The 57,671-nt window shown below is 75.6% G+C and carries 37 protein-coding genes; 16 read left to right on the top strand and 21 right to left on the bottom strand.

The genetic code is table 11. From position 1 onward, the window contains the following. Positions 1-77 precede the first annotated feature (77 nt). The 3 genes from ACFP3U_RS04405 to ACFP3U_RS04415 all read right to left on the bottom strand — a co-directional run bounded on the left by ACFP3U_RS04405 (position 78) and on the right by ACFP3U_RS04415 (position 5,526). A complete protein-coding gene (locus tag ACFP3U_RS04405) occupies positions 78-2,360 on the bottom strand; it encodes a hypothetical protein (RefSeq protein WP_380223823.1) in 2,283 nt (760 codons plus the stop codon). A 271-nt stretch (positions 2,361-2,631) separates the two neighbouring features. Further along, entirely contained in the window at positions 2,632-4,161 is a 1,530-nt protein-coding gene (locus tag ACFP3U_RS04410; protein ID WP_380223960.1) for a lipase maturation factor family protein, read from the bottom strand. Positions 4,162-4,449: 288 nt separating this feature from the next. Further along, positions 4,450-5,526, bottom strand: coding sequence for a GAF domain-containing protein (locus ACFP3U_RS04415; protein WP_380223824.1), 1,077 nt, complete (start codon positions 5,524-5,526; stop codon positions 4,450-4,452). Between the two features lie 521 nt (positions 5,527-6,047). Here ACFP3U_RS04415 and ACFP3U_RS04420 point away from each other — a divergent pair. The 5 genes from ACFP3U_RS04420 to ACFP3U_RS04440 all read left to right on the top strand — a co-directional run bounded on the left by ACFP3U_RS04420 (position 6,048) and on the right by ACFP3U_RS04440 (position 11,658). After that, the gene (locus tag ACFP3U_RS04420) at positions 6,048-7,319 is read left to right on the top strand and encodes an acyl-CoA dehydrogenase family protein (RefSeq protein ID WP_380223961.1); all 1,272 of its coding nucleotides are present in this window, start codon (positions 6,048-6,050) and stop codon (positions 7,317-7,319) included. Between the two features lie 482 nt (positions 7,320-7,801). Next, a complete protein-coding gene (locus ACFP3U_RS04425; protein WP_380223825.1) occupies positions 7,802-10,126 on the top strand; it encodes a sensor histidine kinase in 2,325 nt (774 codons plus the stop codon). Then, complete coding sequence (locus ACFP3U_RS04430) at positions 10,126-10,557, top strand: roadblock/LC7 domain-containing protein (RefSeq protein WP_380223826.1); 432 nt, start codon at positions 10,126-10,128, stop codon at positions 10,555-10,557. Before ACFP3U_RS04425 ends, ACFP3U_RS04430 begins: the two co-directional genes overlap by 1 nt. Beyond that, on the top strand, positions 10,554-10,934 hold the full coding sequence (locus ACFP3U_RS04435) for a DUF742 domain-containing protein (RefSeq protein WP_380223827.1): 381 nt from the start codon (positions 10,554-10,556) through the stop codon (positions 10,932-10,934). The genes ACFP3U_RS04430 and ACFP3U_RS04435 overlap by 4 nt, the downstream gene beginning before the upstream one ends. Positions 10,935-11,085: 151 nt before the next feature. Continuing rightward, on the top strand, positions 11,086-11,658 hold the full coding sequence (locus ACFP3U_RS04440; RefSeq protein WP_380223828.1) for a GTP-binding protein: 573 nt from the start codon (positions 11,086-11,088) through the stop codon (positions 11,656-11,658). 37 nt (positions 11,659-11,695) lie between these two features. Here the strand turns inward: ACFP3U_RS04440 and ACFP3U_RS04445 are convergent, their stop codons facing one another. The 9 genes from ACFP3U_RS04445 to ACFP3U_RS04485 all read right to left on the bottom strand — a co-directional run bounded on the left by ACFP3U_RS04445 (position 11,696) and on the right by ACFP3U_RS04485 (position 28,840). Beyond that, positions 11,696-12,163 carry a MarR family winged helix-turn-helix transcriptional regulator gene (locus ACFP3U_RS04445; protein ID WP_380223829.1) on the bottom strand — a complete coding sequence of 156 codons (468 nt, stop codon included), beginning with the start codon at positions 12,161-12,163 and terminating at the stop codon, positions 11,696-11,698. A 159-nt stretch (positions 12,164-12,322) separates the two neighbouring features. Then, positions 12,323-14,335, bottom strand: coding sequence for a hypothetical protein (locus tag ACFP3U_RS04450; RefSeq protein ID WP_380223830.1), 2,013 nt, complete (start codon positions 14,333-14,335; stop codon positions 12,323-12,325). Then, positions 14,332-18,045 carry a vWA domain-containing protein gene (locus tag ACFP3U_RS04455; protein WP_380223831.1) on the bottom strand — a complete coding sequence of 1,238 codons (3,714 nt, stop codon included), beginning with the start codon at positions 18,043-18,045 and terminating at the stop codon, positions 14,332-14,334. The genes ACFP3U_RS04450 and ACFP3U_RS04455 overlap by 4 nt, the downstream gene beginning before the upstream one ends. Before the next feature lie 106 nt (positions 18,046-18,151). Then, on the bottom strand, positions 18,152-19,360 hold the full coding sequence (locus tag ACFP3U_RS04460; protein WP_380223832.1) for an ATP-binding protein: 1,209 nt from the start codon (positions 19,358-19,360) through the stop codon (positions 18,152-18,154). Next, positions 19,357-24,534 carry a hypothetical protein gene (locus tag ACFP3U_RS04465; protein WP_380223833.1) on the bottom strand — a complete coding sequence of 1,726 codons (5,178 nt, stop codon included), beginning with the start codon at positions 24,532-24,534 and terminating at the stop codon, positions 19,357-19,359. The genes ACFP3U_RS04460 and ACFP3U_RS04465 overlap by 4 nt, the downstream gene beginning before the upstream one ends. Then, on the bottom strand, positions 24,531-25,385 hold the full coding sequence (locus ACFP3U_RS04470; RefSeq protein WP_380223834.1) for a DUF4132 domain-containing protein: 855 nt from the start codon (positions 25,383-25,385) through the stop codon (positions 24,531-24,533). The genes ACFP3U_RS04465 and ACFP3U_RS04470 overlap by 4 nt, the downstream gene beginning before the upstream one ends. Before the next feature lie 214 nt (positions 25,386-25,599). After that, the gene (locus tag ACFP3U_RS04475) at positions 25,600-26,817 is read right to left on the bottom strand and encodes a PQQ-dependent sugar dehydrogenase (protein WP_380223835.1); all 1,218 of its coding nucleotides are present in this window, start codon (positions 26,815-26,817) and stop codon (positions 25,600-25,602) included. Between the two features lie 149 nt (positions 26,818-26,966). Next, a complete protein-coding gene (locus tag ACFP3U_RS04480; RefSeq protein WP_380223836.1) occupies positions 26,967-27,776 on the bottom strand; it encodes an ABC transporter ATP-binding protein in 810 nt (269 codons plus the stop codon). Between the two features lie 50 nt (positions 27,777-27,826). After that, entirely contained in the window at positions 27,827-28,840 is a 1,014-nt protein-coding gene (locus ACFP3U_RS04485; protein WP_380223837.1) for an ABC transporter substrate-binding protein, read from the bottom strand. A gap of 165 nt (positions 28,841-29,005) precedes the next feature. Here ACFP3U_RS04485 and fhuB point away from each other — a divergent pair, with 165 nt between their 5' ends. The 3 genes from fhuB to ACFP3U_RS04500 all read left to right on the top strand — a co-directional run bounded on the left by fhuB (position 29,006) and on the right by ACFP3U_RS04500 (position 33,001). After that, positions 29,006-31,204: a Fe(3+)-hydroxamate ABC transporter permease FhuB gene (gene fhuB, locus ACFP3U_RS04490; protein ID WP_380223839.1), complete on the top strand. Its 2,199-nt coding sequence runs from the start codon at positions 29,006-29,008 to the stop codon at positions 31,202-31,204. A 19-nt stretch (positions 31,205-31,223) separates the two neighbouring features. Continuing rightward, positions 31,224-32,414, top strand: coding sequence for an enterochelin esterase (fes, locus tag ACFP3U_RS04495; RefSeq protein ID WP_380223840.1), 1,191 nt, complete (start codon positions 31,224-31,226; stop codon positions 32,412-32,414). Between the two features lie 245 nt (positions 32,415-32,659). After that, on the top strand, positions 32,660-33,001 hold the full coding sequence (locus ACFP3U_RS04500) for a hypothetical protein (protein WP_380223841.1): 342 nt from the start codon (positions 32,660-32,662) through the stop codon (positions 32,999-33,001). 90 nt (positions 33,002-33,091) lie between these two features. Here the strand turns inward: ACFP3U_RS04500 and ACFP3U_RS04505 are convergent, their stop codons facing one another. The 3 genes from ACFP3U_RS04505 to ACFP3U_RS04515 form a co-directional block, all read right to left on the bottom strand. After that, positions 33,092-34,507, bottom strand: coding sequence for a DHA2 family efflux MFS transporter permease subunit (locus ACFP3U_RS04505; RefSeq protein WP_380223842.1), 1,416 nt, complete (start codon positions 34,505-34,507; stop codon positions 33,092-33,094). Next, on the bottom strand, positions 34,504-34,701 hold the full coding sequence (locus ACFP3U_RS04510) for an MbtH family protein (RefSeq protein ID WP_380223843.1): 198 nt from the start codon (positions 34,699-34,701) through the stop codon (positions 34,504-34,506). Before ACFP3U_RS04510 ends, ACFP3U_RS04505 begins: the two co-directional genes overlap by 4 nt. Positions 34,702-34,817: 116 nt before the next feature. Next, a complete protein-coding gene (locus ACFP3U_RS04515; protein ID WP_380223844.1) occupies positions 34,818-42,161 on the bottom strand; it encodes an amino acid adenylation domain-containing protein in 7,344 nt (2,447 codons plus the stop codon). Positions 42,162-42,356: 195 nt separating this feature from the next. On the opposite strand from ACFP3U_RS04515, the gene ACFP3U_RS04520 reads away from it, so the two are divergent. Beyond that, entirely contained in the window at positions 42,357-43,466 is a 1,110-nt protein-coding gene (locus ACFP3U_RS04520) for a M20 family metallopeptidase (RefSeq protein ID WP_380223962.1), read from the top strand. A 119-nt stretch (positions 43,467-43,585) separates the two neighbouring features. Here ACFP3U_RS04520 and ACFP3U_RS04525 read toward each other — a convergent pair whose 3' ends face one another. From ACFP3U_RS04525 to ACFP3U_RS04545, 5 genes are all read right to left on the bottom strand, one after another. Further along, a complete protein-coding gene (locus ACFP3U_RS04525) occupies positions 43,586-44,371 on the bottom strand; it encodes an AMP-binding protein (protein WP_380223845.1) in 786 nt (261 codons plus the stop codon). After that, complete coding sequence (locus ACFP3U_RS04530) at positions 44,371-45,243, bottom strand: isochorismatase family protein (RefSeq protein WP_380223846.1); 873 nt, start codon at positions 45,241-45,243, stop codon at positions 44,371-44,373. Before ACFP3U_RS04530 ends, ACFP3U_RS04525 begins: the two co-directional genes overlap by 1 nt. Before the next feature lie 29 nt (positions 45,244-45,272). After that, positions 45,273-47,027 (bottom strand): (2,3-dihydroxybenzoyl)adenylate synthase, encoded by a 1,755-nt coding sequence (locus ACFP3U_RS04535; RefSeq protein ID WP_380223848.1) that lies wholly within the window; start codon positions 47,025-47,027, stop codon positions 45,273-45,275. 29 nt (positions 47,028-47,056) lie between these two features. Then, the gene (gene dhbC / locus ACFP3U_RS04540; protein ID WP_380223963.1) at positions 47,057-48,259 is read right to left on the bottom strand and encodes an isochorismate synthase DhbC; all 1,203 of its coding nucleotides are present in this window, start codon (positions 48,257-48,259) and stop codon (positions 47,057-47,059) included. Between the two features lie 207 nt (positions 48,260-48,466). Further along, entirely contained in the window at positions 48,467-49,324 is an 858-nt protein-coding gene (locus ACFP3U_RS04545) for a 2,3-dihydro-2,3-dihydroxybenzoate dehydrogenase (protein ID WP_380223964.1), read from the bottom strand. Between the two features lie 343 nt (positions 49,325-49,667). On the opposite strand from ACFP3U_RS04545, the gene ACFP3U_RS04550 reads away from it, so the two are divergent. From ACFP3U_RS04550 to ACFP3U_RS04560, 3 genes are all read left to right on the top strand, one after another. Next, positions 49,668-50,936, top strand: coding sequence for an MFS transporter (locus ACFP3U_RS04550; protein ID WP_380223849.1), 1,269 nt, complete (start codon positions 49,668-49,670; stop codon positions 50,934-50,936). Between the two features lie 4 nt (positions 50,937-50,940). Then, positions 50,941-51,669, top strand: coding sequence for a TetR/AcrR family transcriptional regulator (locus tag ACFP3U_RS04555; RefSeq protein WP_380223850.1), 729 nt, complete (start codon positions 50,941-50,943; stop codon positions 51,667-51,669). Positions 51,670-51,767: 98 nt separating this feature from the next. Next, a complete protein-coding gene (locus tag ACFP3U_RS04560; protein WP_380223851.1) occupies positions 51,768-52,469 on the top strand; it encodes a siderophore-interacting protein in 702 nt (233 codons plus the stop codon). 35 nt (positions 52,470-52,504) lie between these two features. Here the strand turns inward: ACFP3U_RS04560 and ACFP3U_RS04565 are convergent, their stop codons facing one another. Further along, positions 52,505-53,749 (bottom strand): CapA family protein, encoded by a 1,245-nt coding sequence (locus ACFP3U_RS04565; RefSeq protein WP_380223852.1) that lies wholly within the window; start codon positions 53,747-53,749, stop codon positions 52,505-52,507. 375 nt (positions 53,750-54,124) lie between these two features. Here ACFP3U_RS04565 and ACFP3U_RS04570 point away from each other — a divergent pair, with 375 nt between their 5' ends. The 4 genes from ACFP3U_RS04570 to ACFP3U_RS04585 all read left to right on the top strand — a co-directional run bounded on the left by ACFP3U_RS04570 (position 54,125) and on the right by ACFP3U_RS04585 (position 57,663). Then, positions 54,125-54,403 (top strand): dsRBD fold-containing protein, encoded by a 279-nt coding sequence (locus tag ACFP3U_RS04570; RefSeq protein ID WP_380223853.1) that lies wholly within the window; start codon positions 54,125-54,127, stop codon positions 54,401-54,403. Between the two features lie 161 nt (positions 54,404-54,564). After that, positions 54,565-55,803, top strand: coding sequence for a M48 family metalloprotease (locus ACFP3U_RS04575; protein ID WP_380223854.1), 1,239 nt, complete (start codon positions 54,565-54,567; stop codon positions 55,801-55,803). Positions 55,804-55,841: 38 nt separating this feature from the next. Beyond that, on the top strand, positions 55,842-56,264 hold the full coding sequence (locus ACFP3U_RS04580; RefSeq protein ID WP_380223855.1) for a MarR family winged helix-turn-helix transcriptional regulator: 423 nt from the start codon (positions 55,842-55,844) through the stop codon (positions 56,262-56,264). Positions 56,265-56,361: 97 nt separating this feature from the next. Then, complete coding sequence (locus tag ACFP3U_RS04585) at positions 56,362-57,663, top strand: PP2C family protein-serine/threonine phosphatase (RefSeq protein WP_380223856.1); 1,302 nt, start codon at positions 56,362-56,364, stop codon at positions 57,661-57,663. The last annotated feature ends 8 nt before the right edge of the window (positions 57,664-57,671 follow it).

A 57,671-nucleotide genomic window follows, 5' to 3' on the forward strand; every position in this document is an offset into this window, starting at 1 on the left:
GACGCGGGACGGCCCCGGGGCCACGGTTCGCGAACCGTGGCCCCGGGGCCGTCGTGGTGCCGGTGTGGTTCTGTTCGTCAGGCGCGGGCGGCGGTGACGGCGGCGCCCAGCGCCTCCTTGATCCGCGGACCGAGCCGGCCGAAGCCCAGCTCCTTCATCGCCGCGCGGAGCAGTTCCTCGTCGCTCCGCTCGACCCCGTCACCGTCGATCCAGCGCACGATGGCGAGCAGTTCCTCCGCCGAGTACGCCGTCACCGGCCGCCCCGGCGTGAACTCCGGCTTCGCCGGCTGCCCACCCGCTTCGGCCTCGGTCGCGGTCTCGATCTCGATCTCGGCGGCAGGGGCGGGCTCGACGGCCTCGACCTCGACCGGCGCCTCGGCGGGAGCGGTCTCGACCTCGGCCACCGGCTCCGGCTCGACCTCCTCGGCGATCTCGGCGACCTCGGCGACGACCTCCACCTCGGGCTCGGACACGACGACCGGCTCGGCCTGCTCGGTGGTCTCCTCGACCGGGGCCTCGACCGTGGGCTCAACCTCGGTCTCGGCAACGACCTCCGCCACCGGCTCGGCCGTCTCCTCGGCCACAGCCTCGACGGACGGCGCGGCCTCGGTCTCCTCGACGGCCTCAGCGTCGGCCTGCACCTCGGCGACCGGCTCGGCCTCGACCTCGGCCTCGACGGCAACCTCGGCCGGGGTCTCCACAACCGACTCGGCCTCGACAGTGGCCTCCACGACCTCCTCGACCTGAACCTCCGCGACGGGCTCGGCCTCGGCGATCGGCTCGACCTCGGGCACGGTGACGGCCTCAGGCTCGGCCTCGGCCTCGGGCTCGGTCTCCGCCACGACGACCGCTTCGGGCTCAGTCTCGGGCTCGACCTCGACGACCGGCTCGGCGACCTCCTCGACCGGAGCCTCCGCGACGGGCTCAGCCTCGACCTCAGGCTCGGGCACGATGACGGCCTCGGGCTCAACCTCGGGCTCAACCTTGACCTCGGCCTCGGCCTCGGCGGGCGCGATGGTCTCCGCCTCGGGGGCGGAGGGCTGGGCCGGCGGGGCGGGGGTGGTGCCGAGCAGGTCGTCGGCGGCGGGCGAGGGGGCCGGGAGGGTGACGACGAGCGGCTGCTCCTCGGCCGGGGCCTCGGCCTTCGGCTCGTCCACCGTCGGTTCCTCGACGTCCGCCACCGTCTCCGGTTCGGCGGCGACGGCCTCGGGGGTGTCGGTCTCGGAAGTGACAGCCTCGGCTTCCGTCTCGGCCTCGACCTCAACCTCGGCGGCCGGGGCCTCGGCGTCCTCGGCCTCCACCACGTCCACCGCGTCGACCGCCTCAGCGGCCTCCGGCTCGACCTCCGCCTCGGGCTCCGCCGCGACGGCCGGCTCCTCCTCCACCGCCGGCGTCAGGCCGTCGCGCTGGCCGCCCGCCAGGGCCTGGCGGGCGGCGTACGCGGCCTCGGCGGCGCGGCGGTCGGCGCGGGCGGCGGCGAGCTCGGTGAGGAGGTCGGCGAGGCCGCCGTCCTCCAGGGTGGCGCGCAGGCCGCGGATGGTGGGGAGCCGGTAGAGGGTGCCCTCGTCGGCGGCGAGGCGGTCGACCAGGTCGACGAGGTCCGGGAAGGACAGCGTGTCGAGGTCCTGCCCGGGCAGCAGCCGGGCGAGTTCGCGGACGCCGGTGTTGATCGCCTCGAAGGTCTGGGCGGTGCGGTGCGCCAGCGCGGCGTCGGACGGCGCGGTGGGCAGGGTGCCGGCGGGGGCCAGGGCGGCCCAGGCCCGGCGCTCGACCTCGGCCGAGGCGAGTGCCTCGTGCAGGTCCTGGGCGCGGGGGCGCCCGTTGGTGACGGCGAGGGCGTTGGCCTGCTTGCGCAGCGAGCGGCCGCGCAGCCAGGAGAGCTTGACGCCGCGCTCCCGCCGCCAGGCCCGGTCGGCGGTGGCGGCGATCAGGGAGTCGAGGTCGGCGTCGTAGGCGGCGGGGCCGAGCACGGTCGCGGTGCGGCGCAGGAGCTGGAGCATCTCGACGAGCACGGCGGTCTTGCCGACGGTGGCGGGCGCGTCGACCTTGACGTCGGCGGCGAGCGCGGTGACGTCGTCCCAGACCTGCTGGAGGTCGTGTCCGCGCAGTTCGGCGAGGACGGTGGACGCGGCGCGGGCGTCCTCGGGGGTGGCGACCGTGTCGACGGCCGCGTACCAGGGGTGGGTGTCGGCGGTGAGGGTGAAGGCACCGAGTTCGGCGTAGCGGCCGAGGTCCTCGCGGAGGTCGGTGTCGGTGGTGGTCGCGGCGGCCGTGGTGTCCGTGGCGGCCGTGGTGTCCTTGACGTCTGCGGAGTCGGCTGCGTCGGCCGCGTCGGCGTTGCGGGAGTGAAGCACTGTCATGTGAGGTCCGGTTCTGGGCGGCTGCGGCGGGGGCGTGGGCTGGCGGCGAGGGGTGGCGGTCCGGGTGCGCGGTGCTGCCCCGGCGGGAGGGGCGGAGGGGGCGCGCGGTAGGGCTGCCGGTCGGAGGCCAAGAATACGGGTGCCCGTTCGAGCCATGCACGCACCCACCGCTCCTCGGACCGGTGTGGCGTGCTCCACCGCCCGGGCGGGCGCCACTCGGGAGGGCCGGTCGGGTGGTCGGCGCGGCCGGCTGCCACCCGGTCGGCGCAGGTCAGGATCGGCCGTCCGGGTGGGTGGTTCGCGCACCGCCGGGCGTCCCCGGACGGTCACCGGCGTCCTTCCCCGTACCCGCGGCGGGCGGCGGGCGGTGTCCGGCGCGGGCGAGGGCGGCGAGGTCGACCGGCGCGAGGTACTCGGACCACGCGGTCCGGTGCCACCACGCGCCGGTGTCCCGCAGTTCGCGCCAATCGGTGAACCGGTAGAGGTGGAGGGTCGCCCGGACGTGGGTCGGCGGGGTGTCCGGGAAGGGGTTGTGGCGCAGCAGGCGCAGGGTGTCCCGGTCGTTGACGAGCAGCCGGGCGACGAACGGGAGGAACCACGGCCGGGCGTAGCCGGTCGAGATGCCGGCGAACCACATCACCCAGTCGAGCCGCAGGTGGTAGGGGGCGTACTGGCGCGGCAGGCGGCGGACGTCGCCGGGTTTGCCCTTGAACCCGTACTCCTTCCACACGGTGTGCCGGGTGATCACCTGTTCGTCCGTTCCCTCGACCACGACCTCCTGGCGGGTCCGGTTGACGCTGCCGAACGCGCCGTAGGTGTTGACCAGGTGGATGCGGTTGAAGGAGCGGTTCATGACCTGGCGCGGGGAGACCATGTTCCGGACCGGCCAGTAGCTGAGGACGAGCACGGCCGCGGTGAGCGCCAGCGCCAGCGCCTCGAACCAGGCCGCGGTGGCGGGGTAGGCGCGCGGGTCGACGGACAGGCCCAGCCGGGCCGGGTCGACGGCGGCGAGGGCGAGGGCGATGGTGAGCCAGTTGAGCCAGGCGAAGTTGCCGGAGGCGACCAGCCAGAGCTGGGTGGCGACGACGACGCAGGCGGCGTAGCTGGCCACCGGCTGCGGCAGGAGCAGGCCGACCGGGACGAGGAGTTGGGTGACGTGGTTGGCCGCCGCCTCGACCCGGTGCAGCGGGTCGGGCAGGTGGTGGAAGAACCAGCTGAGCGGCCCGGGCATGGGCTGGGTCTCGTGGTGGTAGCGCAGGCAGGTCAGGTCGCGCCAGCAGCTGTCGCCGCGCAGCTTGATCAGTCCGGCGCCGAACTCGACGCGGAAGACCAGCCAGCGCAGCAGCCAGAGCACGGGGGCGGGCGGGGCGGTGTCGGCGTTGCCGAGGAAGGTGGCCAGGAAGCCGGCTTCGAGCAGGAGCGACTCCCATCCGAAGGAGTACCAGGTCTGCCCGACGTTGACGATCGACAGGTAGAGCACCCACAGCACCGCCCAGCAGAGCATCGACGTCCAGAGCGGGACGGCGTCGCCGAGTCCGCCGAGGAGGGCGGCGGAGAGCGCGGCGCCGGTCAGGGCGACGGCCGCGAAGAAGCGGTCGCTGTAGTGGAGGTGGAAGAGGCCGGGCGACTGCCGGAACGGCACCCGGGCGGTGAACCGGGGGACGGGCAGCATGCCGCGGCTGCCGATCAGGGCGCGGAACTGGCGGGCCGCGGCGAGGAAGCCGATCAGGTAGAGCGCGGCCAGCAGCCGTTGCACCAGCAGTCGGCTGGGCCAGTACTCGGGGGCGGCGAACCACTGCATGCGGCCCATGCCTACCACCGGCGGTCGGCGCGGGGGTGTGCGCGGCGGGACGGCGGCGGGCGGTTCCACCCGGACAGCAGGGTGGCGGGGAGCCTCTCCTCGGGGGTGAGAGGCGCCCCGCCACGGTGGGACGGTGGGCACGCTTGCGGGTGCGGGTGCGTTGCGTGGTGCGGGTGTGTTGCGTAGTGCGGGTGCGGGTTGCGCGGGTGCGTGGTGCGGGACTCCGGTGGTGCGTGCGCAGTCCGGGGGGTGACGCGCACACGGCCGGAAGGTCCGGGCCGACCGTGCTCAGCCCGGCAGGACGAGGCCGGTCTCGCCCGCGCCGAGGCCGGGACGGCCGACCGGGGCGGTGCCGTTCTGCTGGAGGCGGTCGACCAGCAGGGCGGCGAGCGTGCCGAGTTCCTCCTCGGTGCGGGACTGCGCGGTGACGTCCATGCCGACCGTCAGCACGCCGGTGACCTGGCCGGTGCGGGCGGTGCGCAGCGGGGTGCAGGTGAAGCTGAAGATCTGCTGGACGCGCTGGGCCTCGGGGCGCAGGGACTGGACGCGCACCTCGTTGAGGACGGTGGCGCGGCCGGTGTGGTAGGCCTCGGAGACCGCCTGCTGGAGGCCGGCGGCGCCCAGCTGGGGGTAGGCCTGGCCGATGGCGCCGTACGCCACCGGGGCGCCGAAGATGTCGGCGTGCTGGGCGTTGGCGTAGCGGATCTCCTGGCCGGGGCCGTCGGTGAGCATGATCGGGAAGGGCGAGCCGTCGAAGGCCGCGAACATCTCCTGCTGCTGGGCGAGCAGGTTGTCGCGCAGCCGGATCTCGGAGAGCAGGGCCTCGGCGAGGTGCTGGATGTCGCGCAGCCGCTCGCGGCCCCACTGGCGGGGTTCGCGGTCGAGCACGCAGACGGTGCCGATGACGGTGTTGGTGTCGTCGACGAGCGGGGCCCCGAGGTAGGCGCGCACGCCCAGTTCGTCGACGACCGGGTTCCCGGCGAACCGGGGGTAGGCGAGGATGTCGTCGAGGGCGAGGGGGGAGCGCTGGGCGACGACGTGGGGGCAGAAGCCGTGGCTCAGCGGCATCTCGCGGGTCGGGAGGTCGAAGGCGATGCCGCGATCGGCCCAGGAGGAGCCTTCTTCGGCCACCGTCTCGGCGGAGTTTGGCGGAATGTAGAGCCCCCGGAACATCTGGCGCTCGTCGTTGATGAAGTTGACCATCGCGATGGGGGCGCGGGTGATGCTGGCGGCCAGGTGGGCGAAGCGGTCGAAGGCCTCGTCCGCGGTGGGTTCGTTGAGCCCCAGGCTGCGCAGCCTGCGGGTCCGCTCCGACTCCCCGGCGGCACCCGGGAACTGGCCTTGAGTGCTCATCACATCAGTCATGGCGCACATGTAATCAGACATCCAGCGCCTTCCGCGCTCCCGGCCCCTCCTCTCCCGCGCTGCCGATGCTCAGTCAAAGCCGCATGTGGGCGACGAGGCGGCGGGCGGGGCGCAGGTGGGGCGCGGGTGACCGGTGGGTGGGCCTCCGGGTGGGAACGGGCCGGGAACGGGAGGGCGACCGGAACGGGAACCGCGGGGGGAACGGTTCCGAAAAGTGGGTGAGATCATTTCCCCACCTGCCACCCGTTCAATCCCCCGCCCTCCGCGGGCGGTCTGATCGCGCCAATCCAAGATCCACTGTAGAGCGGTTCCGAGACACATATGACAATGAGCCCTGCCGAAAAACGGCGGTCCCCAAGGGCAGCGTGGGCCACCGCCGGCACTTCCGCACGCACCGGCTGCACCTCAGGGGCATCCGGCCGCCACCGTCACCCCCCACCCCTCGGCGGCCGAAGCGGATCGGCTGCACGGACGGAGGCACGACCAGCGAACGACCTGAACCGAGAGGACCCGGCATGGCGATGGACTACTTCACCGACGAGCGACACGAGAGCCTCCGAGCGGAGGTACGCGAGTTCGCGGAGAAGGAAGTACGCCCGCAGGTGGCCAGAATGGAGGCCGACCGCCAGGTCGAATTCGAACTCGCGCACGAAATAGCCCGGCGGGGCTGGATCGGGGTCACCATCCCGCGCGAGTTCGGCGGACTGGGGCTCGGACATCTCGCCAAAACCGTCATCGTCGAGGAACTGTCGCGCGTCAGCGGCGCGATGGGGGCGATGGCGCAGGCCTCGCAACTCGGTGTCGCCAAGGTCATCCACTTCGGCAACGACACCCAGCGCCGCCACTGGCTGCCCCGCTTCGCCTCGGGAGCGGCGCTGCCCACCATCGCCGTCACCGAGCCGGAGTCCGGCGGCCACGTGCTCGGCATGAGCGGCACCGCCCGGCGCGAGGGCGACGAGTACGTGCTCAACGGCCGCAAGTGGTTCGTGGGCAACTCGCACATCGGCCACGTGCACGGCGTGGTGTTCCGCACCGGCGAGGGCAGCAAGGGGCTCACCGCGTTCCTGGTGGAGAGCGACCGCCCCGGCTTCCGCACCGGCACCCTCGGCTCGCAGAGCGGTCTGCACGGCTTCAGCTTCGGGGAGCTGATCTTCGAGGACTGCCGGATCCCGGCCGCCAACCGGCTCGCCGCGGAGGGCCAGGGCCTGGACGTCGCCTACTCCTCCTCGACCCTGTACGGGCGGCTGAACCTGGCGGCGGTCGCGCTCGGCATCCACCGGGCGATCGTCGAGGACACCGCGCGGTTCGCCGAGGAGCGCGTCATGTACGGCAAGCCGCTCTCCCAGCTGCCCAACATCGCGCTGAAGCTGGGCGAGATGCAGTCCCGGCTGATGACCGCCAAGCTCGCCGCGTACCACGCCTCGCACCTGCTGGACCACGGCCGGGCGTGCGACGCCGAGTTGATGAACGCCAAGCTGATCAACACCGAGTACGCGCTGGACTCGGCGCGCAACGCGATGGAGATCCACGCCGCCCGCGGTCTGCAGAGCGACTTCCACATCGAGCGCTACCTGCGCGACGCCACCCACGTCTACCCGCCGGCCGGCACCTCGGACGTCCAGCGGCTGAGGCTCGGCCAGGTGGCGGCGGGCACCTACGGGAAGCAGTGGTCGGCCGAGCTCGCCCCCCTGGCGAGCTGGGCGTGGACCGAACTGGCCGAGCGCGAGGCCCGGGCGGAGGCGCAGGTGCAGAGCGGATCTGCGGCGGTGCTGCACATGCCGCTGGCGGGCTGACCCCGGGCCGGCTCCCCGTCGCTTGTGCGGCGCTTGCCCCTTCTGCGCTCGCCCTGTGATCGTTCGATGTTCATTCGACGTTCGCCCGGCGGCCCCCCGGGGGGCCGTGGGTGACAGGGCCTCACAGAATGCCCCTTTTTGACCTGTCCCTGACGGCCTTCCGGCGACCGGACCTCGGTTGCCGGAAGGCCGTCGGACGTTCCGACACCCGCTCCGACCAGGCAAAATGCCCGCCGGAGCCGCCGCCCCCGACGCCGGGGGCCGCGTCATCACCCGTTTACGTATCGTCAGTTGATGTTGCCTTGAGGGCACCTGGGGCTGGTAGCGTTCCTGCAGTCGGCGGCCGTGCTGCACCCGTCCGGACGGTGATGAAATGTCACCTCCTCCGGCATCCCTCCGGGCACCGCCGGCCGCGGCGCCCCGCTGGCCGCGGTCGGACCGCACACGGACAACCGCCGTTCGGCCCTGCAACAAGGAATCAGATGCCAGGCATATCGGCCCCCCGGACGGGCCACCGCGCCGGCCGGTCCGGCTCCCTCCGCAGCTCGCTCCTCGCGCTCGCGCTGGTCCCCTCGCTCGGCCTCGCGGCCGCCTGGGGCTACGCCGCCTACCTGCTGCGCGACGCCGGGGAGCGCACCGCCCTGTACGCGGGCACCGCGGCCGTCGCCGCCGTCCTGGTCTGGAGCCTGGTCCGCGGCGTGCGCGCCGCGCGCGTCCTCCCGGCCCGGCTCGCCGGACTGCACGCCGACACCCTGGCCATCGCCCAGCACGAGATCCCGCAGGTCGTCGGCCGCCTCCAGGCCGGTGAGTCGGTCCCGACCCCGCCCGCCTGGGCCCCGTCCCGGCGGGTCGGCGACGAGGTGCAGCAGACCGCCGACGGCCTCGCCGCCGTCCGGCAGGCCGCCGTCGCCGCCATCGTCCACCAGGCCCAGGGCCGCGAGGGGACGAAGAAGGTCTTCCTCAACATCGCCCGGCGCACCCAGATCCTGATCCACCGCCAGATCAGCATGCTGGACTCGCTGGAACGCGAGCACGAGGAACCCGAGCTGCTGCGCGAACTCTTCGCGGTCGACCACCTCGCGACCCGGATGCGGCGCAACGCCGAGAACCTGGTCATCCTCGGCGGCGCGCTGCCCGCCCGGCGCTGGCGCAACGCCGTGCCCATGGTCAACGTGCTGCGCAGCGCCGTCTCCGAGACCGAGAACTACTCGCGCGTCGTTGTCCAGGGCGTGCCCCGCACCGCGCTCAGCGGCCAGTCCGTGGCCGACGTGATCCACCTGATCGCCGAACTGATCGAGAACGGCACCACCTTCTCCCCGCCCTACACCCAGGTGCAGGTCTCCGCGCAGGAGGTCCCCAAGGGCCTGGCGGTCGAGGTCGAGGACCGCGGCCTCGGCATGGCCGAGGAGGAGTACGAGCGGCTCAACGACTATCTGGCCAACCCGCCCGAGCTGGACGTCTCCGCGCTCGGCGACGACCTGCGGCTCGGCCTCTTCGTGGTCGCCCGGCTGGCCGCCCGGCACGACATCCAGGTCACCCTGCGCCCCTCGCCGTACGGCGGGACCAGAGCCGTGGTGCTGGTGCCGGCGGTGCTGCTGGAGCAGGCCGGACAGCCGGCCGCCCTCCCCGGTCTGCCGTCCGGCGCCCGGGTCACCCGGAACCCGGTGCCGGACCTGCCGCCGGGCACCGGACCCGACGACGACCTCGGCGAGGTCGACCAGGAACTGTCCGGCGCGCTCGCCGGGGTGCTGGGCGGGCTGCTGGGCGCCAACCCGCCGGCGGGACAGGGCTCGGGGCACGGTTCGGGGCACGGTTCGGTGAGCGACGCGGGCGGCGGGCAGCCGCACGAGGTCGCCGCGGCGGAGGAGTTCCCGGCGCTTGCCGCGGCTCCGGCGCCGGAGCCGGTGCAGATCCCGGTGCCGGTGCAGGAGGCTCCGTACGGGGCCGTCCCGGTCGTCCCGACCGAGGGGCTCGGCGCACCGGACCCCGTCGACGGCAGCGTGGTGATCGACGAACTGCTCGCGCGCTACCCGATGGGCGGCGCGCGCGACGAGAACGGCGCGGCGACCGCCAACGGCGGCCTGCCGGTGGGCGCCGCGATCCCCGGCCTGCCGGGCGCGGTGGTCGTGGCCCGTCCCACCCTGCCCCGGCCGTACGACGCGACGACGGGCGAGTCCGCCCCGGACGGGACGCCGCCGACCGTGGCGGCGGACGGGACGGCGACCGGTAGCGAGACCGAGGCTGCGGCTGTGGCTGCGGCTGCGGTCGCGGCAGGGACCGGGGAGTCGCCGACCGGCGACGCCGACGGCTCACCGGCCGCGCCCGCCGGACTCGCGTCGCCCACGCACCAGCGCGCCGAGGAGGACCGCGTGAACCAGGGACCCGACGGCGAGCTGCGCACCCCGCGCGTCCTGCCGCAGCGGGTCCGCAACGCCAGCCTCGCCGAGCAGTTGCGGGAGGCCAACGGGCCCGGGACGCCGTTCGGCCAGCCCGGGGCGTTCGGCGCTCCCGCCGCAGCGCCCGCGCCCGCGTTCCACGACCACACCGGCCCCGCGGGTCCGGGCGGAAGCGGGAGCGGGGGCGGCAGTATCGGCGGAGCCGGCGGGGTCGGCGGCGGCGCCGGACCGTACGGGCAGCCCGGCTCCTACGGACCGCCCGCGGACGACGCCACGCCGCAGCGCTCGCGGGCCACCATGGCCGCCATCCAGCGCGGCACCCGCTCCGCCCGTGCGACGACACCCGACGCGGACGCGCCGGAGGCGCCCCCTGCCCCGGCCGCACCTTCCGCAGCTAAGGAACAGCAGTGATGACGCAGTACACCGACACCCAGCGCGACCTCAACTGGCTGCTGGACCAGCTGGTGGCGCGGGTCCCGGAGACCCGGCACGCCATCGTCCTCTCCGAGGACGGACTGCTGGTCGGACTCTCCCAGGGTCTGGACCGGGCCGACGCCGAGCACCTGTCGGCCGTGGCATCCGGGCTGCAGAGCCTCGCCCGGGGCGCCGGCCACCGGTTCAACGGCGGTCGGGTCCGGCAGACCGTGATCGAGATGGACCAGCTGTTCCTGTTCGTCACGACCGCCGGCCAGGGCGCCAGGCTCGCCGTGCTCACCAGTGAGGCGGTCGACGCCGGTCTCATGGCCTACGAGATCAACATGCTGGTCAAGCAGGTCGGCCAGTACCTCACCGCGGCGCCGCGCAGCGACGCCGGCCAACCGGACGTGGGTGGCGGTGCGTGACCGTCGACGCCGAGGAGGCCTGGTTCTTCGACAAGGACGCGGGCCATCTGGTCCGTCCTTACGCCATCACCAACGGGCGCACCGGCCCGGTCCGTGACGGTTTCGCGCTGATCACCCTGGTGGTCACCGCCGACCCGCGCACGGACACCAGCCGGCTGACGCCCGAACCGGCCGCGATCCTGGACCTCTGCCGCGAACGCCCGCTGGCGGTGGCCGAGATCGCGGCCAGCCTGGACCTTCCGGTGAGCGTCGTCAAGGTGTTATTGGACGATCTCGCCGAGGCCCGGATGATCCTCACCCGGGCGCCCGTCCAGCTCGCCGAGGCACCGGACATCGCGCTGATCCGGGCCGTGATCGAGGGCGTCCGCCGACTCTGACCCGAGCGGGTCCGGACAGGCGGGCTCGGACACACGGGCCCGAACAGACTGGTCCGGACAGACGGGTTCCGATCCGGCGGTCCTCTCGTTGTGCTGTTTGCTGTTGTTCCGTTTCCTGTTTTTCGCCCAGTTCCCTTCCAGGAGACCAGACGTGACGACCCAGAGCCTGGTGCCGGGCGCGGTAAAGATCCTCGTGGCCGGCGGCTTCGGCGTCGGCAAGACCACCATGGTCGGCTCGGTCAGTGAGATCGAACCGCTGCAGACCGAAGAGCGGATGACCCGCGCCAGCATCGGGGTCGACAACCTCGAAGGCGTCCAGGGCAAGTCCACGACCACCGTCGCGATGGACTTCGGCCGGATCACCATCCACCAGGACCTCGTGCTCTACCTGTTCGGCACGCCCGGCCAGTTCCGGTTCTGGTTCATGTGGGACGACCTCGCGCTCGGCGCGCTCGGCGCGATCGTGCTGGCCGACACCCGCCGACTGGAGTCCAGCTTCGCCGCCGTCGACTTCTTCGAGCAGCGCGGCATCCCCTTCGCCATAGGCGTCAACTGCTTCCACGGGCGCCGCGACTCCACCCCCGAGGACGTCCGGCGCGCGCTCGACCTCGACCCGGGCGTGCCGGTCGTGCTCTGCGACGTCCGGGAGCGGGCGTCGAGCAAGGAGTTGCTGCTCGCCCTCCTCGACCGGGTCCACGAGAACGCGCTGGCCGCCCGACGGTGAGACCGGGCGGCGGGGGCCGGGGCCCTGGGTCTCGGGCTCAGGGCCTCGCCGGGGAGGCCGGGGCCAGCTCCAGGTCGTACAGCGCCCGGACCAGCGGCGCGAGTTCGGGGAGGTCGGCGGCCTCGGTGAGCGTCGCCTCCAGGGTCGCGTCGTGCAACGGCCGCGCGGCCCGGAGCAGTTCGCGGCCCTGCGTGGTCAGCTCGGTGTAGATGCCGCGCCGGTCGTCCGCGCAGAGGTAGCGGCTGAGCAGCCCGCGGTCCTCCAGGCGGCTCACCAGCCGGGTGGTCGCGCTGCTGCTCAGGGCCGCCGCGCGGGCCAGCTGCTGCATCCGCATGTGCCAGCCGTCCTGCCGCGACAGCGCCTCCAGCACCGTGTACTCGACCACCGAGAGGCGGTGCTCGGCCTGCAGCGCCTTCTCCAGGGCCGAGTCGATCAGCCCGTGCAGCGCGGCGAGCGTGCGCCAGCCGCCGGCGCGGATCTCGGCGGCATCGTCCTGGATACCCATGGCTCGCCTCTCTCTGCTCGGTCGCCGAGGTCGTGCGCGGTTCTGGAGTCCTGCCGGGGCCGACCCGCGGTCGGTGGCAGGGCCGCACCTGTTCGAACGTCCTGGTCCGCTCAAGTATGCCATTTGGCGCGGCATATCTGCTTGTGCAAATAGTTCTCCTTATGGGCCGGCCGGAGCCTCCCCCCGGAGCACGGTCGCCGGTGCCTCGGACCACGCGGTCGCGCAGAGCGCCGAGGCCAGCTCCTCCTCGTACCAGGCAGCCGCCAACCAGGCCGCCGCGAAGGCGCCGTGGTCGTCCGCGACCACCCGGCCGAAGACGTCGCGCGGCTGGTCCACCGCCGCCCCGAGCAGTCCGTCCAGCAGCGCGGCACCGGTGGTCAGGCCCGCCGACCGCAGCCGGGCCCGGTCCCCGGCCGCCGTGCCGGTCCCGAGCGACAGCGCCGCCCGGCCGCCGGTCACCGCCTGCTCGACCCGGCGGGCGAGCAGGTGCACGGGGGTCGTCGGCGGGGCCGACACCGCCGGGGACGGCGACGGGGCGGCGCCGTCGGCACCGTCGGCCGACGCGGCGGTGTCCCGGGGCGGGAGGGTGAGGTCCGCCGTCTGGAGCCGCTCCAGGCCGAGATTGACCCGGCCCGCGCGATCAGCGGGCAGCGCGAGAGACGGGGCCGTGGGGAGAGCCGGCTGCGTGGTCGGCGGTTGCGTGGTCGGCGGTTGCGTGGTCGGCGGTTGGCCGACGGCCAGGAGGCGCAGCTCGGGACGGGCCGAACGCTCCAGTCGGCCGATCACCCGCAACCGCAGCCCCGGAGCGGTGGCGAGCAGCGCCAGGTTGCCCCGGTGGGCCAGTCCCGGGTGGTCCTGCGCGGCGCGGAGCACCACCACCAGGCCGTCGCACTCCGCCAGCAACCGCGGTTCCCCGCCCGGCCCGTACGGAACGGCCCCGAGCAGCGTCACGTCCAGGAACAGCAGCTCGCTCCCGGCCGGCCGCACCTCCGGGGGCAGCGTGAACGCGCCGAGCGCCCGTGCCACCTGGGCGGCCGGCGGCTCGGCCCAGAGCCCGGCCAGCGGCTCCGCCGTCCAGTCCGCCCCCGCCGCGCGGACCGCCCGGACCGAGGCGCCCGCCCCGAGCCGGCCGGCCGCCGACCTGGTCGCGCCCTGCACGGCGAGCCCGGCCCGGGTGAACTCGCGGTGGCTGAGCATCGCGTCGCCCAGCCTGACCACCCGGTTCCCGGCGCCGACGGCCTGCGGCGCCGCCGCCGCGGCGTCGGTGTGCGGCATGATCTCGGCCATCGTGTGCAGTCCGCCGCCCGCGTCGACCGCCCAGGTGAGCACACCCGCGTGAGTGGCCGTCAGCACGGGCTCGGAGAACAGTCCGTAGAGCCGCAGCCCGCCCGCCGGCGCGTACGCCTGGCGGGCCGTCCCGCGCAGCTCGGCGACGCCGGGCCCGGCGGACGCGGCCGGGTCGGTGTCCGCCGTCGCGGCGGCCAGGGCCGTGGTGAGGCCGAGCAGTTCTCGCAGGCCGGCCACCAGGTCGGCGAGCCGGTGGTCCGGCTCGCCCGACCGGGCCGCGCGGACCCGGGTGACCACCGCCACCGCCGCGGCCGCCGGACGATGCAGCCCGGCCAGCCGGGCCCGGTGGGCCGCCCGCAACAGCTCCGCCTGGAGCACCGCGCCCGCACCGCCCACGCCCGCCGCGAGGACGGCGGTGCCCACGCGGTGCAGGTGCTGGACGGCGGCCCGTTCCGCGGCGGTGGGCGCCTCGGCTGCCGGGGCGTCGGCCTGCCGGTCCGGGACCGGCTGTTCCGCGCCAGGCTGTTCTGCACCGGCCTGTTCTGCGACGGGCGGCTCGCCGTCGGCGAGCGGGCAGACGGTGACCGCCGCGGCCCGGTGCACGCACGCGGGCGCCAGCAGGCAGCCGCAGCGCACGTCGGCCTGGTCGGCGACCACCCCGCCCGGCGCGTGCAGGACGAGCACCACCTCCTCGTCCACGGCGATCCGCCAGTCCTCGCCCGTCCGCTCCACCGGGCGTTCGGCCAGTTTGGCGGCGGCCCCGTCCAGGCGCTTCTGCAAGCGCGCCGACAACCCGGCCACCACCTCGGCGACCACCTCCGGCCGCACCGCCGGCCACTGCGCCCGCGTCCCCGTCCCCGTCATGCCCCGCACCGCCTCCGTCATCGGACCTTCTCCCCCACCCAGCGGGCCAGTTCGAGCGGGCTGAGCGCCGCCACCGGCATCCCGGCCGCGACCAGCCGGCTCGCGACCGCCTTCGAATACCGGGCCGTGCCGGTGTCGTCCAGTGCCGCGCAACCCAGCAGGTGGCAGCCGGAGTCGACCAGGGCCCGGGTCTGCGCGAGCAGCCCGCCGACCGGGCCGCCCTCCTCGAAGTCGCTGACCACCGCGACCAGCGTGCGGGACGGCACGGTCACCAGCCCCCGCGCGTACTTCAGCCCGGCGGCGATGTGCGTCCCACCGCCGATCCTGACCTCCAGGAGCAGGCCGAGGGGATCCGTCACCCGGTCGGTCAGGTCGACCACCTCGGTCGAGAAGGCGACGAAGTGCGTGCTCAGCGAGGGCACTCCGGCCAGGATCGAGGCGGTCAGCGCCGCCCAGACGGTGGACGCCTCCATCGAGCCGGAGACGTCCACGACCAGGATCAGCCGCCAGTCGGACGCCTGCCGGGCCCGGGTCCGGAACACCGGGCGCTCCGGCACGATCACCATGGCGCCCGGTTCGGCGCCGGAGGCCGGACCGGAGCCGCCCGGCGGGGCGGCCGGGCGGGCGGTCGCGAGGTTGGCGCGGATGGTGCGGTGGAGGTCCAGGCCGCCGCCGGGGCGCCGGCTCGGCCTCGGCACGCTGATCCCGGTGAGGGCGGGGCGCAGCCTGGTGGCCAACTCGCGGCTCAGCTCGTCGACCAGGCGCCGGACCAGCGGGCGCAGCCCGGCCAGCCGGGCCTCCGGCAGGCCGCCCGCGTGCTCCAGCACGGTGCGCAGCAGGTCGACGGACGGGCGGACGGCGCCCGGGTCGATCGCCTCCAGGGCGTCTCCGCGCCCCTGGGCCACGGCGGCGGCCAGCACCTCCTCGCGGATGCCAGGACCGAACAGGGCGGCCAACTCCTCGGACCACTCGCGCACGCCCGGGTAGGGCGCCTCGCGCCCGCCCCGGTTGCCGCCCGCGCCGCCCCGGCCGTCCAGACCAGGGCCTGAACCCTCCCCGTGGCCCGTGCCGTACAGCTCGTCGAGCGCCGTCGCGAGGCGCCCGGCGCGGCCACCGCGGACGCCCCCGCCCCCGGGGCGGCCGAGGAGCAGCCGCCAGCGCTCGGCCGGGCCGAGGGCGTGTCCTCGGGCCTGGGAGGCGGACGGCGTCGGGACGGGGGTCGGCGCCTCCTCGGTGGGTGCCGACGCCTCGTCGGTGGGGGTCGGGAGGCGGGCCGGGAGCAGGCCCCGGCGGGCGAGGGCGGCCCGGGCGGCGAGGTCGGCGCGGGACCAGCCGGCGAGCAGCGCGGGCGCGACCTCCTCGGGAAGCGCGTCGAGGCGGGTGCCCAGGCGCTCCTCGACGAGCGTCAGCAGCCGGTCCCGGGCGGCCGGGCTGAGCGTGTCGAATCCGCCGCGCAGGGCGGGCAGCCGGTCCAGGAAGGCGTGGTCTGCGAGGGTGACGACCCGCTCCAGGACCGGTTCGAGCACCTCGGGGGCGGTCGCGAACAGCCCCTCGGCGGCCGTCAGCAGGCCGACCAGCGACCGGCCGAGGGCCTGCCGGGCGTCCGGGCCGGTGGCGCCGTCGATCCACGAGGCGGCCCGGTCGCCGAACACCGCCGGCTCCTCCTGCCGGAGCAGCACCCGCACCGCACCGGCCGCACCGCGGACCATCGGGCTGCCGTGGTCGGCGAGTTCGGCGAGGGCGTGCCGCAACCGCAGACCCCCGGAGAGGTTCGCGCGCCGCGCCAGCTCCACCAGCGCCCGGGCGTCGTCCGCCTCGTCCGACCCGCCCAGCCCCTCCAACTGCCGGACCGCCGCCACCGTCACCACCTCTCCGGCGGCCGCCAGGGCGGCGAGGAACGGATCGTCCTCCCCCGGGTCCGCGCCCGCCTCCGCCATGGCCGGGGCGGTGCGGGTGGCGGTGAGGCGGTCCAGGAGGGCGAGGGCGTCAAGGAGTTCGGGCAGGGTGCCGCCGCCCGGGAGGACGGCGGTGAGCTGGGTGAGGCGGGTGTCGGTGAGGGCCGGGAGGCCGCAGGCGGCGGCGTCGGCGAGGCCCCGAAGGACCTCGCGGGCGGTCGGACCGTCGGCCTGCTGCTCGCGGCGGAGCCGTTCGCGCAGGGCGCCCTCGGCGGCCTGCGCCGGGGTGACGCCCCGGGTGCCGGCGACGGTGAGCATCGCGGCGACGGCCGGGGTCCAGCGGACGCGCCAGCGGGTGGTGAGGGTTTCGGTGCCGCCCGCGCCCGTGCTGTCGACCGGGTCTGCGTAGGGGACGCCGCAGACGGTCAGCCGGTGGAGGAGGAGTTCGCGGCGGCGGTCGAGGGACGAACGGAGCGGGTCGAGGCGGAGTTCGCGCGCGGCGGGTTCGGCACCGTCGCCGGGACCGGGCAGGCCGAGGTCGGCGAGGAGGCGCTCGACGGCGGGGGCAAGGCCGCTGCGCGGGGCGGCCGGGGTGGGCTCGCCGGTGCGGGTGCCGACCAGGACCTTCTCCAGCGCGCGGGCCACCGCCCGCCCCCGGCCGAGCGGCTCGCCCTGGGCGAGGACGGTCTGCACCGCCTCGACCAACTCGCCGCGCCCGGGGGCCGCGAGCCCGCGCAGCCGGGCGAGGTCGCCGGCGAGGCGGACGATCTCGCGGGCGTCGGCCGGGCCGGAGGGGTGGTCCTGGGTGCGCAGCGCCTCGCAGATCCGCACGGCGGTGGTGGTGAGCGCGTCGGCGAGGCGGTCCGGGTCGCCGGCGGCGTCGAGCACGGTGTGCTGCCACTCGGGGTCGCGGATCCCGGCCGGGTAGCCGGAGCGGGCGTCGAGCAGCGGGTAGGTGTAGGGGATCAGGGAGACGACGTGGTCGGCGGGCGGGACCGGGGTGGGATCCGGCTCGTGGTCCGGGGCGGGCCCGGCCGGGGTGAGCGCGGGGGCGTGGAAGGCGCCGATGACGGCGGCGACCCGGCGGCCGCCGGCACCGGCCTCCCGGAGGCGCTCCCGCATCCAGGCCTCGCGCCGCAGGTCGTACGGGTCGACGCCGGGGCCGTCCTCGGCGTCGCGGCGCAGCGCCCAGCCGACCAGCAGGGCGGCGCGCCGGACGGCCTCGGGGGTGGAGCCGGGGGCGGCGGTCTCGACGAGGCGGTCCCAGAGGTCCTCGTCGTCGCGGCCGGTGAGGCGTTGGCGCAGGGCGTCGGCGACGCCGGGGCGGGCCGCGTCGGGGCCGCCCCGGTCGCGGTCGGCGTACCGGGCGCGCGCGGCGAGGGGCAAGTCGCAGGCGACCGTCTCGACGCCGTGGTGGCGGGCCCAGCGCAGAGCGGCGAGTTCGGGCGAGAAGTCGGCGAACGGGTAGAAGGCCAGCCCGGTGCCGTGGCCGGCCTCGGTGCCGACGGCGTCGCCGGTGTCAGCGCCGTCGTCCGGACGGTCGGCGGCGGGCGCGGCGGCGAGGGCGACCGGGGCCCTGGTGGCCTCGTCCGCGAGCAGGTCGAGCCAGGGCTGGAACTCGGCGGGCAGCTCGACCAGCAGCACCTCGGGCCGGGCGGCGTCGAGCAGGGCGGGCACGACGGCGCTGAGCGAGGGCGCGTGGTGGCGCACCCCGATCAGGTAGGGGCCGGGCGTGTCGAGGCCGGACGCGGCCAGTCGGGCCGCCTCCGTCTCGACCGTCGCTCGCGGGTCGTCGAGGCCGGGGCCCGCCCCTCGGGGCGGCACCGCGCTGCTCATCTGTTCACCTCTCGGTGGGAGTTCGGGGGTTCGGGATACGGAGTGCGGGTGTCAGGGGGCTCGGGGCCGGGCCGGCGCCCGTGGGGGGCGCCGGGCCGGCGGGGCCTCAGTGCTCCAGGGCGGAGCGCAGGTCCCACAGGGTGCGCCAGGTGGCGGCGCCCTGTTCGGCGCGGCGGCGGACCGGGCCGTCCCAGTAGCCGAGCAGTCGGGCGGCGTCGGCGGGGTCGTCCTTGCGGACGACGCCGATGAGCTGGCCGGGGAGCCGGCCGAGCAGGTCGCCCCCGTCGGGCAGGTAGGCGGCGCCGACGCCGAGCGCGGTGGCCACCGAGACGGCCTCGGCGGTGCTCATCACGGTGGACGGGCGTTCGACGTCCCAGCCCTCGGTGGACCGGCCGGTCCGCAGGTCGCGGAAGGCCGTGACCAGGGCCTCCAGCACCGCGTCGTCGACGGCGTAGGCCGCCCCGGCGCGGGCGACGGCGGCGGTGGACTGGCGGCGGACCAGCTCCACCTCGGCGGCGAGGCTGCCGATCGGGCCGACCGTCTCGAAGTTGAACCGTCGCTTGAGGGCGGCGGACATCTCGCTGACGCCCTTGTCGCGCAGGTTGGCGGTGGCGATCAGGGTGAAGCCGGGGACGGCGTGCAGCTGGCCGTCCGGGGTGCCGGCGAGTTCGGGGACGGCGACCCGCCGCTCGGAGAGCAGCGAGACCAGGGCGTCCTGGACCTCCGGGAGGCAGCGGGTGACCTCCTCGACCCGGGCGACCGCGCCGGTGGTCATCGCGCTGAGCACCGGGGAGGGGACCAGCGCCTCGCGGCTGGGGCCCTTGGCGAGCAGCAGGGCGTAGTTCCAGCCGTACTTGAGCTGGTCCTCGGTGGTGCCGGCGGTGCCCTGGACGGTGAGCGCGCTGGTGCCGCAGACCGCGGCGGCGAGGAGTTCGGAGAGCATCGACTTGGCGGTGCCGGGCTCGCCGACGAGCAGCAGACCGCGCTCCCCGGCGAGGGTGACGACGCAGCGTTCGACGAGGGCCCGCTCGCCGACGAACTTCTGCTCGATCGGCAGGCTCTTGCGGCCGGCCTTGAGCTTCTCGCCGCCGCTGCCCATCACGAAGGTGACGACGGCGCGCGGGGTGAGCCGCCAGCCGGGCGGGCGCGGGCCGGTGTCGTACGCGGCGAGGAACGCGAGTTCGGCGGCGTACCTCTCCTCCGGCGGGACGACCTGCCGGGCGGCGGGCCCGGCCGGGTCGGTGGCCACGGTGGGGGCCTCGGCGGTGCCCTCGGTGGTGGCGCTGGTCGTGGTGGTGGTCGTGGTGGTGGTCATCGGCGGGCCTTCCTGCGGTTGCCGGTCCGGAGTTCCTCGAAGCCGGGGGCGTCCCCGTCGGTGACGCGCCGCCAGGCCCGGTCGAACAGCTCCGGGACGGCCTGCTGGGGCAGCGCGGCGTAGTGGGTGGGCAGATCGTAGAGGCCGGCCTTCCAGGTCTCGGCGGGCAGGCCGGGGGCCTTGGTCTCCTGCCAGCCGCCGGGGAGGAAGACGCCGCGCCCGGCGCGGGCCCGCTTGGCCTCCATGACCAGCCCGGCGGCGAGGAGTTCGGCGCGCGCCTTCTTGAGCCGGGCCGGCTTCCAGCCCGTCCAGCGGGCGACGTTGCGGTCGGTCGGGTCGGGCAGGGCGAGCAGCTGGAGGTAGACCACGGCGGCGTCCTCGCCGAGTTCGTGGGCCTTGGCGACCTCGGTGACCAGCTCCGGCACGGTGAGCAGCGGGTGGTGCGGCCAGAACTCGGCCTCGGCGGCCCCGTCGGCGTCGGCCCCGGGGAGGTCCGGCAGGGCGACCAGCCGGTCGAGGTCCCCGTCGAGGACCGCCGCGAGGGCGGTCCGCTGGCGGGCGAACCAGTAGCCGTCCGACAGGCCGGCGAGCAGGTCCAGCACCTGGTCCCGCGATCCGCCGAGGGCGGCCGGGCGCCACCAGATGTGCTCCCCGCCGTCCGGTCCGGGCGAGAGCACCACGGCCTCGCCGCAGCGGACCAGTCCGTCCGCGTCGGCGCCGCCCTCGGCGGGCAGGCCGTAGCGGGTGCGCAGGACGGCGGCCAGCGGCTCGCCCTTGGCGTTGAACCGGTGCTCGTAGGGCAGCAGCAGCTCCGGGTCGGCCAGGCGGGTGCGCAGTGCCTGGACGGCCGGGGCGAGCCGCGTGCGCAGCGGGCTGTTCCAGGGCAGCCGGTAGGCGAGCCAGGCGAGAGCGTCGACGGCGTCCGAGAGGCTGTCGTTCTCGGGCAGGGCCGCCGGGTCGTCGGGCAGCAGCCGGAGCTCGCCGCCGTCCTTGTCGGCCCGCAGCCGGTGGCGGGTGGTGCGGCTGAGCCAGGGGGTGGTGTCGGCGTTCAGGATCTCCTCGATGTCCTGGATGCTGGTGCCGCTGACGGCGGCCTTGTCCTCGTCGGGCAGGGTGACGAGCCGGCCGAGGCGCTGCGTCCAGCGCGCGGCGCCGGCGGCGCTGTCCGGCCCGGTGCTCCAGAGCTCCTCCGGGTCGGCGGGCAGCAGGGCGGCCCAGACCTCGCCGAGGGCGGCCCGCTCGCGCCCGCGCAGCCAGTCGCGGGCGGCCTTGGCCTCGCCGGACTTGAGGCCGTACTCCTTGAGCGCCTCGGCGGGCAGGGGTGTGCCGTACCACTGGATCAGGGCGGTGGTGGGGCTGAACAGCAGGGTGGAGCGGACGGCGCCGATGCCGGTGCGCTCGCCGAAGTCGGCGGCGCGCTCGGCGCGGTGGGTCATGGCGCCGCGCTCGGCGAGCAGGGCGGTGAAGCGGGCGATCCACCCGGCGTCGACGGTGTCCTCGGTGGTGCGCTCCACGGTGGTGCTGAAGTGGGCGACCGGGCCGAAGGCGCCGCTCGGGTCGTGGTCGACGGCGAGCCAGTACGCCTTGTCGTCGCGGTGGTGGCGGCAGCCGAGGACGACGACGGTGCGCTCGCCGTGCCGCCAGACCTGGCCGGCCCGCGGCTCGTGCTTGCCCTCGGCGGCGTTCGGGTCGGTGAGCGGCTCGGTGAGGACGATCTCGCGCAGGGTGGCGCCGCGGTCGGCGAGCGGCCCGGCGGTGAGCTCGGTGAGCAGCAGCGCGAGGGAGGCGCGGTGTTCGGCGGAGGTGAGCGGGGCGGCGGCCGCGTAGACGAGGGTGCCGAGGTGGCCGAGCGCGTGCAGCCAGCCCTGGTGGGTCTCGTCGCCGTGCAGCCGGATCCGCTGCGGGGTGCTCCAGCCGTCGCCGTCGGCCGCGGGGGGCGCGGCGAGGACGGCGGTGACCGCCCGGAGGTCGTTGAGGACGCGGTAGTTGGTGCTGCGGTCCCAGGAGCGGCCGAAGCCGCCGACGCCGGGCAGCAGCAGGGAGACGGCCTCGCCGAGGTCGTGGTCGGTGCCGTGCTCGGGCCGGTAGGCGCACACGGGCGCGCCGGACTCGCCGGTGACACGGCCGTCGTCCTCGGGCTGCGGGAGGTAGCGGGCGATCAGGTCGAGCAGCTCAGCGGCGGTGCGGGCGAGCCCGGTGACGCCGGCCAGCAGCAGCCGGTGGGTGACACCGGGCAGGACGCCGGCGACGGCGTCGAGCGGGAGCCTCTCCTCGGCCTTGCCGCTGCTGACGACCGGGCGGCGCACGCCCTGGACGGTGATCCAGCGCTGCCGGGCGGCGGGGACGGGCTCGGCGTCGGTCGGCCAGGCGGCGTCGACGAGCCGGGCGGCCTGCTCGTCGGTGACGGCGCGCAGCACGGTGGAGCCGTGCTCGTCGCGCGGGCGCAGGGCGTGCCAGTGGGCGAGCGGCAGGACGAGGGCGGTGCCGGCGGCGGCGAGGCCGCCGGGGTGGCCGGGTTCGAGGTCGGCGGTGCAGCCGGTCGGGTCCGCGGTGACGGTGCCGCCCGCCGTGCCGTCCGTGGCGGGCAGCCCGAGGGCCAGGTGGTCCCGGTAGTCGTCCTGGACCACCGGTCGGCCGCCGCCGGGCAGGGTGAGCCGGCCGAGCGGGTACGTCCGGTTCCGGGTCCGGGAGTTGTCGACGACGAGGGTGGTGCCGTCGGCGGTGCCGGTGGTGACCCGGGAGCCGTCGACCCGGACCCAGCTGCCGAGCACGCTGCCGTCGGTGCCGAGCGGGGTGGCCTCCAGGCCGGGCTGGAGCGGCAGCAGCGAGGTGCGGCCGAGGTCGAGGCGGCCCGCCGCGGCGCCGGCGGCGATCCGCGGCGGCTCGCAGGCGCGGCCCAGGGTGCCGGTGGCGGCGTCGAGTTCCTCCAGAACGGGGCCGCCGCGGGCCCAGCGGGCCGTCCAGTGGCCGGTGCCGTCGCCGAGGACGCGGTTGCCGGCGGGCAGCGCGGTGTCGCCGACGTGCAGCGGGCGGTGGCCGCCGGTGCGGCCGCCGCCGGGCAGCGGCAGGGTCGGCACGTCGATCTCGTGGCCGCCGTAGTAGTGGGCGATCTGCTCGCCGCCGAGCACGAAGGTCTCGGCGGGCCGGCCGGACCAGTAGGCGTACTGCTTGCCGTCGTGGGGCCAGGCGACCAGCAGTTCGCCGTCGACGAAGCGGAAGCGGGGGCGCTGCCACTGCTCCAGCTTGTCGGGGATGCGCAGGGTGTGTTCGAGCACGATGCCCTGCGGACCGGCCACCACGACCTGGTTGCCGCGGGCGAGCACCAGGTGCGGCCAGGCCTCCTCCAGCAGCAGCCCGTCGGGAAGCTTGCCGCCGCTGCCGAGGCCGGGGGTGTCGCCGGACTCGACGCCGAGCCGGGTGAGCGCCTCCTCCAGGGCGAGCCAGCCGAGTTCGTCGAGGATGCCGCCGCGCAGGGCGCGGGCGAGCAGGCCGGCCACGTCGAGGTCGGCGATCCGCCGGGCGGCGGCCGGGTTCTCGTCGCGGATGCCGGTGCGGTGGGTGCTCAGCTCGCGCAGGAGCGCGGCGGCGCTCTCCAGGCCGCGGGCGGCGGTCAGCTCGTCGGCGCGGGCGTCGGACCATTCGACGAAGAGTTCGCGCAGCACCGGCCGGGCGGCGAGGCCGCGGCTGTCCACGGTGCCCCAGACGGCCGGGACGGCGGCGCGCAGGGCGGGCCGGAAGCGGGGGTCGGCGGCGAGCGCGGCCAGGGTGCGGCCGTCCGCGTCGGAGGCGGCGACCCAGTCCTGGAGGACGAAGGAGTGGCCGGCGGCCGGGTCGGCGACCGGGACGCCCTCGGCGAGCAGCAGGTCGAGGAGTTCCAGCTGGGTGGGGCTGCGGCGCACACCGGTGAAGAGGTCGACCGGCACGGCCTCGGCGCGCAGCCGGTCGAGCATCCGGCCGACCAGCTCGACGGTCGCGGCGCTCAGACCGCGGGTACCCCAGCCGCGGCCGAGGTGGCTGGTCCAGCGCTGCAGCCAGGTGGCGGCCGGCTCGGCGGTGCCCCCTGCCTCGTCCCCGGCCCCGGCGCCGGCTCCGGCTCCGGCTCCGGCGGGCGGGTCGGTGAGCAGCCGCTCGGCGCCGCTCTCGGCGAGGACGGCGAGCCAGGCGGCGTCCTGGGCGTCGCGGTCGTCGCCGCCGGCCGGGTTGGGCATCAGCTCCAGCAGCCGGGCCCGGACGGCGGCGTCCCCCCGGCCGAGCTCGACGACGGCGCCGTGCCAGCTCTTCCAGAACGTGCCGGGCGCCCGGTTGACGGCGGGTGAGGCGAGCAGCTCGGCGAGCAGCGCCCGCTCGTGCTCGTCGCGGTCCAGGCCGGCGGCCTTGAGCAGGGCGCGGGCGTCCTCGGCGACCCCGGCGTAGGGGGCCATGCCGGCGGCCGAGCGCTCGGTGCACAGCTGGCGGAACCGCTGCCAGGCGGTCTGCGGGTCGAGGCGGCCGCTCAGCTCCTTGACGTACTGGCGCAGCGCCTTGACGGTGAGCGCGCCGGCCAGGGCGAACTCCAGGAAGACGGCCCGCAGTCGCTCCTCGTCGACGGTGAGGTTGTGGGTGCGCTCGGCCTCGCGGGCCTTGCCGAAGAAGGTGCTGGCGTAGGTCTGGTTGCCCTGTTCGAGGAAGATCCGGCCGACCTGCTCGCAGTAGGTGGGCAGGAAGTGCGGGACGGCGCGGCCGAGCCGGCGGGCGAGCTCGTCGAAGCCGTCCTTGGCGTGGCCGGGCTTGGACTTGGCCTGGCGGGCGAGCCGCTCCATCTCCTTGACCAGGGCGAGCGCGTGGTGGCCGTTGGCCGGGTCGTGGACGAGCGCCCAGGCGGGGAAGCCGAGCGCCTCCTGGCGGACCTGGCCGACCTCGGCGGGCTCCTCGGCCGGGACGAGCCCGAGGAAGTCCACGGCGAGGTCCTCGGCGGGGCCGAGCGCGCCGGGCACCAGGCGGACGACGCGGCGCCCGTCGAGGGCGGGGTGGGCGTAGCTGCGGGCGGTGAGGACGTCGGCGCCGCTGTCGGGCGCGCCGGCGCCGGGGATGGTGCCCGGCCCGAGGATCGCCCCGGCGTCCAGCAGCCGCTCGTGGCGGGCGAGTTCGGCATCCGCGCCGGTGGTGGCGCGGCCTGCTCCGGTGGTGGTGCTCATGCGGCTTCCTCCCCTTCGATCGTGCGGCCGGCGTACAGCGCGGCGGCCATCCGCGTCCCCTCGGACCAGGCGACCGGTCCGACCTCGGCCAGCGGCAGGACCTTGCCGTCCGGGCCGGTCCAGCTGAGCGCGCCGGTCTCGCACGCGTCGTACTCGTAGTAGTCGCCGACCCAGACCCTGGCCTCCAGGGCTCGCCCGTCCTCGACGACGGGCAGGACGGCGTGTCCGCCGCGGACCCGGTAGCCGAGCCGGGCGCAGCGGCCCAACAGGTCGCGCAGGGCGGCGTAGTGGCCGCCCGCGTAGGTGTCGACCTCGGTGCCGGTGACGCCCTCGGGCCGGTGCCAGACCTCCCGGTACAGCTGCTGGACCTGCTGGGAGACGCCGAGTTCGACGGCGAACTCGCGCAGCTCGTCGAGGTCCGCGAGCAGGACCGGGTGGGGTATCCGCAGCTCGCCGTCGGTGAGCCGGACGGTGTCCCCGTCGAGGTCGACCAGGCCGAGGCCGCGCTCGGCGTCGGCGCCGCGCAGGAAGCCGGCGACGGCGCCGTCCGGTCCGGTGACCACGAGGTCGCGCAGGACCTCCCGCCACGCCTCGTCCGCCCAGACGGCGGTGACGACGGCGGCGGGCACCGGCAGCGAGCGGACCATCCACCGCTCGACGGTCTCCAGGCAGCCGCGCCGGTGGGCGTCCAGCCACTCGGTGAGCTGCCTGAGTCCGACGACCACCGGGTCGTCGTTGAGCTTCGGCGGGACGGCCTTCAGCAGGCGGCCCGCCGCGTTGCGGCAGACCACCTTGCCCTCCTCGTCGAAGGCGACTGCATAGCCGCCCGAACCCGTTTCCACCCACGCCACGGCCGCGCTCCTCCCAGCTGGTCAGTGATGGGAGGAACGTAACGGGACACACTGACAACCCGGCCTACGGGGAGGGGTACTGAGCGGTAGGAAGGTCCGGTGCGCGTTCCGAGCCCCGGTCAAACCGCTCGAACGGGTGATCCAATGGCGCCTGGGTTCACCCCCGCCAGCCCGTCGACGGTCAGGCGCCGACCCGTCAGCAGCCGCCGACCAGTCAGCCGCCGTCGACGGCCAGCCGCAGGATCCGGTCGTCGCCCGGGCGCGGTTCGCCGCGGCCGTCGGTGTTGTCGGTGACGAGCAGCAGCGTGCCGTCCCGGTCGGCCACCACGGTGCGCAGCCGGCCGTAGGTGCCGGAGAGGAACTCCTGCGGGGCGCCGGCGGCCCGGTCGCCGTCCAGCGGGATCCGCCAGAGCCGGGCGCCGCGCAGCGCGGCCGTCCAGACCGCGCCGGCCGCGTAGGCGATGCCGCTCGGGGAGGCGTCGGCGGTGTGCCACTGGGCGACCGGGTCGGCGAACTCCGGGCGGCCGGCGGTGCCTTCGACGGTCGGCCAGCCGTAGTCGGCGCCGGGGGTGATCAGGTTCAGCTCGTCCCAGGTGTCCTGGCCGAACTCCGAGGCCCAGAGCCGCCCTTGGGGATCCCAGGCCAGCCCCTGGACGTTGCGGTGGCCGAGCGACCAGACCGGCGAGCCGGGGAACGGGTTGTCGGGCGCGGCGCCGCCGTCCCGGGTGAGGCGGAGGATCTTGCCGCCGAGGGAGTCGCGGTCCTGCGCGAGGGAACGGTCGTTGGCGTCGCCGGTCCCGGCGTACAGGAAGCCGTCGGGGCCGAACGCGATCCGCCCGCCGTTGTGCCGGGGGCCGTGCGGGATCCCGCTCAACAGGACGGTGGGGGCGCCGAGTTGCGAACCGGCGGGGCGGGCCGGGTCGTAGTCGAGACGGACGATCCGGTTGTCCGAGGCGGTGGAGAAGTACGCGTACACCTGGTGGTCGGTGGCGAAGTCGGGTGAGAGGGCCAGGCCGAGCAGGCCGCCCTCGCCGCCGGAGGTGACGCCCGGGACGGTGCCGGCCACCGTCTTCGCGCCGCCGTTGGCGGGGACCCGCAGGATCCGGGCATCGTCGCGCTCGGAGACCAGCAGGTCGCCCTCGGGCAGGACGGCCAGCCCCCAGGGGGACTTGAGGCCGTCGGTCACGGTCCCCCGGACGGTCACCGAGGCGGGGGCGGCCGAGGACGGGGACACCGAGGACGGGGACGGGGACGGAGTCGCGGCCGGGGTGGGGGCCGCCGTGGTCGCGGACGCGGCCGGCGGCACCGACGAAGAGACAGGCGCCAGGGACGACGCGTCGGCCCGGTCGGGCGCGGCGGCCGAGGAGCAGCCCACGGTGGCGGCCGAGCCGAGGGCGAGGGCGACGAGCAGGGCGGCGGTACGGCGGGGCATCGGTGACCCTCCCGGAGGCGGCGGACGCGGCGACGGCACGGACGTCCGGCGGACGCCCGTCCAGCAGACCACACCGGCGGGCGGCACGGACCGCAACCCGCCGCGCCCGCACGGCCGTTCGGGGGACGCCGAGACGGCGAACCGGCCGGTCAGCGTACTCGGGCCGGTCGGGCCGCCGTCCGGCCGCCCGCCCGCGGGACGATCACCGGCGCGCCGTCCCCGGGGGCCGCGAGCACGTCGCTCTCGACGCCGTACAGCGCCCGCACCAGCGGCGCGTCCACCACCTCGCGCGGCGCGCCGCAGGCGATCACCTCGCCGCCGCGCATCGCCACCACCAGGTCGGCGTAGCGGGCCGCCGCGGCGAGGTCGTGCAGCACCATGACGACGGTGCGCCCGCCCGCCGCGACCTCGCGGACCAGCTCCAGCACCTCGACGGCGTGGCCGAGGTCGAGCGCGCTGGTCGGCTCGTCGAGCAGGACGACGGGCGCGTCCTGGGCGAGGACCATGGCCAGCCAGCAGCGCTGCCGCTGACCGCCGGAGAGCCGGTCGAGGCGGCGGCCGGCGAACTCCTCGACGCCGGTGGCCCGCAGCGCCTCGGCGGTGAGCCGCTCGTCGTCGGCCGACCACTGGCGGAACAGGCCCTGGTGCGGGTGGCGGCCGTAGCGGACCAGCCCCGCCACGGTGACCGCCTCCGGCGCCTGCGGGCTCTGCGGCAGCAGGGCGACCCGGTGGGCGGCCTGCCGGGGGCGCAGCTTCCAGATGTCCGCGCCGCCGACCAGCACCCGCCCGGAGTCCGGCTTGTGCAGCCGGGCGATCGAGCGCAGCAGGGTGGACTTGCCGCAGCCGTTCGGGCCGACGACGGCCACCACCTGCCCGCCGGGCACGGTGAGGTCGACGCCGCCGAGCACCGGGCGACCGGGGCCGTAGCCGGCCGTGAGACCCTCGACCGTCAACTCCATGGCGGGTTCCTTCGGTTGGGGAGGATGGGGCGGGTCCCGCCGTCGGGCGGTCACTTGGCGGCGAGCGCCTTGCCGATGTCCTCGATCACCACGCCGGCGGCGAGCGGGCCGCCACGGGTCGACCAGACCGAACCGTCCACGGTCACGGTGTGGTTGCTCTTCACCGCGTTCAGCTCCTGGTACGCGGGCTTGGACTGGACGTCCTTCAGCGCGGCCTTGCCGTCGTCGGTGAGGGTGGACAGGAACAGCCAGTCGCCGTCGATCTCGTTGATCTTCTCCAGGCTCAGCGCCGGAGTGTGCGCGTTGCCGTCCTTGTCCTGGGCCTTCGGGCGGGTCAGCCCCATGTCGAGGGCGACGCCGCTGGCGAACTGCTTCTTCTCCATCCAGCTCGGACCGGTCGGGTTCCAGCGGACGATGGAGACGGCCGCGCCCTTGCTCGCACCCAGCTCGCCGCCGGCCTTGACGGCCTTGGCGTCGTAGTCGGCGATGACCTTGTTGGCCTGGTCCAGCTTGTTGACGGCGTTTCCGATGCCGCGGAAGGAGAGCTTCCAGTCGTCGGTCGGCGCCATGGTGACCAGGGTGGCGGGGGTGATCTCGCGCAGCTGCTTGAGGACCTGCTGGTCCTGCATGTCGCCGGCCAGGATCAGGTCGGGCTTGGCGGCGATCACCTTGTCCATGACGGGCTGGAGCAGGTTGCCGACCACCGGGACGCCCTGGACCTTGTCCTTCAGGTACGCCGGCGGCTCGTTGAGGCCCTGACCGTTGGTGATGCCGGCCGGCTTGAGGCCGAGGGCGAGCACCGCGTCGAGGTCCTCCTGGGTGAGGGTGACGATGCGCTTGGGCTCGGTGAGGATCTCGACGGCCGTGCCGGTGGCGTCCTTGACGGTCCGCTTGCCGCCGGCGGCGTCAGCGGTCCCCGACGGGGAGCCCTTGTCGGAAGAGCCCTTGTCCGCGGACCCCGACGAGCCGCAACCGACGAGCAGGAGGGCGGCCGCCCCGGTGGCGGCGACCGCCTGGACCGCACGCCGGCGGGCGAGGTGAAGCGGGCGCTGACGGGTCGACATAAATGCCTCCGGGCAAGGGTGTTGCGGACGGGCGGTGCGAAGGGTGGAGCACCAAGGGGCGCGACGGAGCGGTGGTGCGGTGCACCGACCAGGACGATCCGAAAGGATCCACCTCCGGGTCGGACACCCGTCCGACCGCGCTGATCGTTAGGTTAGCCTTACCTTATGACATTGTCGCAAGTGGGTGCCGCCGAAACGGCCGACGCGGAGCCCTCCGCCCCCGCCCCGCCGACGGCCGACCGGTCCCGCCGCACCGCCTGGACCACCGTCGGCGGCCTCCTCGCCGTGCTGCTCGCGCTGACGGCGCTCTCACTGGCCGTCGGCGCCGGCGAGGTCGGCCCCGGCCGCGTGCTGGACTACCTGCTCGACACCGACGGCGCCCGCGCCGACAGCCGCCTCGCCCTGGTCGTCGGCGATCTGCGACTCCCCCGCACCCTCACCGCCCTGCTGGTCGGCGCCGCCCTCGGCGTGGCCGGCGCCCAACTCCAGGCGGTCACCCGCAACCCGCTCGCCGAAACCGGCCTGCTCGGCGTCAACGCCGGCGCCTCGCTCGGCGTCGTCCTCGGCATCGCCGCGTTCGGCGTCCAGACCTCCTACGGCTATCTCGCCCTCGCCTTCGGCGGCGCCGTACTGGCCAGCGGGCTCGTCCTGGCGATCGCCGGCAGCCGGGGCGGCGGCTCCCCGATGCGGCTCGTCCTCGGCGGCTCCGCCGTCGGCGCCACCTTCGGCGGACTCACCGGCGTACTGATCGTCAACTCCCCCGAGGCGTACGACCGCTACCGGGTCTGGGTGCTCGGCTCGCTGGCCGGCGTGGAGGGCTGGACGACGCTGCGCCAGCTCGCGCCCGTGCTCGGCGTCGGCTTCGTGGTCGCCCTGCTCACCACCCGGCCGCTGTCCGCGCTCGCGCTCGGCGACGACCTCGCCCGCGGCCTCGGCCACCGCCCCGGCGCCACCCGCGCCGCCGTCGCCCTCGCCGTCACCCTGCTCACCGCCTCCGCCGTCGCCCTCGCCGGGCCGATCTCCTTCCTCGGCCTGCTCGCCGGCTTCCTGGCCCGCGCCGCCGCCGGACCCCGGGTCGGGCGGCTCACCCTGCTCGCCGGCCTCGTCGGCGCGGCGGTGCTGACCGGCGCCGACGTGCTCGCCCGGGTGGTCGCCCGCCCCTTCGAGGCCCCGGTCTCGGTGATCGTCGCGCTGATCGGCGCGCCCACCCTCATCGCCATCGTCCGCACCCGGAGGACGGCCGCGCTCGGCCTGACCGACACCTCCCCCGGCGAGTCCTCCGCCCGCACCGGCCACATCGGCCGCGCCGGCCGTACCGGTCGCACCGAGGAGAAGGCGCCGCGGCCCGACCTGGTGGTCCGGCGCGGCGCGCTCTCCCTGCTGCTCCCGCGCCGCTCGGCGCTGGCCGCGCTCGGCCTGGCCGCCGTACTGCTCGCCGCCGTGGTGGTCTCCGCGCACGCCGGCCAGAGCGAACTCGACCTCGGCTCCACCTTCCGTGCCGTGTTCGGCCACGGCGACCGCCTCGACGTGCTGCTGGTGCAGAAGTTCCGGCTCGGCCGGATCGTCGCCGGCCTCGCCGCCGGCGCCGCGCTCGGCCTGGCCGGCTGCCTCACCCAGACGCTGGCCCGCAACCGGCTCGCCACCCCCGAACTGCTCGGCGTCAACGACGGCGCCACCGCCGCCGTCCTGATCTCGGTCACCGCCTCGGGCGCGTTCGGCGCCTGGTGGGCCGGACCGGTCGGCGCGCTCGCCGCCGTCGCGGTGGTCACCGCCGTCTCCGGCGGCCTCGGCGCCCGCGGCTACCGGGTGCTGGTGGTCGGCCTCGCGATGTCCGCGCTCGCCTCCGCGATCATCCAGGTCGCGATGGCCCGGCGCTCGCTCAGCTCGGCGTCCTCGCTGTACGTCTGGACCTCCGGCAGCCTCAACGGACGCGACTACGAGGTGGCCACCCCGGTGCTGATCGGCCTCGCCGTGCTGGTGCCGCTCGCCCTGGTGGCGGCCCGCCGACTGGCCGTGCTGCGCTTCGACGACAACGTGGCCTCCTCGCTCGGCGTCGACCCCGGCCGGGTCCGGCTCGTCTGCCTGCTGCTGGCCGTGGCACTCGCCGGCCTCGCCGTCGGGATCTGCGGACCGGTCGGCTTCGTCGCGCTGGCCGCGCCGGTGGTCGCCGGCCGACTGGCAGGCCCTGCCCGCGTCCCGGTGCTCGGCTCGGCGCTGGTCGGCGCGGTCCTCGTCGTGCTGGCCGACACCCTCGGCCGGGTGCTGATCTCCGGCGTCGAGATCCCGGTCGGCATCGTCACCACCGTGCTCGGCGGCCCCTTCCTGCTCTGGGTGCTGCTCGGCCGCAAGGGCAACCCCGCCTGACCATCGAGGAGTTCTTTCCGTGCAGAGTGAACCGCAGGCCGCCGACGATCCGCAGGCCGCTGACGCCGGGTTCTGGGCCCGGGTGGCCGCCGAGGGCGCGCCGCTGGTCGACCCCGACCCCGACGACCCGGCCTACCGGCGGGTGACCTTCGTCCTGCGCGACGAGCCGGGCGAGGAGCCGTACGACGGCGTGCTCGCGCTCGTCCACACCGTCACCGACAAGGACCGGCACGCCGGCGACCTCACCCCGCACCTGATGGAGCGCCGGCCCGGCGGCTGGTCGCGCACCTACCGGCTGCGCACCGACCACCGGGCGTCCTACCAGCTGTACCCGGTGCGCGGCGACGTCCCCGGCACCCGCCGGGCCGACTGGCTGAAGGTCCTGGACGACGCCCGCCCCGACGCGCTGGACCGGGGCGCGCGGCTGGCCGGCCGCGACGGACGCCACCCGTCCTCGGTGCTCTCCCTGCCCGACGCGCCCGCCCAGGCGCACACCGCGCGGCGCCCGGACGTGCCGCGCGGGCGCACCGTGCCCACCGAGGCGGCCGGGCGCCGGATCGACGTGCACCTGCCCGCCGGGCACCGCGCCGACGGCGGCCCGTACCCGGTGCTGGTCCTGCTGGACGGCGACGTGTGGGGCGAGGTGCTGTCGGTCGGCGACACCCTGGACAACCTGACGGCCGAGGGGCTGATCCCGCCGACCGTCGCCCTGCTCGTCCACACCCCGCCCCGGACCAGGCCGGACGACCTCAGCTGCAACCCGGACTTCGTCGACCTGCTCGCCGACCGGGTGCTCCCCTGGGCCGGCGCCGAGTACCGGGCCACCTTCGACCCGGCCCGCACGGTGATCGCCGGACAGAGCGCGGGCGGCCTGACCGCCGCCTTCGCGGCCTTCCGCCGCCCGGCCCGGTTCGGCAACGCGCTCAGCCAGTCCGGCTCCTTCTGGTGGCCGGACGGCACCGAGTTCGACGGCGGCGGCGAGTGGCTCACCCGGCAGTTCGCCGCCGCCGAGCGGCGCCCCGCCCGCTTCTGGGTGGAGGTGGGCCTCCAGGAGTGGATGCTGCTCGCCCAGAACCGCCACCTGCGCGACGTGCTGATCGCTCGCGGCTACGACCTCGCCTACCGCGAGTTCAACGGCGGCCACGACTACGCCTGCTGGCGCGGCGGCCTCGCCGACGGCCTGGTCCACCTGCTGGGGCGCCACGGCTGACACCCGGGCGGCCGGACCGGCGGCGCAGGGCCAGGAACAGCCTGAGGAAGGCGGGGATCGCGAGGACCCGGAGGATCACGGCTGCGGCCGACGGGAGGGCCCCGGCGTGCGCCAGGACGAAGGCGAGTCCGAAGGCGGCGCCGATGAGCGGGGCAGCGTGTTGGAGGCGTGGTTCGTGGGCGACCCTCGGTTACCCTGCGTCGAAAGTGACCGTTCGGTCACACTCGGCGACGAGAGGACCCATCATGGCGGAGGACTTCACCAACCGGCCGGCGCCGGACTCCGTGCGCCTGATCGACTTCGACGAGGCGAAGGTCGTCCCCGGGATCGTTCCGGAGACCTTCATCCTCGTCGTCAGCGGGGAGAAACCCTGGGAGAACATGACGGTCCGCCTGGTTCCGCTGGTCTACATCAGACAGCCCGAGTACTGGGGCATCGAGGTGACCGGCTCGCTCACCGGGATCGGGCTGCCCGTCACCGCCCCGTACACCGAGTCCCTGCCACTCGACGGCATCACGGGGACCAAGGGCATCGAGGTGATCGGCGCCTACAAGCGGGAGACGTTCGACCTGCCGAAGCGCTCCTGACGGCCTGACCGCCGGGCAGGCGGACAGACGGACAGGCGGACGGCCCGCCGTGTGTCGGGGCACGGCGGGCCGTCGGTCGGTCCGGGCCGGTCAGTCCATCGGCGGCGGGCCCGGGGCCTCCCGGGGCAGGCGGGTCGCGACCAGGGCGCCCAGGGCGACCGCGCCCGCCGTGGCGAGCAGCGCGACACGGTACGGGCCGGGTTCGGCGCCGTGCGTGCCGTCCTCGGCCAACGCGCCGATCAGGGCCGCCGCGCCCGCGATGCCGAACGCGCCACCGAGGGTGCGGACGATGGTGAACAGACCCATCGCCCGGCCCATCGCGGGCGGCGCCACGTCCGCGAAGCCGGCGATCTGCACCGTCAGCACGGCGGTGCCCAGGATCAGGCCCACGCCGAACATCAACGCCCGGACGGCCCAGACGTTCTCGCCGACGCCGGGCAGGGCGAGGGCCGCCAGCACCAGGGCCGCCAGCAGCAGGGCCGGCAGTGCCAGGCGGCGCGGGCCGAGCCTCGGCAGCAGCCGGTCCACCACCTGGGAGGCGGCCATCAGGCCGATCGCCTCCGGGAAGACGCTGAGGCCCGCGTCCAGCGCCGAGGCGCCGAGCGCCGCCTGGTACAGCAGCGGGAAGGCGAACAGCGCGCCCATCAGTCCGGCGGCGGTCAGCAGGGCCAGCCAGCTCGCCGCGCCGAAGGTCCGGTCGGCGAGCAGCCGCAGGTCCACCAGCGGTTCCTGGGCGCCCAGTTGGTGGCGGACGGCGAGACCGAGCAGCACCGCGCCGAGCACCCCGGCCGCCAGCACCGCCGGGGAGTCCCAGCCGTGTGCGGGGCCGAAGCCGAGCGCGTAGGTGAGCAGGCCGAGGCCGGGGGTCGCGAGCAGGAAGCCCGTGGTGTCGAAGCGGCCTGCCGGTGGCTCCTGCTGGTCGCGCAGCGCGAACACGCCGGTCAGCACGGCCGCGACGCCGATCGGCACATTGACCAGGAACAGCCAGTGCCAGGAGAGGTGTTCGGTGAGGAAGCCGCCGAGCGGCGGCCCGAGCGCGGGCATCAGGGCGGTCGGCACGATCAGCACCTTGCCGAGGCCGGCGCGCTCGTGCGGTGCGAAGGCCCGGAACAGCAGCGTCATGCCGACCGGGGTGAGCAGTCCGCCGGCCACGCCCTGCACCGCCCGGGCGGCGGTGAGCGTGCCGAGGCCGGGCGCGGCCGCGCACACCGCGCTGGCCAGGGTGAACACGGCGAGCGCGCCGAGGAAAACCCGCCGCACCCCGAACCGGTCGCCGAGCCAGCCGGCCACCGGGAGGCCGACGGCGAGGCCGACCAGGAAGGCGGTCTCCACCGCGTTGGCGGCGGAGACCGGGCGGCCGAAGTCACCGGCGATGGCGAACAGGGCCGGGTTGACGATCGTCGAGTCCAGGCCGTTCATGCACATCGCGGCCGTGTAGACGAGCACGACGGCGAGGCGCCCCGTGAACAGGGGGCGCGCCGGGGCGTCGGCCTCCGCGTGGGTCATCGGGCCGGGTTCAGGTCGGTCCAGTGGGCGGTGATCCAGTCCAGCGCGGCGGCGCGCTCGCACGGCCCGTGGGCGACGGTCCAGCCGGCCGGGACGGCGGCGAAGGTCGGCCAGAGCGAGTACTGGCCCTGGTCGTTGACGAGCGCGAGGAACTCGCCGTCGCCGTCGAAGGGGTTGGCGGGGGCGTCACTCATGGGGTGGGTTCTCCAGACGGTCTGGTTCGGTGGGGCGGTCGGCGGGTGGGACGGCTGACAGATTTCAAAATCTGTTATCTGTCATCTGAAATCTGTCAGCTGTCAGCTGTCAGCTGTCAGCTGTCAGCGCGATCGTCCCGGTCGGCACGGTCCGCGCGGCCGTCGAGGACGGCAAGGTGCTCCGCCACGACGCCCGCGATGTGCGCGATCGGCTCGGGCAGCGTCATGTCCTTGTGCGAGCAGCCGACATCGGTGTTGTCGATCCGCCCGGCCACGTACGGCGTCCACAGCTCGGGCACCAGGGTGTCGTCGATGGTGTCGACGGTGGCCCGGAAGAACAGCACGTCGCCCTCGAAGCGGCGGTGGTCGTAGCCCCGCACCAGGTGGTTGATATGCAGGTAGATCCGGTTCAGCGCCTCGACGGTGGCGTCGTCCAGGCCGGACAGCGGGCTGCCCTCGCGGCGCAGCAGCTCGGTGACGTGGGCGAGTTCGAGCGGCCGGCCGTCGAGGTCGTCGGGTCCGTAGCCGCCCATGGTCAGCAGCGCCTCCAGGGCCTCGGCCTGGTCCGGGACGGGCAGGTCGCGGAAGCCCTCGGCCGGGTAGGCGTCGAGGACGGCCAACAGCTCGACGGCGCAGTCGAGTTCCTGCAGTCGGGCGGCCATGGCGTGGGCGATGATGCCGCCGGTGGACCAGCCGAGCAGCCGGTAGGGGCCGTCGGGCTGGACCTCGCGGAGCCGGTCGACGTAGTGCGCCGCCAGCTCCTCCAGGGTGGCGGGCAGCGGTTCGCCGGCGGTGGCGGCGCCGACGCCCTGTGCCTGGAGGCCGTAGATCGGCACGTCCGCGGGGAGGTTGCGGATCAGGCCGGTGTAGCACCAGCTGAGGCCGCCGGCCGGGTGGACGGCGAACACCGGGTTGCGCCGGCCGGGCGCGGTGGGCCGCAGCGGCAGCAGGACGTCGAGCGCGTCGGCGCCGGGGGTGTCGGCGGACAGTGCGGCGTCGAGCGCGGCGACGGTGGGCGCCTGGAACAGCGTGCCGATGCCGACCTCCAGGCCGAGCACGGCCCGGATCCGCCCGGCGAGTCGGACCACCAGCAGGGAGTGGCCGCCGAGGGCGAAGAAGTCGTCGTCGACGCCGACCGCCGGGACGCCCAGGACCTCGGCGAACAGTTCGCCGAGCTGCTGCTCGCGCGGGTTGCGCGGGGGCCGGCCGGCCCCGGTGGCGGGCGCGTCGGGGGCGGGCAGGGCGCGCCGGTCGAGCTTGCCGTTGGCGGTGAGCGGCAGGCGGTCGAGCAGCACGACGGCGGAGGGGACCATGTGGACGGGCAGGTCGGCGGCGGTGCGGGCGCGCAGTTCCTCGGCGGGGACGCCGTCGGCGCCGGCGGCGAGGACGGCGTAGCCGACCAGGCGCTTGTCGCCGGGCACGTCCTCACGGACGATCACCGCGGCGTCGGCGACCGCCGGGTGGGCGGCCAACACGGCCTCGATCTCGCCGAGTTCGATCCGGAAGCCGCGGATCTTGACCTGCTGGTCGGCCCGGCCGAAGTACTCCAGCACGCCGTCGGCTCGGCGGCGGGCGAGGTCGCCGGAGCGGTACATCCGGGTGCCGCGCTCGCCGAACAGTTCAGCGTACGGGTCGGCGACGAAGCGTTCGGAGCTGAGCGCCGGGCGGCCGAGGTAGCCGCGGGCGAGGCCGGCGCCGGCCACGTACATCTCGCCGGTGACGCCGGGCGGGACGGGCTGGAGGTACGGGTCGAGGACGTAGACGCGCAGGTCGGGGATGTTGACGCCGATGGTGCTGGCGGTGCGGGCGGCGGCGCTCGCCCGGTCGAGGGCGAGGTGGGAGACGTGCACGGTGGTCTCGGTGATGCCGTACATGTTGACCAGGGTGGGCGCGTCGTCGGCGTGCCGCTGGTACCAGTCGTCGAGGCGGCCGAGTTCGAGCGCCTCGCCGCCGAACACCACGTAGCGCAGGGCGAGTTCGCTGCCGGGGCGCTCCCGGTCGGCGGCGCTGAGCTGGTAGAAGGCGGACGGCGTCTGGTTGAGGACGGTCACCCGCTCGCGGGCGAGCAGGTCGAGGAAGGCCGCCGGGTCGCGGCTGACCAGGTGCGGGACGACGACGAGTCGGCCGCCGTGGAGCAGGGCGCCCCACAGTTCCCAGACGGAGAAGTCGAAGGCGTAGGAGTGGAAGAGCGTCCACACGTCGTCGGCGCCGAAGCCGAACCAGGGGTCGGTGGCGGAGAACAGCCGGACCACGTTGTGGTGGGTGACCGGCACGCCCTTGGGGCGGCCGGTGGAGCCGGAGGTGTAGATGACGTAGGCGGTGTCCTCGGGGCGCAGCGGCCGGGTGCGCTCATGCTGGGCCAGCGGGGTGGCCTGGTGTCCGTCCCACTCGCTGCCGTCCGACTCGCCATCATCCAACTTGCCACCGTCAACGAGGAGTTGCGACACCCGGTGGTCGGGCATCCGGGGTGCGGTGGCGGTGTCGGTGAGCAGTGCGGCGGGCGCGGCGTCGGCGAGCATGTAGGCGAGCCGGTCGGCCGGGTACTCGGGGTCGAGCGGCAGGTAGGCGGCGCCGGACTTGGCGACCGCGAGCAGGGCGGTGACCAGGTCGAGGGAGCGCGGCAGGGCGAGCGCGACGATGGTGCCGGGGCCGATGCCGCGGGCGGCCAGCAGTCGGGCCAGCCGGTCGGCGCGGGCGCCGAGTTCGGCGTAGTCGAGCGAGGCGCCGTCGCAACTGACGGCGGTGGCGGTCGGGTTGGCGAGGACCGCAGCCTCGAAGAGTTCGGGCAGGGTGGCGCCGGGCACCGAGCGGACGGGGGCGCCGTTCCAGGTGACCAGGGCGCGGTGGCGTTCCTCCTCGCCGATCAGCGGGAGGCGGCCGATGGCGGTGTCGGGCGCGGTGGCGGCGGCGGTGAGCAGCCGGGCCAGGCGTTCGGCGAGGCCGCGGACGGTGGCCTCGTCGAAGAGGTCGGTGCGGTACTCCAGGAAGCCGGCGATACCGCCCTCGCGCAGTTCGCCCGCGTTGAGGGTGAGGTCGAACTTGGCGGTGCCGGAGGGGATCGCGGCGACGGTGGCGGTGAGGCCGCCGCCGAACGCGAACTCCCGGTCGGGGACGGACTGCCAGGCGAGCATGACCTGGAACAGCGGGTGCCGGGCGAGCGATCGGCGCGGGTTGAGCTCCTCGACGAGGCGGTCGAAGGGCAGGTCGGCGTGGTCGTGGGCGCCGAGGACGGCGGTGCGGGCGCGGCCGAGCAGTTCGCGGAAGGTCGGGTCCCCGGAGGTGTCGGTGCGCAGGACGACCGAGTTGACGAAGTAGCCGACCAGGGCCGCGGTTTCGTCGCGGTCGCGGCCGGCGACGGGGGTGCCGACGGGGATGTCGGTGCCGCAGCCGTGCCGGGTGAGCAGTGCGGCGAGGCCGGCCTGGACGGCGGTGAACACGCTGGTGCCGGTGGTGCGGGCGAGCGCGGCCAGGGCTGCGTGGGCGGCGGCGTCTAGGTGGAACGGCACGGTGGCGCCGTGGTGGACGGCGACGGCGGGCCGGGGGCGGTCGGTGGGCAGGTCGAGTTGGTCGGGCAGGCCGGCCAGGGTCTTGCGCCAGTGGTCGAGTTGGCGGACGGCGAGCGGGCTGGGGGCGTCGCCGGTGCCGAGGAGTCGCGCCTGCCAGTCCACATGGTCGGCGAACTGGACGGTCAGCGGCGGCAGTTCGGGGGCCCGGCCGGCGAGGCGGGCGGTGTGGGCGGCGGCCAGGTCGCGGGCCAGCGGGGTGGTGGAGGCGCCGTCGCCGGCGATGTGGTGGAGCAGCAGCAGGAGCGTGTGGGTGCCGTCCTCGTGGGCGAACAGGGTGGCCCGCAGCGGCGGTTCGGCACCGAGGTCGAAGGCGTACCGGACGGCGTCGGCGAGCGGGCCGGTGTCGGTGCCAGTGCCGGTGTCGGTGCCAGTGCCGGTGCCGGTGGCAGTGCCGGTGCCGGTGTGCAGTTCGACCGGGGCGGGCGGGAGGATCCGCTGGTACGGCTCGCCGCCGGCGGACTCGCCGTAGACGGTGCGCAGGGTCTCGTGCCGGGCCGCGAGGTCGCCGACGGCGAGCGCGAGGGCCTCGCGGTCGACCGGGCCGGTGAGGGTGAGGGCGAGCGGGATGTTGTAGGTGGGGCTGGGGCCTTCGAGCCGGTAGTGGAACCAGAGGCCGCGCTGGGCCGGGGAGAGCGGCAGCCGCTCGGTGCGCGGGACCGGCCGCAGAGCGGGGCGCGGTTCGGGGGCGGAGCGCTCGCGCAGCAGGGCGGCGAGGGCCGCCGGGGTGGGGTGGCGGAACACGTCGGCGAATCCCACCGCCACGCCGAGGGTCTCGCGCAACCGGGCGGCGAGCCGGCCGGCCAGCAGCGAGTGGCCGCCGAGGTCGAAGAACCCGGCGTCGCGGGAGAGGGGTTCGACGCGGTCGAGGAGGTCGGCGAACAGCCCGCAGATGATCTCCTCCTGCGGGGTGGCGGGCGCGGCGCCGCCTTCGGTCACCAAGGACTCCGGCTCGGGCAGGGCGCGGTGGTCGAGCTTGTCGTTGCCGGTGCGCGGCAGGTCGTCGAGGACGAGCACGGCGGCGGGCACCATGTGCTCGGGCAGCCGGGCGGCGAGCCCGGAGCGCAGCGCGGCCGGGTCGAGCAGGGCGCCGGCGGCGGGGACGGCGTAGCCGAGCAGCCGCTTGCCGTTCGGGCCGGGGCGGGCGATCACCACGGCCCGGTCCACGCCCGGGAGTTCGCCGAGGACGGCGGCGATCTCGCCGGGCTCGATCCGGAAGCCGCGGATCTTCACCTGGTCGTCGGCGCGGCCGAGGAACTCCAGGTTGCCGTCGGCGCGGCGGCGGGCGAGGTCGCCGGTGCGGTACATCCGACTGCCGGGCGCGCCGTAGGGGTCGGCGAGGAAGCGTTCGGCGGTGAGGTCGGGGCGGCCGAGGTAGCCGCGGGCCAGGCAGGCGCCGGCCACGTAGAGCTCGCCGGTGGCGCCGTCGGGGGTGGGGCGCAGCGAGCCGTCGAGCACGTAGGCGCGCGAGCCGCGCACCACCCGGCCGACCGGGGCGCCGTCCGGGCCCGGCGTCCAGGAGTAGGCGTCGACGGTGGCCTCGGTGGGGCCGTACAGGTTGACGGGGCGCAGGCCCTCGACGGCGGTGAGGCGGCGCCAGAGCGGGTCGGGGGTGGCCTCGCCGCCGACCGCGATCACGGCGGGGCGGTGGGCGTCCGGCGCGAGAAGGCCCTCGGCGAGCAGCACGTCGAGGTAGGAGGGGGTGACGTCGAGGTAGTCGATCCGCTCGCGGTGGACGTCGGCGACCAGGGCGGCCGGGTCGCGGTAGGTCGCGTCGTCGAGGAGGTGGAGCTCGTGGCCGTGGAGCATCCACAGGACCGGGTCCCAGGAGGCGTCGAAGGCGAACGAGGCGCTGTGGGCGATCCGCAGGCGCTCGCGGCCGGTGCGGGCGAGGGCGGGGGCGATGTGGTCCTCGCCGTGGCCGGCGTACAGGTTGGCGAGCGAGGCGTGGGTGACGACGACGCCCTTGGGGCGGCCGGTGGAGCCGGAGGTGTGCAGCAGGTAGGCGGTGTGCGCCGGGTCGGGCGCGGGCAGCGGAGCGGTGGGCAGGGCGGCGAGGGGGTCGGGTCCGGCGAGGGCGGCGCGGACGGCCGGGTCGTCGAGGGCGACGGCGGGGCGGTCGGCGGCGCCGGGCAGGGCGGCGAGGGCCTCGGCGGTGCCGACGGCGCAGACCGGGCGGGCGTCGTCGAGGATGTCGGCGATCCGCTGCCGGGGGTGGGTGAGGTCCAGGGAGAGGCAGGCGCCGCCCGCCTTGAGTACGGCGAACACGGCGAGCAGGGTGTCGGCGCCGCGCGGCAGGGCGAGGGCGACGGGGGTCTCGGCGCGGACGCCGAGGGCGGCGAGGCGGTGCGCGAGGCGGGTGCTCGCGGCGTCCAACTCGGCGAAGGTGAGGGCGGTCCCGCCGCTGCGCACGGCGACGGCGTCCGGGGTGCGGGCGGCCTGCTCGGCGAGCAGTTCGGGGACGGTGCGGGTGGCGGCCGGCTCGGTGCGGCCGGCGGTGGCGCGGCGCAGCGCGTCCTCGTCGAGCAGGTCGATCCGGGCGATCGGGGTGTCCGGGTCGTCGAGCAGCAGCCCGGCGAGGCCGTCGAGGTAGCGCAGCAGGCCGTCGCGGTGGGCGGCGAGGGCCTCGGCGCCGTACCGGTCGGGGTGGCCTTCGAGGCCGATCCGCAGGGCGCCGTCGGGGCCGGGCGAGACGGCGAGGGCGAGGTCGTCGACCGGGCCGGCGGCGAGGTTGCGGACGGTGCCGGGCAGGCCGGCGAGGTCGAGGTCGCGCTCGAAGGCCTTGATGTTGACCATCGGTCCGAACAGGGCGCGGCGGGTGCCGGTGAGGGCGAGGTCGCGGCGCAGGTCCTCCAGCGGGTAGCGCTGGTGGCAGCGGACCTCGCGGACCTCCAGGACGACGCGGCGCAGCAGTTCGGCGGCGGTGTCGCGGGGGCGGACGGCGAGGCGCAGCGGCAGCACGTTGGCGGTGGCGACGGGGGTGCGCAGGGCGGCGGGGCCGCGGCGGTTGGCGAGCGGCAGGCCGAGCACGACGTCCTCGGTGCCGGCCAGGCGGTGCAGGTAGCCGGCGGTGGCGGCGATGACGAGTTCGGCCCAGGTGGCGCGGGCGGCCCGGGCGGCGGCCTCCAGCCGGGGCAGGGTGCCGGCGGGGAGTTCGGCGGCCAGGCGGGGCGGTCCGGCGGCGCCGGCGCGGGCGGGGGTGCCGCCGGGGAGGGTGGCGGGGGCGTCGGCGCCGGCCAGGCGGGCGCGCCAGAACGCGCGGTCGGCGGCGTACTCCGCGCCGGCGCGGTAGGCGGCCTCCTCGGCGGCGACCTCGGCGGGGGTGGCGAAGGTGCGGTCGGTGGGGCGGGTGCCGGCGGTGAGCGCGGTGTAGAGCTCGGCGACCCGGCCGGCGAGGAGGGTGAGCGCGTAGGCGTCGACGGCGAGGTGGTGGACGCGCTGGTACCACCAGTGGCGGTCCTCGGCGAGGCGGATGAGGGCCTGGGTGAACAGCGGGCCCTCGGTGAGGTCGACGGCGCGGGCGAGGTCGGCGCGCATCCAGGCCTCGGCGGCGGCCTCCGGGTCGGCGTCGGCCCGCAGGTCGAGGCGGTGCAGGGTCCAGGGGCGGCCGGGGGTGATGCGCTGACGTGGTGTCAGGTCAGCGGGGGCGTCGGCTTCGCTCGTACCGACGACTACGACGGAGAGGGCGTCGGCCTCGTCGACGGTGCGGCGCAGGGCGCTCTCGAAGAGTTCGGCGTCGAGCGGGCCGGTGATCTCGACGGCGTCGCCGGTGTTGTAGACCGGGCTGTCGGGGTCGAGCACCTGCGCGTACCAGATCGCCGCCTGGGTGGCGAGCAGCGGTACGTCGGCTGCGGCGGGGACGGCGACGGGATCGGACGCGGCCTGGTGGCGACGCATGGTTCTGAAAGCTCCTCGGGTCCGGCGAACGGAACGCCTACTGCCTACTTAGGTTAGCCTAAGCTATCTACATATCGTCTGGTCAACAGCCCGCCGGGAGGCGGGCCCTGAAGCCCCGGAGGCGCCGATGTCCCCTTTGAACGCGAGCGCGCCCCGAGCGAGCCGACGGTCACCGCCGGGTCGGCCGACCCCGCACTGAAGGAGGCCGTGCGCGAGCGCGTCCTCGCCCACCAGGACGAGCTGCTGACGCTCAGCCGCCGTATCCACGCCCACCCGGAGACCGCGTTCGAGGAACACCGCGCCGCCGAGTGGTGCGCCCAACTGCTGCGCGAGCACGGCTACTCCGTCACCGCCGGGGCGCCCGGCCTGCCCACCGCATTCACCGCGAGCCTCGGCAGCGGGCCGGTCACCGTCGCGATCGTCTGCGAGTACGACGCCCTGCCCGGACTCGGCCACGCCTGCGGCCACAACCTCATCGCCGCCGGTCTGGGCGCCGCCCTCGGCCTCGCCCCGCACGCCGACCGACTCGGGCTCACCGTCCGAGTGGTCGGCGCACCCGCCGAGGAGCGCGGGGCCGGAAAGGCGCTGCTGCTGGACGCGGGCGCCTTCGATGGCGTGGACGCCGCGATGATGGTCCACCCCTGCCCGGTGGAGGTCGCCGACTTCCACTCCTTCGCGCTCGGCACGCTGTCCGTCCGCTACACCGGCCGCGCCGCCCACCCGAGCCTCAACCCGCACGAGGGGCGCAACGCCGCCGACGCCCTCACCGTCGCCCAGGTCGCGCTCGGGCTGCTGCGCCAGCAACTGCCGCCGCACTGGCGGGTGCACGGCATCACCACGGCCGCCGGGACGGCCCCCAACCTCATCCCCGACAGCGCCACCGCCGAGTACGAGATCCGGACCTCGGCCGCCGAGGACCTCGCGGCGCTGCGCGCCCGGGTCGAGGACTGTTTCCGGGCGGGCGCGCTGGCCACCGGGTGCGAGGTCGAGCTGACCCGGCCCGAGCCCGACTACCTGGACTTCCGCAGCGACCGCGGGCTGCTCGCGCTCTGGCGGGCCAACGCCGCGGCGGTGGGCCGCCCGGAGCCGGTCGAGAGCGGGCCCTTCGCCTGCACCGACATGGGCAACGTCTCCCACGTCGTACCGGCCATCCACCCGGTGCTGGACATCACCGGCGGCGCCTGCGGCCCGCACGAGGCCGCGTTCGTCGAGGCGGCCGTCTCGCCGGAGGCGGACCGCGCGATCCTGGACGGCGCGGTCGCGATGGCCTGGACAGCGGCCGACTTCGCGGCGGCCCGCGGGTGAGCTCCCGATGGGGGCTCGCGGATGGCGGCTGACAAATGACAGCTGACAGATTTCAGATATCAGATTCTGTCAGCTGTTATCTGTCAGCTGTCATTTGTCAGCCCGCTGCCGGCCCGCCGTCAGCCCCGCTCCGGGACCAGGTGCACCGGCCCCGGTTCGGGCAGCAGCTCGCCGAGTACCGCCGGCGCCGCCCGCAGGGCGGTCACCCCGGCCTCCCGGACCAGCTCCCCGACCTCGCCCGGACGGTCCGGGTCGGCCAGCACCAGCGCCGCCCCGGTCCGCAGCGGCCACAGGAACTCCCAGAGCGGCAGCCCGAGTTGCAGCATGCGGTCCGCCGGGCCCAGCCCGTACACGGCCTGCAGCTCACGCACCCGGCGGTCCACCTCGGCGTGCGTCGTCCACACCCCCGCCGGGCGCCCGCCCGGTCCGTACGCCCGGCACTGCGGGTGCTGCGGGGTGAGCGCCCGCGGCGGGTCGGTGACCGCCCGGCCGGCCAGCTCCGCGACGCTCGGCCGCTCCGCGCCCGGCACCCCCTCACCCACCACGCAGACCGGCGCCGCGTCCGCGAGCAGCCAGGAGAGCCGCCCCGGAGCGTCGTCCGGGTCCAGCGCCAGGTACGCCGCACCCGACTTGGCCACCGCCAGCAGCGCCGCTACAAGGTCGGCGGGGCGGAGGGTGAGCGCGAGGCCGACGACCGTACCGGGGCGGGCGCCGCGGTCCGTCAGGCAGCGCGCCAGCCGGTTGGCCGCGGCGTTCAACTCGCCGTAGCTCACCGGCGCTCCGCCGGCCGGCAGCAGCGCCGGGGCGTCCGGCGTCCGCGCGGCCTGCGCCTCGATCGGGCCGACCGCCGTGGTCGACGGCCACTTCCCCGCTCGCGCCGACCGCGTCGCCGTGCCGGGCTCCATCAGGACGCGCCGAGCAGTTCGGCCCAGGCCTCGACGGCCGGGCGCTCGGCCAGTTGGAGGAAGGCCACCTCGGCGCCCTCGGCCCGCCAGCGCTCGGCGAGCGCCATCAGCCGCACCGAGTCCAGGCCCCAGTCGGCCAGGTTCTCGTCCAGCGGGATGTCCGCCGGGTCCTCGCCGAGCAGGTCGGCGACCTCGGCCCGGATCCGCTCCACGGTGAAGGCCATGCCCGTCACTTCCCTTCCACGACGGCCCACTACGGCGTCGGTACCGGTGACGACGCCGCAGCGCCCGGCCACCCAGGTGAGCGCGGCGCGGTGCTCGTCCGCGCCGAAGTCGGCGACCGCGTCGGCCACCACGAAGGCCCGGATGTCCCGCATCCAGGCGTCGCAGGCGGTCGCCTGCACCCCGATGTGCGTGTACACGCCGGTGATCACCAGCTCGTCGCGGCCCTGCTCGCGGAGCAGCTCGTCCAGCTCGGTGCGGACGAAGGCGCTGTACTTCCACTTGGTGAGCAGGCGGTCGCCCTCGGCCGGGGCGACCGCGTCGGCGACGGCCGCTGCCCGCGGGTCGTCCGGGATGCCCGGGCCCCAGAAGTCCTGCTGGAGGCCCCGCTGTTCGGCGCTCTGGCCGCCCGGCTGCGCCGAGTAGACGACGGGCACGCCGTGTTCGGCGGCCCAGGCGCGCAGCCGGTTGACGTTGGCGAACAGCTCGGTGACCGGCGCGGCCGACGTGTCGAAGGCGCTGAGGAAGTGGTTCTGCAGGTCGTGCACCAGCAGCACGGCCCGGGACGGGTCGACCGTCCAGTCGACCCGGTTGGCCGGCAGCTCGGCGGCGGCGGGCATCGGATAGGAGGGGATGCGGGGCAGGCCCACGGCAGTGCGTCCTTAACGTGTCGGGGAGTTCAGGAGGAGGAGAGGGAGGAGGTGACGGAGGACGTGACGGAGGAGCTGAGGGAGGCGGCGATCGCGGCGCGCAGGTCCTTCTTGCTGACCTTGCCGATGCCGGTGGCGGGGAAGGCGTCGACGAACTCGACCCGGTCCGGCACCTTGAAGTCGGCCAGTCCGCGCCCGCGCACGAAGCGCTTCAGCTCGACGGGCTTCGGTGGCCGCGCGCGGTGTTCCTCGCGCAGCACCACATAGGCGCAGGTGCGCTCGCCGAGGTACGGGTCGGGCATCGAGACCACCGCGGCGTCGTGCACGGCCGGGTGGGCCAGCAGGTGGTTCTCGATCTCCTCGGCGGCGACCTTCTCGCCGCCCCGGTTGATCTGGTCCTTGGCCCGGCCCTCGACCACCAGGTGGCCGGTGGCGGTGCGGCGGACCAGGTCGCCGGTGCGGTAGAAGCCGTCTGGGGTGAAGGAGTTGACGTTGTGCTCGGGGGCGTTCCAGTAGCCGCGGATGGTGTACGGGCCGCGGGTGAGCAGGTGGCCGGTGGTGCCGTCGGGCAGGTCGCGGTCCTCGTCGTCGACGACCCGCACCTCGTCGTCCGGGGAGATCGGTCGGCCCTGGGTGGTGACGATCACCTCCTCCGGGTCGTCCAGCCGGGTGTAGTTGACGAGGCCCTCGGCCATCCCGAACACCTGCTGGAGGGTGCAGCCCAGCACCGGGCGCACCCGTCGGGCCGCCTCCTCGCTGAACTTGGCGCCGCCGACGAGCAGCACCTCCAGCGTCTCCAGCCCGAGGTCCTCGCCGGCCGAGCGACGCCGCTCGGCGGCCTCCAGCCAGAGCAGGGCCAGCGGCGGAACCAGGCCGGTGACGGTCACGCCCTCGCGCTCGATCAGCGGGAACGCCGTCTCCGGGCTGGGCTGCGGACAGAGCACCACCCGGCCGCCCGCGTACAGCGTGCCGAGCGAACCCGGGGAGCTGAGCGGGAAGTTGTGCGCGGCGGGCAGCACGACGAGGTGGACGCTGCGCGCGTCCTGGCCGCAGAGCTCGACCGAGCCGCGCAGCGAGTAGATGTAGTCGTCGTGGGTGCGCGGGATGAGCTTGGGCACCCCGGTGCTGCCGCCGGACAGTTGGAGGAAGGCGACGTCCCCGGGCTGCGGCTCGGGCACACGGGAACCGGACGGGGCCGCACCGGACGGGTCGAGCGGGACGTCGGCCAGCGGGGTGTGCTCGCCGGCGTCCCCGCCCACCACCAGGACGTGCCGCAGTGTGGGCGTCTCCGCCCGCACCCGGCTTGCCAGTTCGCGGTGGTCGAAGCCGCCCTCGACGGCCGGGATCACATAGCCGACGGCACCGGTGAAGGCGCAGAAGTAGGAGATCTCGGTGTACCGGTGGGCGGGCAGCGCGAAGACCGGCAGCGCACCGATCCGGAAGAGCCCGAAGACCACCTCGAAGAACTCGGCCACATTGGGGAGTTGGACCACCACGCGGTCGCCCCGGCCGATGCCGCGGGCCCGCAGCCCGGCGGCCATCCGGTCGGCCCGCCGGTCGAGTTCGGCGTACGTCCAGCGGCGGGTCGGGTCGTCGCCCGCGCCGCCGGCCGGGTCGACGATCGCGATCCGGTCGGGGTGGGCGGCGGCGCGCTCGCGCAGCATCGAACCGAAGGTCTCGCCGCGCCAGTGGCCGGCGGCCCGGTAGCGGGCGGCGAACTCGGCCGGGTACGGCGCGAATCCGGCGAGCACCTCGGCCATCGCGTCGTCGCGCGGATCGGTCATGTCGGTGTCTCCCGGGCCGGCCTGGCCACTCATCGCGGCACCCCCGCGGCGTCCAGGAAGGTGCGGAACTTGGCGCTGGTCTCGGCGAGTTCGGCCTCCGGCCGGGAGTCGGCGACCACGCCCGCGCCCGCGAACACCCGCAGCGTCCGCTCGTCGGCCTCGGCGCAGCGCAGGGTGACCACCCACTCACCGTCGCCGTCCGCGCCGCCCCACCCGACCATGCCCGTGTAAAGGCCCCGGTCGAACGGCTCGATCGCGCGGATCGCCTCGCGGGCCAGCGGGGTCGGGCTGCCGCAGACCGCCGGGGTCGGGTGCAGGGCGACGGCCAGCTCCAGGGCGGAGACGTCCGGGTCGGCCAGTTCGCCGGTGATGGTGGTGGCCAGGTGCCACATCGCGGCGGTGCGCACCAGGGTGGGCCGCGCCGGCACGTCCAGGGTGCGGCAGTACGGCGCGAGCGCGGCGTGGATGGCGTCCACCACGAACGCGTGCTCCTGGAGGTCCTTGGGCGACTCCAGCAGCGCGGCGGCGCGGCGGACGTCCTCGCCGAGGTCGGCGCTGCGCGGGACCGAGCCGGCCAGCGGGTTGGCGACGACGGTGGTTCCGCTGCGCGAGAGGAGCAGTTCGGGGCTGGCGCCGATGAGGGTACGGCCGCCGCCGGCGGGGACGGCGAAGGTGTAGCCGCCGGGGTCGCGGCGGCCGAGGCGCTGGAGGATCGCCGGCAGGTCGAGCGGGCGGTCGGCGCGCAGCTCCAGGGTGCGGGAGAGCACCACCTTGCTCAACTCGCCGTCCTGGAGGCGGTGCACGGCCTCGGCGACACCCGCGCCGTACGCCTCGGGCGCGGGCAGCGGGCGGACGGTCCAGTCGATCCGGTCGGCGGCCGGGGCGGGCAGCGCGATCAGCGGGTCGTCGCGCAGGGCGCCGCAGGTGCGGAGCGCGGCGGGGACGGCGAGTTCGGCCCGGCTGTCGTGGTCGAACGCCACCGCGCCCACCACCAGCGGGTGTTCGACGCCGTCCCGGCGGGCCTGGGCGAGGGTCGCGGTGACCCGGTCGACCAGCGGGCGCCCGTCCTGGGGCACCCGGGCGTGCACGCCCTCGGCGAGCAGCGTGCGGGTCGGGGAGGCGAAGAACGCCTCGTCGGGCGCGGCCCGATACTGGCCCAGCAGCCCGCTGGCCGCGCCGATGACGGTGTGGTCCGTCCCGGCGGGGGCGTGGTGCACCGTGGTCACCTGGATTCTCCCAGTCTGCGAGTGGCCGCCGGCGCTGCTCGTCGCGGCGGTCGGCGGGTGGTGTGGTCCGGGGACGCGCCCCGGTGGGGGTGCGGTCCCGATGGGGCGCCGGGCCCCGGGTGCGGCGCGTCCTCGGGCGTCGAGGGTCGTGACGCGCCGGAGGTGGGGCCGTCGTGGAGTCGTGGCGGGGCGGTGCGCGGAGCCGTTGTGGCGTCAGGCGCGCAGGGTGGCGCCGCCGTCCACGTAGAGGTCGTGCATGGTGATGTGGCGGGCCCGGTCGGAGACCAGGAAGGCCACCGCCTCGGCGACGTCGGCGGGTTGGGCGATCCGGCCGAGCGGGATGCCGACCCGGTAGTCGGCCGGGTCGCCGTCGATGACGCGCCGCTCGGCGGCCTCGGCGTCGTCCTGCCAGAGCGCGCGCTGCATCTCGGTGTCGGTGGAGCCGGGCGAGACGATGTTGCAGCGCACCCCCGAGCGGCCGAGTTCCAGGCCGAGACACCGGGTGAACATGGTGGCCGCCGCCTTGGAGGCCGCATAGGCGGCCATTCCGGTGCGCGGCACGCCCGCGGCGTTGGAGCCGACGGTGACGATGACGCCGCCGCCGCGTTCGGCCATCCGCCGCCCGAGTGCCCGGGAGGTGTGGAAGACCCCGGTGGTGTTGACCGCGAAGGTGTCGGCCCAGTCCCGGTCGGTGAGTTCGACGGCGGGCGCGGCGCGCAGGATTCCCGCGACGTTCACCAGGATCCCGACGGGGCCGAGTTGACGCTCCATCAGTTCGACGGTCGACTCGACGGCCGCCGCGTCGGAGACGTCCAGCAGATAGGGGTGGACGGGACCGCCGGAGGCGGGACCACCCGAGGCGGGGTCGCCCGGCCGGCCCGACAGCTCGTCCGCGAGTTCGGCGAGCGGCCCCGGGTTGCGGTCGACCGCCGCGACGGTGGCGCCCGCGGCGACGAGCGCCCGCGTCACCGCCGCGCCGATCCCCTGCCCGGCGCCGGTGACCATCGCCACGGCGCCGGCGAGTTCGGACTGCTGCACAGAAAATCCCCTCCGACCAGCGACATTAGGCAAGGCTAACCTAACACAACTGTTCGCACTCGCCGAGAGGTCGCGCGAGGCCGGGCGAAGACCCTGCTGAGCCGTCAACTACGCACCTCCGCACCTCCGAAACGCATCGATGGGCCGCATGGCACCTCCGGCCGCCCAGGCCGAGCCGGAGCGGTGGGGCGACGAAGGTAGACGCAACGTTGCGTCCAGTGTTAGCGTCGAAACGTTGGATCGAGACGCAACGTTGCGTCCACTTTCACCTCCGGCAGCGTGCGCCCGCACGCCGCGACAGCCGGACCGGCACTGCCGCCGACGCCGACACCGGCGCGCCCTTCCTCCACCCGCGCCGTCACCCCGAGGAGCACCCATGCCCTCCGCCCCGCCCCGACGCCCCGGCAGGCCGCTCGCCCCGGCCGCCGTCGCCCTCGCCTTCTGGGTCACCATGGCCGGCACCACCGTCCCGACCCCGCTCTATCCGCTCTACCAACACGCCTTCGGCTTCTCGACGTTCACCGTCACGGTGATCTTCGCCGTCTACGCGCTCGGCGTCGTCGCCGGCCTGCTCGCCCTCGGCCGCCTCTCCGACCAGATCGGCCGACGCCCCGTCATCGTCACCGCCCTGCTGCTCGCCGCGGGCGCCGCCGCGCTCTTCGAGGCCGCCGACTCGCTGCCCTGGCTGCTCGCCGCCCGAGTCCTCTCCGGCTTCGGCGCCGCCCTGGTCACCGGCGCCGCCACGGCCGCCCTGCTCGACCTCGCCCCGCCCGAGCGCCGGCTGCGCGCCCAGACCGTCGCACTGACCGCCAACATGGGCGGGCTGGCCGGCGGCACCCTGTTCGCCGGCGTCCTCGCCGAATGGGCCGGTTCACCGCTGCGACTGCCCTGGACCGTCATGCTCGTCCTCACCGGCGCCGCCCTGTTCGGTCTGTTCGCCGTCCCCGAGACGGTGCCCGCCGAGGTCCGCGCCGGCGCCCGGTTCCACCTGCGGCTCCAGCCGCTGCACGTCCCGCCCGCCATCCGGCCCGCGTTCCTGCGCGCCGCGCTCGCCGGTGGCGCCGGCTTCGCCGTCACCGGCGTGCTCACCGCCGTCAGCGGGCTCTTCCTGGCCACCGTGCTCGGCCTGCACAACCATGCGCTCACCGGGCTCGTGGTCGCCCTGGCCTTCCTCTCCACCGCCGTCGGGCAACTGCTCGTCCGCGTCCTGCCGCCGGCCCGCACGCTGCCGCTGGCCTGCGCCGGGCTGGTGCTGGCCGCCGCACTGGTGGCCGGTGCGCTGCTCGGCGGGGCACTGCCGCCGCTGCTGCTCGGCGCCTGCGTCAACGGCCTGGCCACCGGCACGGCCATCGGCACCGGGCTGGGCGCCATCAACGGCGGGGTGGAGCCGCACCGGCGCGGCGAGGCGGTCTCCGCGTTCTTCGCGGTGCTGTTCACCATGCTCTCGGTGCCGGTGATCGGCGTCGGCGTGCTCGTCCGGGCGACCGGACTGCGCACCGCCGGGGTCACCTTCAGCGCCGCGGTCGCCGTCCTGGCCCTCGCCGTCGCGGCCGGCCTGGTCCGCCGTCCGCGCGCGGCGGCACCGGCTCCGGCGTCGGCTCCGACGGCGGCCAAGGCGTCGGCCGCCCGTACCGGCAAGGCGTGAGAGGATGGCCGCGACCACGCTCAACGGCCCGCAGCCGCCCCCGGACAAGGACCACGACACCATCGCCGCCCAGCCCCGCCCCGCCACCGGAAGCCGCGCCGTCGGCGGCCGGGCCACCGCTGCCGCAGGCACGGCGACAGGCGCGAGCAAGGGCGGCACGGCGAAGGGCGAAGTCGCCGCAGGTAGCAGCGGCCGGCGCAGCGAGGCCGCGCGCCTGGCGGTGCTGAACGCCGCCGACGACCTCCTGGTGGAGCAGGGCTTCGAGAGCCTGACCATCGAGGGCATCGCCGCCGCCGCCGGGGTCGCCAAGCAGACCATCTACCGGTGGTGGAAGTCGAAGGTCGACATCCTCTTCGACAACCTCGTCCTGGACGCCGCCACCGGCCTGGCCTGGCCCGCCGAGACGCCCGCCGACCCGGCCGACCTGCGCGCCTACGTCCACCGGTTCGCGGACTTCCTCGGCAACGCGCCGGCCGGCAAGGTCCTCCAGGCGCTCCTGGGCCACGCCCAACTGGACGCCAGGACGGCCGAGTTGCTGCACGGCGGTTTCCTGGACGCACTGCGCTCCCGGGACGTCGCGCACACCCGCACCTGCCTCGGGCTCACCACGGACGAGGCCGCCGTGGTGCTGGACGCCCTGCTCGCCCCGCTCTACCACCGCGCCCTGGTGCTGCGCCGCCCGCTGGACCCGGCGTTCGTCGACGCGCTGCTCGACCAGCACCTGCCGCGCTGACGCGCGCCCCTCCCGCTCGACCCCTCCGCGCCGCACCCCACCGCGCCCGTGTTCACCTCCGGGCCCGCTACGGCGCCACCCCATTCCCTGGAGTCACCGTGTTCCGTCGCCCCCGGCCGACCCACGACGTACGGGTCACCGCCGTCACCTCGCTCACCCCCGCCCTCGTCCGGCTCACCTTCGCCGGGCCCAGCCTGGACACCCTCGCCGTCGAACACGCCACCCAGTGGGTCAAGTTGGCGACCCCGGAGGGCCGTTCCCGGGCCTACACCATCCGGCACCACCGCCCCGCCGGGCGAGAGGTGGACATCGACGTCGTGCTGCACGGCAACGGTCCGCTCTCCCGCTGGGCCGCGACCGTCCGCCCCGGCGACGAGGCCCGACTGTCCGGACCGCGCGGCCGTCGGCCCTCCTTCGAGGACGCCGAGCACGTGCTGCTCGCCGCCGACGAGAGCGCCCTGCCCGCCGCGCTCACCATCCTGGAGGAGCTCCCGCCGACCGTTCCGGTCACCGTGTTCGTCGAGGTCGGCGACGCCACCGGGGCCACCCTGCCGCTACCCGCCCGGCCCGGCCTGACCGGCCACTGGCTGACCCGCGACCCTGCCCGCCCGAAGGGCCGGACGCTCTCCGACACCCTGCTCGCCACCGACCTCCCGCCCGGCACCACCGCCTGGCTGGCCGGCGAGGCCCACGCCGTGGCCACCGTCCGGCGCCACCTGCTCACCGACTGGGCCCTCCCTCGCGAACGCGTCCACAGCAAGGGCTACTGGAAGCACGGCGAGGCCGACCACAAGGACTGACGGAGCGTCATATCGCGGTCGCCGCCGCGTCTCTCTCAGTGCGAGGCGGCCGTGGCGGGTGCGGAGCTTGTGGGTCCGGTGGTTCGAGCGGACGGGGAGCCGGCGGCGGCGCCCGGGACCGGGGAGAGCCCGGTGCAGTCCCGCAGGCCGTCCCGGCGCTTGAGCGCGGCGGTGGCGGCGGCGCCGGTCTGCGACACCGGCACGCCCCGGTCGTCGACGGTCGCCGGGGCGAACGCCTCGCCGAGCACCTTGCCGGCCGGGCTCACGGTCAGCGTGGTGACGCCGGTCTCGTTGGAGTTGGCGTAGTTGGAGGTGCCGTACCAGAGGAAGTTGCCGAAGCCGTACCCGATGTAGGTGGAGCCGAGCATGCCCGCGCCGAGCATGGTGTGCGCGTGGGTGCCGACGACGGCGGTCGCGCCCGCGCCCGCGAGCTTCTTGGCGATGGCGGTCTGGGCGCCGGTCGGGCAGGCCTTGCCCTCGTCGCCCCAGTGCAGGTAGACCAGCACGACCGGTGCCTGCCGCTTCGCCTCCTCGACCGCCTTCACCAGGGCGGCCTGGTCCAGCGCCGAGGCGATGCCGGGCTTGTTCGCACCGGCGCGCCACTTCTGGTTGGTGAGGTCCTCGACCTGGCTGGCCGCGACCACCGCGACCTTCACCCCGCGCACGGTGGTGACGTACGGGGCGTACGCCTCCTGGGAGTTGCGGCCGAAGCCGACGATCGGGAGCGGTGAGGAGGCCTTCGCGGCGAGGGTGTCGGCGAGACCGTCGGCGCCGAAGTCGACGGCGTGGTTGTTGGCGAGCGAGACGACGTCGACGCCGGAGTCCTTGAGCGCCGTGAGCGCCTTCGGCGAGGTGCGGAAGGTGTACGTCTTCGGCTCGGGCGCGCCGCGGTCGGTGATCGCCGTCTCCAGGTTGAGGACGGCGAGGTCGGCGGCGGAGAGGGACTTGGCGATCGGGCCGAGGGCCGTCTCGGGGGGCTGGACGGAGAGCCGGGCCTCGGTGCGGCCCTCGAAGTGGACGTCCCCGGCGAACGCCACCGTGATGCTGCCGTCGGCGCGGGGCGCTCCGCCGTCCGCGGACGTCTGGTCGCCGGGGGCGGCGGACGCGGCGGACGCGGCGGCGTCGGGCGAGGCCTTCGCGGCGGCGGCGTCACCGGCGGCATCGGCGGCATCGGCGGGCCTGGAGGCCTTGGCGGTGGCCGGACCGGAGTCGTCCGGTCCGCAGGCGGCCACGGGTATCAGCCCGAGCAGCAGTGCGACGGCGGCCGCGGCACGGCGCATGAGTGTTCCCCCAGGGGTCGATCCGGAAGCGGTCAGCCTACGCCACTCCCCCGCGTCTGCCTCGCTCCACATCCACAACCACCGGCCGCCCGTCGGCACACGTCCGACCCCCGGAACGCACGGCGCAGCGGGCACAGGCCGGCCACTGGCCCGACCGTCCCGATCCGCGCGCCGAGCGGGCCGCGGTGTCCCTGGCGCGACGGCCGGACGGCGCGCAGCGTGGAAGCGTGGCGGCGCGGTGGGGGACGGCAGGCGAGGGCGCGGGGGCCGGACGGCAGGTGGTGGGTCATGGCCGGCAACGGGAGTGCGGCGAACGGTCGGCGGATCGTGGTCGGGATCGACGGATCGGCGCCCTCGAAAGCGGCGTCGGAGGGAGTGGCGGAAGCAGAAGGGGACGGGCAGCCGACCGTCCGCACCAAGGACTGGCAGCTGAGCCTGCACGTGGTCGAGGAGCGGGACACCACCCGGGTGCACGCCGTGCTCGACGCCGACGGCGACGTGCTGCACAGCGACGCGCTCGCCCGCCGCAATCCGCTCGACGCCCCGGCTCCGGCGGTGGGCGACGAGTTCGCGGTCGGCCGGGCGCTGATCGACCTCGGTCACCAGTTGCTCCGCGCGGGTACCCGGCGCGCCACGGGGCCCGTCGAGGAGTGACATGCTGGCTGCCGGGGGACGACGAACCACGGACACCCCGCCGAGCACCACCCGCCGTACCGCCCGCCGACCGGCCGTTGACGACTGACGGACGCCGCCCTCCGGACGGCGACTGACAGCTGACAATTGACAACTGACAGATTTCAGATGACGGATAACAGATGACAGATTCTGTCAGCCCAACCCCGGGCGACCACCCCTCCGCGCCCTCCCCCGCCCCCGACTTCACCCCCGCCCAGCGCGCCCGCGGCCGCGCGCTGCGCCGCGCCCAGCTCCCGTGGGCCCTCGGCGGGCGCCTCGCCGGCCTGGCGCTGACCCTCGCACTCGGCCTGACCCCCGCCGGCGCCGGGCTGGTGTCGGCGGTCGGGGGCTGGTTCGGCGGCTCCTGGGCGGCGGAGGTGCTCGGCGGGGCCGCCGCCCTGGTGCTGCTCGGCCAACTGACACAGCTGCCGTTCGGGGCGGGCGCCCGGTCGGTCCGGGCCCGGTTCGGCCTGGTCACCCAGGGCTGGGCCGGCTGGGCGGTGGACGCGCTGCGCGGGCTCGCCCTCACCCTCGCCCTCGCCCTGCCGGTGGCCCTCGGCCTGTACGCGCTCACCGGCCGTTCGCCGGAGCACTGGTGGCTCCCGGCGGCGGGCGCGGCCGCGCTGCTGACCGCCGCGCTCTCCTTCCTCTACCCGCTGCTCGTCGAGCCGGTGTTCAACCGCTTCACCCCGATGACCCCGGGCCCGCTGCGCGAGTCGCTGCTGGGCCTGGCCGCCCGGGACGGCGTCCGGGTGCGGGACGTCCTGGTGGCGGACGCCTCGCGCCGGACGACGGCACTGAACGCGTACGTCTCGGGCCTGGGGGCGACGCGGCGGATCGTCGCGTACGACACGCTGCTGTCGACCGCCGATCCGCGCGAGGTGGAGCTGGTGGTGGCGCACGAGCTGGGGCACGTCAAGCACCGGGACGTGCTGACCGGGACGGTGCTGGGCGCGGTCGGCGCGGCCGTGGTGGTGGCCCTGCTGGGCCTGGCGTCCGGCTGGGACGCGCTGCTGTCGGCGGCCGGCGCGGCGGACGCGGCCGATCCGCGGTCGCTGCCGCTGCTGGCGGCGTGCGCGGCGGTACTGGGCGCGCTGTCCGGTCCGGTGCAGTGCGCGGTAAGCCGTCGGGTGGAGACCCGGGCCGACCTGCACGCGCTCGAACTCACCGAGGACGCCGAGCAGTTCGTCGCGATGCAGCGCAGACTGGCGCTGACCAACGTGTCCGACGTCGACCCGCCGCGAGTGCTTGAGCTACTGTTCGCCACTCATCCGAGCGCGACCCGCCGGATCGCGGCGGCGCGCACCTGGCAGGCCGGCCGGGCCGGTGCGCCGGACGCTCCGTCCGGAGCTTCGAGCAGGCCCGAAACCGTTGTATGATGCAACTAATTTCCCGAGCACCGAGGAGGTAGGTCACCGTGCCCGACCGCGAGACGTCCATCGCCACCATCCAGCGCGAACTGACCGCCTTCGCCCGCCGCGCCCGGCACAAGGCCTCCCAGCTGCACCCCGACCTCTCCCTGGTCACCTACAGCGTCCTGGACCTCATCACCGAGCGCGGCGGCTGCCGGGCCGCCGACGTCGCCGCGCACTTCATGCTCGACAAGTCCACGGTGAGCCGCCAGGTCACCGCCCTGGAGAAGCTCGGGCTGCTGCGCCGCGAGACCGACCCGGAGGACCAGCGCGGCCAGATCCTGCTCGCCACCGAGGCCGGCCTGACCCTGCTGCGCGAGGCCAACGAGCAGCGGCGGCTCTCCTTCGCGGCCCGCTTCACCGACTGGACGGACGAGGACGTCGCCCGGTTCGCCGACTACCTGGCCCGCTACGGCGCGGAGGACTGACCCGGGCGCCCGCCGCGCCGCCCGCCCGCCGCACGACCGCCGCACCGCCGACCGCCTCGGGGTGCGGCGGACCGCCCGGACGGTGTACAGAGGAGAGGTGCCACCTCGGCAGCCTCCCCGCGCGCGGCGTCCCGACGAGCGGCGTCCCGACGAACGGCGTTCCCGTGACCGCCGCCGTTCCTGGCGGCCCGGGCGGCCCGACCGCCGCGCGCTGACGGCCGTACCGCTCGCCCTGATCGTGCTGATCACCGTGGTCGACGCGCTCTCGCCGCCGGACGTCCACCTGGGCCCGCTGCTGATCGTCGCCCCCGCCCTCACCGCCTCGCTGGCCGGCGCCCGCGTCACCGCCCTCGTCGCCCTGCTCGCCCTCGCCGCGCTCACCGTCCTCGGCATCGTGCGCGACGGCCTCACCACGGTCAGCCACCAGACCCAGCTGGGCGCGCTGCTCGTCGTCTCGGCGCTCATCGTCGGCCTGCGCGTCCTGCGCGACCGGCACGAACGCGAGCTGGCGCAGGTCCGCTCCGTCTCCGAAGCCGCCCAGCGCGTCCTGCTGCGCCCACTGCCGGACCGGATCGGCCCGCTGCACCTCGCCTCCGTCTACCTGGCCGCCGAGGCCGAGGCGCAGGTCGGCGGCGACCTCTACGCGGCGGCCCGCACCACCACCGGCACCCGGCTGCTGGTCGGCGACGTCCGTGGCAAGGGCCTCTCCTCGCTCGGCGACGCCGCCCTGCTGCTGGGCGCCTTCCGCGCCGCCGCCCATCTGTACGCCGACCTGCCCGGCCTCGTCGGCCACCTCGACGGCAGCATCGCCTGGGACCTCGCCCAGCTCGCCGAGCAGCAGCGCGCCCAGGAGCAGGAGCAGCTCCGCCCCCGCCCGTTCCGCCGCCCCGCCGCGCACCCCCGGACCCGTCCACCGCCCCGCTCCGCCGCGCGGACACCGGCCCGGACACCGGACACCGGCACCCCGAACGACAGCGACGAGTCGTTCATCACCGCCGTCGTCCTCGACATCCCGGACGGCGGCTCGATGGTCCGCCTCGTCGACTGCGGCCACCCGCCGCCGCTGCTCCTGCACGGCGGCGAGGTCACCGTGCTGGAGCCGACCCGTACGGCGCCCCCGCTGGGCCTCGGCGAACTGGCACCGGCGCCCTACGTGGTCGAGGAGTTCCCGTTCCTGCCCGGCGATCGGCTGCTGATCTACACGGACGGCGTGATCGAGGCCCGCGACGCCGAGCGGCGGTTCTACCCGCTGCGCGAGCGGGTCGCCGAGCGGATCGCCGCCCACCCGGCCGAGCGTCCGGCCGCCCTGCTGCACCACCTGCGCCGCGACCTGCTCGCCCACGTCGGCGGGCGGCTCGACGACGACGCGGCGATGGTCGTCGTGGAGCGCCTCGGCTGACACGCGGG

Source organism: Kitasatospora misakiensis, from assembly GCF_042656005.1.
Taxonomy (GTDB): Bacteria; Actinomycetota; Actinomycetes; order Streptomycetales; family Streptomycetaceae; genus Kitasatospora; species Kitasatospora misakiensis.

Excerpts from the sequence above, each read along its gene's own strand:
- ACFP3U_RS04405 (WP_380223823.1), bottom strand. The coding sequence starts at position 2,360 with ATGACAGTGCTTCACTCCCGCAACGCCGACGCGGCCGACGCAGCCGAC.
- ACFP3U_RS04410 (WP_380223960.1), bottom strand. The coding sequence starts at position 4,161 with ATGCAGTGGTTCGCCGCCCCCGAGTACTGGCCCAGCCGACTGCTGGTG.
- ACFP3U_RS04415 (WP_380223824.1), bottom strand. The coding sequence starts at position 5,526 with ATGACTGATGTGATGAGCACTCAAGGCCAGTTCCCGGGTGCCGCCGGG.
- ACFP3U_RS04420 (WP_380223961.1), top strand. The coding sequence starts at position 6,048 with ATGGACTACTTCACCGACGAGCGACACGAGAGCCTCCGAGCGGAGGTA.
- ACFP3U_RS04425 (WP_380223825.1), top strand. The coding sequence starts at position 7,802 with ATGCCAGGCATATCGGCCCCCCGGACGGGCCACCGCGCCGGCCGGTCC.
- ACFP3U_RS04430 (WP_380223826.1), top strand. The coding sequence starts at position 10,126 with ATGACGCAGTACACCGACACCCAGCGCGACCTCAACTGGCTGCTGGAC.
- ACFP3U_RS04445 (WP_380223829.1), bottom strand. The coding sequence starts at position 12,163 with ATGGGTATCCAGGACGATGCCGCCGAGATCCGCGCCGGCGGCTGGCGC.
- ACFP3U_RS04450 (WP_380223830.1), bottom strand. The coding sequence starts at position 14,335 with ATGACGGAGGCGGTGCGGGGCATGACGGGGACGGGGACGCGGGCGCAG.
- ACFP3U_RS04455 (WP_380223831.1), bottom strand. The coding sequence starts at position 18,045 with ATGAGCAGCGCGGTGCCGCCCCGAGGGGCGGGCCCCGGCCTCGACGAC.
- ACFP3U_RS04460 (WP_380223832.1), bottom strand. The coding sequence starts at position 19,360 with ATGACCACCACCACGACCACCACCACGACCAGCGCCACCACCGAGGGC.
- ACFP3U_RS04465 (WP_380223833.1), bottom strand. The coding sequence starts at position 24,534 with ATGAGCACCACCACCGGAGCAGGCCGCGCCACCACCGGCGCGGATGCC.
- ACFP3U_RS04475 (WP_380223835.1), bottom strand. The coding sequence starts at position 26,817 with ATGCCCCGCCGTACCGCCGCCCTGCTCGTCGCCCTCGCCCTCGGCTCG.
- ACFP3U_RS04480 (WP_380223836.1), bottom strand. The coding sequence starts at position 27,776 with ATGGAGTTGACGGTCGAGGGTCTCACGGCCGGCTACGGCCCCGGTCGC.
- ACFP3U_RS04485 (WP_380223837.1), bottom strand. The coding sequence starts at position 28,840 with ATGTCGACCCGTCAGCGCCCGCTTCACCTCGCCCGCCGGCGTGCGGTC.
- fhuB (WP_380223839.1), top strand. The coding sequence starts at position 29,006 with ATGACATTGTCGCAAGTGGGTGCCGCCGAAACGGCCGACGCGGAGCCC.
- ACFP3U_RS04500 (WP_380223841.1), top strand. The coding sequence starts at position 32,660 with ATGGCGGAGGACTTCACCAACCGGCCGGCGCCGGACTCCGTGCGCCTG.
- ACFP3U_RS04505 (WP_380223842.1), bottom strand. The coding sequence starts at position 34,507 with ATGACCCACGCGGAGGCCGACGCCCCGGCGCGCCCCCTGTTCACGGGG.
- ACFP3U_RS04510 (WP_380223843.1), bottom strand. The coding sequence starts at position 34,701 with ATGAGTGACGCCCCCGCCAACCCCTTCGACGGCGACGGCGAGTTCCTC.
- ACFP3U_RS04515 (WP_380223844.1), bottom strand. The coding sequence starts at position 42,161 with ATGCGTCGCCACCAGGCCGCGTCCGATCCCGTCGCCGTCCCCGCCGCA.
- ACFP3U_RS04525 (WP_380223845.1), bottom strand. The coding sequence starts at position 44,371 with ATGGAGCCCGGCACGGCGACGCGGTCGGCGCGAGCGGGGAAGTGGCCG.
- ACFP3U_RS04535 (WP_380223848.1), bottom strand. The coding sequence starts at position 47,027 with ATGACCGATCCGCGCGACGACGCGATGGCCGAGGTGCTCGCCGGATTC.
- ACFP3U_RS04550 (WP_380223849.1), top strand. The coding sequence starts at position 49,668 with ATGCCCTCCGCCCCGCCCCGACGCCCCGGCAGGCCGCTCGCCCCGGCC.
- ACFP3U_RS04555 (WP_380223850.1), top strand. The coding sequence starts at position 50,941 with ATGGCCGCGACCACGCTCAACGGCCCGCAGCCGCCCCCGGACAAGGAC.
- ACFP3U_RS04565 (WP_380223852.1), bottom strand. The coding sequence starts at position 53,749 with ATGCGCCGTGCCGCGGCCGCCGTCGCACTGCTGCTCGGGCTGATACCC.
- ACFP3U_RS04575 (WP_380223854.1), top strand. The coding sequence starts at position 54,565 with ATGACAGATTCTGTCAGCCCAACCCCGGGCGACCACCCCTCCGCGCCC.